Genomic DNA, 57671 nt, shown 5'->3' with positions numbered 1-57671 from the left:
GTGGATGCCTGGGCCGCCATTGCCCAGTCTGATGAAAAACGCAAGGAATACCAAAGTGTGCGCGGCTTGGGCGGCTTCGTGCGCTCCAGCTGGGACGAGGTCAATGAAATGGTGGCCGCCGCCAATGTGTACACCATCAAAAAGCACGGCCCGGACCGCATCATCGGCTTCTCGCCGATTCCCGCCATGTCCATGGTCTCGTATGCAGCGGGCAGCCGTTATTTGAGCCTGATCGGCGGCGTGTGCATGAGCTTTTACGACTGGTATTGCGACCTGCCTCCCAGCAGCCCGCAAGTCTGGGGCGAACAAACCGACGTGCCCGAATCGGCCGACTGGTACAACTCCACCTTCATCATCGCCTGGGGCTCCAATGTGCCCCAAACCCGCACGCCCGACGCCCACTTCTTCACCGAAGTTCGCTACAAAGGCACCAAGACAGTGGCGGTCACGCCTGACTATTCCGAAGTCGCCAAACTGTCCGACATCTGGATGAAGCCCAAACAGGGCACGGACGCCGCCGTGGCCATGGCCATGGGTCACGTCATCCTCAAGGAGTTTTACTTCCCCGATGGTGGCAAGCCACGCAGCGCCTACTTCGACAACTATGTGCGCCGCTACACCGACATGCCGATGCTGGTGATGCTCAAGGAACATCAGTTGCCCAGTGGCGAAACCGTCATGGTGCCGGACCGTTACGTGCGCGCCTCCGACTTCAACGGCAAGCTCGGCGCGGCCAACAACCCCGAGTGGAAAACCGTCGCCCTGGATGACAACGGCAAAGTGGTTCTGCCCAACGGCGCCATCGGCTTCCGCTGGGGTCCGGACGGCCGCGCCGACGAAGGCCAGTGGAATCTGGAGGCCAAGGAAGCCCGCCATGGCAGCGAGGTGAAACTCAAACTGTCGGTCATGGAAGGTGAAAACCCCAGCACCGAGACCGCGAAGGTGGGCTTCCCCTACTTCGGCGGCATCGTCAGCGAGCACTTTCCGAACAATGCCAGCGGCGATGGTGCCAACAACGTGCTGGTGCGCACCGTGCCCGTGCAACGTATTTCCCTAGGCAAGGAAGGCGAACAGCGCGAGGCACTGGTGGCCACCGTGTTCGACCTGCAAGTGGCCAACTATGGCGTAGCGCGCGGCCTGCCGGGTGAGATGGCAGCCAAAGACTTCAACGACGACACACCGTACACGCCCGCCTGGCAGGAGCGCATCACCGGCACGCCGCGTGAGCAGCTGATCACCGTGGCACGCCAGTTTGCCGACAATGCCGACAAGACCCATGGCAAGTCCATGGTCATCATCGGCGCGGCCATGAACCACTGGTACCACAGCGACATGAACTACCGTGGCGTCATCAACATGCTGATGATGTGCGGCTGCATCGGTCAAAGCGGTGGCGGCTGGGCGCACTATGTGGGTCAGGAAAAGCTCCGGCCCCAAACCGGCTGGACCGCACTGGCCTTTGCCCTGGACTGGATTCGCCCGCCCCGGCAGATGAACTCCACCAGCTTCTTCTACGCCCACACCGACCAGTGGCGTTATGAGAAGCTGGGCATGGAAGAAGTGCTCTCGCCGCTGGCCGACAAAAAACTCTACGGCGGCAGCATGATCGACTACAACGTGCGCGCCGAGCGCATGGGCTGGTTGCCGTCCGCTCCGCAGCTGAAGACAAACCCCTTGCAGGTGGTGCGCGACGCGAACGCCGCTGGCATGGACCCCAAGGACTACGCCGTTAAAGGCCTGAAAGACGGCTCGCTCAAAATGAGCTGCGAAGACCCGGACCATCCCGACAACTGGCCGCGCAATATGTTCGTCTGGCGCTCCAACATCCTGGGCTCCAGCGGCAAGGGACACGAGTACTTCCTGAAACACCTGCTGGGCACCAGCCACGGCGTGCAGGGCAAGGACCTGGGACACGACGAAGCCAAACCGACCGAAGTGGTCTGGCACGACAAGGCACCCGAAGGCAAGCTGGACTTGCTGGTGACGCTGGACTTCCGCATGAGCACCACCTGTCTGTATTCCGACATCGTGTTGCCCACTGCCACCTGGTATGAGAAGAACGACCTCAACACCAGCGACATGCACCCCTTTATTCACCCCTTAAGCACGGCGGTGGACCCGGCTTGGCAGTCCCGCAGCGACTGGGACATCTACAAAGGCTTCGCCAAGAAATTCAGTGAAGTCTGTGTGGGCCACTTGGGCGTTGAGCGTGAAATGGTCTTGACACCCTTGATGCACGACACGCCCGCCGAACTGGCGCAGCCTTTCGGTGTGCAAGACTGGAAAGCCGGCGAGATCGACCTGATCCCCGGCAAGACCGCGCCCAATATGGCAGTGGTGGAACGCGATTACCCCAATGTGTACAAGCGTTTCACGGCGCTGGGCCCACTGATGAACAAAGTGGGTAACGGAGGCAAGGGCATCAACTGGAACACGCAGATCGAAGTCAAGCAATTGGGCGAACTCAATGGCCTGGTGACCGACCAGGGCGCGACCTGCGGCATGCCGAAAATTGAAACCGACATCGACGCTTGCGAGGTGGTTCTGCAACTCGCACCCGAAACCAATGGCCATGTGGCCGTCAAGGCCTGGGAAGCGCTGGGCAAACAAACGGGTCTGGACCATACCCACCTGGCGATCCACCGCGAGGACGAAAAAATTCGCTTCCGCGACATCCAGGCCCAGCCGCGCAAGATCATCAGCTCGCCGACCTGGAGCGGTATTGAGTCTGAGACCGTGTCCTACAACGCGGGCTACACCAACGTGCACGAGATGATCCCATGGCGTACGCTGACCGGGCGCCAGCAGTTCTACATGGATCACCCATGGATGACTGCTTTTGGCGAAGGCTTCACCACCTATCGCCCCCCGGTCGACCTCAAGACCACGGCCGGCATTCAGGGCATCAAACCCAATGGCAACGCTGAAATTGCCCTGAACTTCATCACGCCACACCAGAAGTGGGGTATCCACTCCACCTACACCGACAACCTGTTGATGCTCACGCTCAGCCGCGGCGGCCCCTGCGTATGGATGAGTGAAGACGACGCCAAATTGGCCGGCATCGTCGACAACGACTGGATCGAGTTGTTCAACCTCAACGGCGCCATCGCGGCCCGTGCCGTGGTCAGCCAGCGGGTCAAACCCGGCATGGTGATGATGTACCACGCACAGGAAAAGATCGTCAACACCCCGGGTTCGGAGATTACCGGCATGCGCGGCGGTATCCACAACTCGGTGACCCGGATTGTGCTCAAGCCGACTCACATGATCGGCGGTTACGCCCAGTTCAGCTACGGTTTCAACTACTACGGAACCATCGGTACCAACCGCGACGAGTTTGTGGTGGTGCGCAAGATGAACAAGGTGGATTGGCTGGACGACGAGCCCGATTCCGCAGACAGCTCAGCCACAGCAGACCACGCCTAAGGAGAAACCTCATGAAAATTCGCGCCCAAATCGGCATGGTGCTGAACCTGGACAAGTGCATCGGTTGCCACACCTGTTCAGTCACCTGCAAGAACGTCTGGACCAGCCGCCCCGGCATGGAGTACGCCTGGTTCAACAACGTCGAGACCAAGCCCGGCATTGGCTACCCCAAGGAATGGGAAAACCAGGACAAATGGAATGGCGGCTGGATTCGCAAAGCCAACGGCAAGATCGAGCCGCGCCAGGGGGCCAAGTGGAAGCTGCTCATGCGCATCTTCGCCAACCCGAACATGCCGGAGATTGACGACTACTACGAGCCCTTCACCTTCGACTACCACCACCTGCAATCGGCGCCCGAGTCCAAGGCAGCGCCAACAGCGCGCCCGCGCAGCCTGATCACCGGCAAGCGGATGGAGAAGATTGAGTGGGGTCCGAACTGGGAAGAAATCCTGGGCGGCGAGTTCTCCAAGCGCAGCAAGGACAAGAACTTCGACGACATCCAGAAGGACATTTACGGTCAGTTCGAAAACACCTTCATGATGTACCTGCCCAGATTGTGCGAGCACTGCCTGAACCCGGCGTGCGTGGCCAGCTGCCCGTCCGGCTCGATCTACAAGCGCGAGGAAGACGGCATTGTGCTGATCGACCAGGACAAATGCCGTGGCTGGCGCATGTGCGTGAGCGGCTGCCCGTACAAGAAGATCTACTACAACTGGAAATCCGGCAAAGCCGAAAAGTGCATCTTCTGCTACCCGCGTATTGAAGCCGGTCAGCCCACGGTATGCAGCGAGACCTGCGTCGGTCGCATCCGCTACCTCGGCGTGCTGCTCTACGATGCCGACCGTATTCAGGAAGCCGCCAGCGTCGAGCACGATCGTGACCTGTACCAGGCCCAACTCGATATTTTCCTGAACCCGCATGATCCAGCCGTGATTGAGCAGGCTCGCATCGACGGCATTCCGGACAAATGGATGGAAGCCGCACGCAACAGCCCGGTGTACAAGATGGCGGTCGACTGGAAGGTCGCCCTGCCCTTGCACCCCGAGTACCGCACCCTGCCGATGGTCTGGTATGTACCGCCACTCTCGCCCATCAGTGCGGCGGCCAATGCCGGCCACATCGGCATCAATGGCGAGATTCCGGATGTCAAGCAATTGCGCATCCCGGTCAAGTACCTGGCCAACCTGCTGACGGCCGGCGACACCCAGCCGGTGGAGCGCGCGCTGGAACGCATGCTGGCCATGCGGGCTTACCAGCGCGAAAAACATGTGGACGGACGCATCAACACCGCCGCATTGGACCAGGTGCAAATGACCCAGGCGGAGGTGGAAGAGATGTACCACGTGATGGCCATCGCCAACTATGAAGACCGCTTCGTGATCCCCAGCACGCACCGCGAATACGCCGAGAACACCTTTGACGTGCGCGGCGGTTGCGGTTTCTCGTTTGGCAGCGGTTGCTCTGACGGCGCCAGCGAGCCCAGTCTGTTTGGCGGCGCCAAGCGCCGCACCATTCCCATCAAGGCGGAGGTTTGAGCCATGTCCCTACTATCCAATCTTCCTAATGCGTCCATCAGCCTGCGGGTACTCGCCCGGCTGCTGTCCTACCCGGACACCACATTGCGAGGCCACTTGCGCGACATGCGCAGCGCGCTGCACGCCGACAAAACCATCCCGGCGCTACGCCTGGCCGAACTCGACACACTCATCGCCACACTGGAAAGCGGCGACACGCTGGAAAACGAGGCGGCGTACGTGGAGATGTTCGACCGCGGTCGCGCCACATCCTTGCATCTGTTTGAGCATGTGCACGGCGACTCGCGTGACCGCGGCCCGGCCATGATTGATTTGGCGCAGACCTACGAAAAAGCCGGCCTGTATCTGGCCCCGGACGAGATGCCGGACTATCTGCCGGCCGTACTCGAATTTGTGTCAACCCAGCCGCCGAAGGAGGCCCGCGCCTTCCTGGGCGAGATGGCGCACATTTTCAATGCCATCTTCAACGCTTTGGAACAGCGTGAAAGCGCTTACGCCAGTGTGCTGGGTGCCCTGCTGGAACTGGCGGGCGAGACCGCGCACGCGGTCAAGGTCGTACCGGACGAACCCATCGATACGGCATGGGAAGAGCCGGTCGTCTTCGATGGCTGCTCAACCAACGGTCAGGCCAAACCCGGCCAGCCTCAGCCCATTCACTTTGTCAAAAATGAAGCGGCCCGCGCCAGCGCGAAAGCCGCTGCACAGCAAGGAGTATCACCATGAACGCACTCGACACTTTTTTGTTTGGCTTGTATCCCTACATTTGTTTGACCATTTTTTTGCTGGGCAGCCTGATCCGGTTTGACCGCGACCAATACACCTGGAAGAGTGATTCTTCGCAAATGCTCAAAGTTGGGCAATTGCGACTCGGCAGCAACCTGTTTCACATCGGCGTGCTGTTCTTGTTTTTCGGGCACTTCTTCGGCATGCTGACCCCACACTTTGTGTATGAGTCATTCATCAGCGCAGGTGCCAAGCAGCTCATGGCCATGGTGTCGGGCGGCATCGCGGGCCTGCTGGGCTTTGTGGGCGTGACCTTGCTCCTGCATCGTCGCCTGTCCGAGCCACGCATTCGCGTCAACTCCAAGACCAGCGACATCGTCCTGCTCATCTTGCTGTGGCTTCAGTTGGCTCTCGGTCTGGCGACCATTCCCCTGTCGGCGCAGCATCTGGACGGCAGCATGATGATGAAGCTGGCCGGATGGGCTCAGTCCATCGTGACTTTCCAGACCGGCGCACCGGCGCTACTCGCTGAAGCAGGTTGGATCTTCAAGATGCACATGTTCCTGGGCATGAGCATCTTCCTGATCTTCCCCTTCACCCGTCTCGTTCACGTCTGGAGTGGCTTTGGTGCGGTCGCCTACCTGGTCCGCCCCCACCAGGTGGTTCGCGCCCGGCGCTTGAATGTGCCGGCCGACCAAAACCAGCCACGTCGCCCAGGCGCACGCGTTTAAGGATCAGACCATGCAAACCACAACGCCCCTCCAATTGGAAATTGCCCGCATCAACGGCATAGCACTCCATACCCCGGACGAGACACTGTCCGCCGATGAGCTGCGCCAGCGCGCGTGCTCAGAGCTGCTGCGCCAGGCCGCAGTCGCCAAGGGCTTGTTGTCGGGCAATGATGTCGCCACCACCGACGGCGTGCTCAGCGAAGAGGCTTCCAGTGCCGTTGAAGCCCTGCTGGAGCAGAGCCTGGCGATTCCTGAGCCGTCCGAGGAAGCGTGCCGGCGCCACCACGCCGCACACCAAGCCACCTATAGCACCGGCGAACGGGTGAATGTGCGCCACATTCTGTTCGCGGTGACCCAAGGCGTTGATGTGGTGGCCCTGCGCAACCGCGCCGAAACCACCTTGCTCGATGTGCGCTGCCATGACGGCAATAACGCCGAAGACCGATTTGCCAAGGCGGCCACCACCCAATCCAACTGCCCGAGCGGGGCCGAAGGCGGCAGCCTGGGTTGGCTGACAGTCGCAGACTGCGCCCCTGAGTTCGCCAAGGAACTGTTTGGCCATGCCGAGGTCGGCGTGCTGCCCCGTCTGGTGCATAGCCGCTTTGGTTTGCATGTGGTTGAAGTGCTGCAGCGTGAGCCCGGCGTTGAACAGTCTTTTGAGACGGTACGTGGGGCCGTGGCCATGTCACTGCGGCAGAAAACCTATGTGACCGCCTTGCGCCAGTACCTGAGCCTGTTGGCCGGTGAAGCCGCCCTCGTGGGAGTCGATCTCGACGCCGCTGACTCTCCTTTGGTTCAGTAGAAAAATTAAGCCGTAAATCCCCGTGCCTGATGAACTGCTAGCGCGCCTGCGCCGCTTCCACGACCACACCTTTCCGGGGGTGCAAGAGCAGTTTCAAAATCTGGTCAAAGAGGGGCAACATCCAACGATTCTGTTCATCGGATGCTCTGACTCTCGCCTGGTTCCCTACTTGTTGACGGGTACCGGGCCGGGGGAGCTTTTCATTGTGCGCAATGTCGGCGCCTTCGTGCCGCCGTATGACGGCTCAGCCGGCTACCACGGCACCTCTGCGGCCATCGAATTTGCCGTCTTGAACCTCAAGGTCTCCCGCATCGTGGTGTGCGGCCACAGCCATTGCGGCGGCATCCGCGCGCTGTATGAGGAAGTCGATCCGCGGGCCCAGAACCTGACGGCCTGGCTGGAATTGGGTCGTGAAGCGGCCCTGCCCGTGCAGGTCACACCCGAGGCGCTACGCCGCACCGAGCAGCGAGCCGTGGTGTTGCAGCTGGAGCGGCTCATGGGCTACCCGATGGTGCGCGAACAAGTGGAGGCAAAACAGCTCGCATTGCACGGCTGGCATTACGTCATTGAGGAGGGCGAGGTGCACGTGTTCGATGTCAAAAGCGGGGAATTCATTCCGGCGTCCACCGCCTCTCACAGCGGTACCGGACCTTATCAGGAGAACGAGGATTCCATGGACAGTCCCGTGTTCAATGAGATTGATGAGAGTTATCTAGTTCAACCTAAACAGGGCAAACCAAAATGAAAATGGACGTCGCACAGTTTGACATGTCGCGTTACTTGTCGGTTCTTCCCCTGTTCAGCGATCTGACGACGCTTGAGAGAGAAAATGTCGCGGAGAGTTGCCAACTTCGCCGTCTTTCCCGTGGAGATATGGTGTTTCGAGTCGGCGAAGCCTGCGAGTCGTTTCAAGTCCTTATTTTGGGACAAGTCAAGCTTTATGTAACATCCGCATCCGGCCAGGAAAAGGTTATTGACCTCATTGGTCCTGGTCACAGTTTTTCAGAATCCATGATGTTTCTGAACAAGCCCTACATGCTCGACGCCCAAGCCTTGACAGACACTTTGCTCATGGAAGTCAGCAAGCAAGCCGTCTTTGGGGAAATCCAACGAGATCCTCGATTCTCCATGCACATGCTAGCAGGAATCGCCCGTCATCTGCACAGGCTCCTTCGCGACGTAGAGGGTTATGCCTTGCAAAGCGGAATGCAGAGACTGATCGACTATTTGCTACGCGATGTCCCGACGGGAAACATGGTCAACAGGGGCGTTATCACGGTGTCCTTGCCTGTTAGCAAGGCAACAATCGCCTCCCGGCTTTCCCTCACCCCTGAATACTTCTCCCGCGTGCTGCATGAACTTGAAGCCGAACGCCTGATCGAGATCGACAAGCGGGAGATCCGCATTCTCGATGCCGAACGACTCGCCAGCTACGGAGCGCACTGACGTCAAATAAAACCCGATTTGGGTCAATTCTTGAACCGGGTCAAGGACTGAATTTCGAGCAACCCGTACTCTACAACGCGTTACAAATTTCAGGAGTTCCACAATATGAATCAGGTTAAATCCAGCGGGTTCACCAAGCAGATGGCCCGCAACATGTTTTACGGAGGGTCGGTATTTTTCATCTTCGTGTTTGCGGCCCTCATATTTGACAGCGAGCGGAAAATCCCCAAACGCTCCAACGCCGAGGCCATCACCGAATCGGTGGTCAAGGGCAAGAAAATTTGGGAAACGCGCAACTGCATTGGCTGCCACACCCTCTTGGGCGAAGGCGCCTATTTCGCACCCGAACTCGGCAACGTTTACAAACGTCGAGGCCCCGATTTCATCAAGGCATGGATTGCGTCGCAGCCCACGCATGTCGAGGGACGTCGCCAGATGCCTCAATTCAACTTCACCGAGGCGCAGATGAATGACCTGGTGGAGTTCTTGCGTTGGACGGGCAACGTGAACACCGAAAACTGGCCCCCAAATATCGAAGGTTAAACGTTGTAGCACGTCTAAACGAACAAGGTAACTCACATGCAAGCGACAACACTCAAGTACAAATCACAGGCCGTCGCGAAGTATTACTTCGTGGCCGCCTTGATTCTTTTCACGGCCCAAATCCTGTTTGGCATCACGCTCGGTCTGCAGTACGTCATCGGCGATCTGCTGTTTCCCTACATCCCCTTCAACCAGGCCCGGATGGTGCATACCAATCTGCTGATCGTCTGGCTTTTGTTCGGCTTTATGGGGTCCGCCTACTACCTCGTTCCCGAGGAGTCTGAAACCGAGCTGTACAGCACCAAGCTGGCCATGGTGCTGTTTTGGGTTTTTCTCGCTGCGGGCGCACTCACCATCGTGGGCTACCTCGTAGTTCCCTACGCCAAGCTGGCGGAGCTGACCGGTAACGAATTGCTGGCCACCATGGGTCGGGAGTTCCTGGAGCAACCCTTACCCACCAAGCTGGGCATTGTGGTCGTTTGCCTGGCCTTTCTGTTCAACATCAGCATGACCGTGCTGAAGGGCCGCAAGACCAGTATTTCTCTGGTGCTGTTGATGGGTCTGTGGGGCCTGGCGCTGATGTTCCTGTTCAGCTTTGTCAACCCGGAAAATCTGGTGCGCGACAAAATGTACTGGTGGTTTGTGGTGCACTTGTGGGTTGAAGGCACTTGGGAGTTGATTCTTGGCGCCTTGCTGGCCTTCGTGCTGATCAAGACCACGGGCGTTGACCGTGAAGTGATCGACAAATGGTTGTACGTCATCATCGCCATGGCGCTGATCACGGGCATTCTGGGTACCGGTCACCACTTTTTCTTCATCGGCCTGCCGGGCTACTGGTTGTGGGTGGGCAGTATCTTCTCTGCCATGGAGCCCATCCCGTTCTTCATGATGACCGTGTTTGCCTTCAACATGGTTCAGCGTCGCCGTCTCAATCACCCCAACCAGGCTGCATTGCTTTGGGCCGTCGGTTGCTCGGTGGTCGGCTTCCTGGGCGCGGGTTTGTGGGGTTTCATGCACACGCTCAGTCCCATCAATTACTACACACACGGCACTCAAATCACGGCAGCACACGGTCACCTCGCGTTTTACGGCGCCTATGTGATGGTGGTTCTGGCCATGATCAGCTACGCCATGCCCACACTGCGTGGACGCGCGGCCAATAGCCGCCGGGCACAGAACTTCGAAATGTGGGCATTCTGGATCATGACCATCGGCATGGGTGTCATGGTGCTGTCCCTCACCGGCGCAGGCATATTGCAAGTCTGGCTGCAACGCATGCCCAAAGAAAATGCCATGTCGTTTATGGCGACCCAGGATCAACTGGCTTTCTTCTACTGGTTGCGCATGGTGGGTGGCGTGATGTTCCTGCTTGGACTGTTTACCTATCTTTTCAGCTTCTTCGCCAAGCCAGGTACCGATGAGGACAAGGTCAGCCTTGCAGCGGCAGGCCTGATCCCGGCTCGCGCTTGAACCATCCCAGGAGATGCAGCAGATGGCAACGATTCCGTTCTACGCAAAACAGGGAGGCGAATGCGAGCTCTTTGAACACGCTTGGAAAAAACAGTTGCCTCTGCTCATCAAAGGTCCTACGGGTTGCGGAAAAACCCGCTTTGTGGAGCACATGGCCGCCAGACTGGAACGGCCCCTCATCACCGTCTCGTGCCATGATGACCTCAGCGCGGCCGACCTTGTCGGTCGCTTTTTGATTGGTAATGGCAACACCGTCTGGTCCGACGGCCCGCTGGCCCGTGCCGTGCGAAACGGCGCGATCTGCTACCTTGACGAAGTGGTCGAAGCACGCAAAGACACCACGGTTGTTTTGCACCCGCTGGCCGATGACCGGCGCATATTGCCGATTGAACGCACCGGTGAACAACTCGCGGCACCGCCCGAATTCATGCTGGTGATTTCCTACAATCCGGGCTACCAAAACTTGCTCAAAGGGCTCAAGCCCAGCACCCGGCAACGCTTTCTCGCGCTCAACATGGCTTACCCGGTTGCGGAAGTCGAGCAGGCGATTGTTCAGGCTGAAACCGGTGTTTCCACGCAATGTGCCAAGCAACTGGTTCAACTGGCCAGATCGTTCAGATGCCTGACCGAATTCGATCTTGAAGAAACCGCCAGTACCCGACTGCTTGTTTCCGCTGCTCATCTCGTGACCTCGGGTTTATCCCTGCGACTGGCTTGCCAGGCAGCCATTGTTGACGCCCTGACGGACGACGCTGCCACGGCCGAAGCCCTGGGTGAGGTTGTCCGCGCCGTGGTTGGCGATGCCCCCTGACCTCTCAGCGCAGAAATCCGCCCTGGCCACTTCAACCCAGGTCAAATCCGGCCTTGGGCGCCTTCAGAAATTTCGCAATGCAACGCAGGGAGGATTCTTCCTCCTGTTCCTTCTCGCGCCCGCACTCAACTTGCTTCGTTTCGATCTGTATGAGGCGCAACTGTGGTTACTCGGCATGCGTTGGTCCCTCGGCATCGATGCGTTTACGCGGGGCGAAATCAATGCCACGCAAGTGGGTATCAGCATCATCCTGCGTGCTTTTTTGCCCGCTCTTATCTTGATCGTGGTCTTTCTGGGTTTGGCCTATCGCTATGGCCGGCTTTATTGCGGCTGGTTATGCCCCCATTTTTCCGTGGTGGAGACGCTCAACAATCTGCTGCATCGGGCCTGCGGAAAACTCAGCCTGTGGGACCGCAGCATCACCCCACGCGCCCATACACAACCCAATGGGCGCTGGTGGCCCTTGTTTGCCTTGAGTTGCGCGTTAATGGGGTTCCTGTGGGCCATCACACTTCTGACGTATTTGCTGCCGCCAAGCGTCATATGGAGCAATCTTCTCCATGGCACGCTAACCGCTAACCAGGCGCGTTTCATCGTGATTGGCAGCCTGGTGTTTACCGCCGAGTTTGCCTTTGCGAGACATTTGTTCTGTCGATTTGGCTGTGCCGTTGGCTTGTTTCAAAGCTTGGCCTGGATGGCCAACCCACGCGGCTTGGTGGTAACGTTTGCACGCGAGCGCGCACGGGATTGCAGAACGTGCGACGAACCCCGAGGGTCGGCGTGTGACAACGCCTGTCCGATGCGGCTCAACCCTCGCAATATCAAGCGCAAGATGTTCTCCTGTGTCCAGTGTGGCCAGTGTTTGGATGCTTGCAACACCTCGCAGCAAGCCCAGTCACGCGAACCGACCCTGGTCTGGCATGTGGGCGCTGAGGCCCTGCGCGAAACCCTGCGCCAGCGTCGCAAAGACCCATCGGAGCATTCCTGATGGAAGAGATGGTGGGCCGTTGGTGGCACAAGGCCGTGACGCATCTGGCACAGCGTGACAACTCCGAGTCCGTTGTCCATCTCAAGGATGTTCAGAAATCCATTGGTGTTCTGTTTCGGGCTGCGGGTGGATCGGCGGCCTTGCGTCTGGCGCCCGCGTCCAGGCAGCGCATTGGCGGTCCAAGGACCTGGTTGCAGAAAGTAGCGGGCAGTGGCGTTCGGGCTGACACGGCCCAGCTTGAGCCCGATGTACTTGCCTTGCCGGCGTCGCTTTCGGTGTTTGACAATCGGACCCTGAACCGGGACTTGTACCTCTGGTTGGCCATTCAATCGGCTTCTTTCGAACACACCGGCAACTGGGTATCTGACAACTGCCAGGCCAGCCGACAAGGATTGCGCAACTTCCCGGGCTTTGCCAGCCGATACCAACAATTGCTGAGCGCACATCTTTCGCTGCGCATCCACCCTTCCCTTTTGCGAGGCACAAGCGCCCTGGCAGAAACCACCCTTCAAGCGGCCCTGCGAGGCGATGAGGCCATCGCATGCGAACTCAAGTCATCTGACGTCGCACCGGTATGGCTTTGGCTCGGCGCCAGCGACATATTGGCCTGCATCACGACACGCAGCGCCGGCGCGAATGACCCGACCGACGCCGCGCGCCCCAACGCGGCCGAGGACAAGCAACGCCGGCGCACCCAGCGCACACAAGAGGGGCAGGAACGCAACGCCATGGTCTTGCCTTTTCGGGGCGAAGCGCTGATGTCGTGGAATGAGATGGTGCGCGTCAACCGGAGCACGGACGACGAGGGCGATGGCAACGCCGTCGCAGCGGCCAATGACATGGACAAGCTGTCGCTGGCACCCGATGGGCAAACACTCGCGTCGCGTGTCAAATTTGACCTGGATTTACCCAGTACCAGCGCCGACGACTTGCCCTTGGGGCCTGGACTGCGCCTGCCCGAATGGGACTACCGACGGGGTATCTTGCAGCCAGACCATTGCGTTGTGCAGGTCATGGAGGCTCGCGCAGGATCATCCTTTTCGCCGTCCCCTGCCCTGCGTTTGACCGCGCGCCGGGTCAGCCGGCGCCTGGAGACCCTGCGCGACGCTCCGCGGCCGCTGCATGGTCAAGACAGCGGGGACAGCATTGACATGGATGCCTGGATACGCTTTAGCGCCGATCAGATGGGACAAGGCGGCCTGCACAGCGATACGCCCCCCGTCTACACACGCCACACCCGGCGCGAACGCAGTCTGGCCACCTTGCTGCTGGCCGATTTATCGCTGTCGACTGACGCCTATGCAACATCGCAAGCCAAAATCATTGACGTCATTCGCGACGCCTTATTCGTGTTTGGTGAGGCCTTGAACGCGGTAGGCGATCCATTTGCCATGTGGGGCTTCAGCTCGGTGCGTCGTCACCACGTCAGGCTGCAGCACCTGAAAAGTTTTGACGAAACATGGAATGCCAGTACCCGCGCCCGCGTGGGTGCCGTCAAACCTGGCTACTACACCCGCATGGGTGCGGCGATACGCCACGCCACGCTTCAGTTGACGAAGCGGCCGGAGCGGCGGCGTCTGTTGATGCTGCTGACGGACGGAAAGCCCAACGATCTGGATATTTATGAAGGCCGCTACGGCATTGAAGACACCCGCCATGCCATCCATGAAGCGCATGCCGCAGGCCTGTCGCCCTTTTGCGTCACCATTGATGAATCTGGCCACGACTACCTTCCGCTACTTTTTGGGCAACAAGGCTATGCACTGGTGCACCGCCCCGAAGATCTTGTCAATCGGTTGACACAGGCGTGGGCGACACTGGCAAGGCAATAGACGCGCATTTCAACGCGGCCTGGTAGAGTCTTTCCGGACTCAGCAGGGTACGCCACCTACAATTGATGACTAACCAAGAACAGAGCAGGCCGAAGAATGAAAATGGATACTGAGCAATTCGATATGCCGCGCTATTTGTCGGTGCTACCCCTGTTCAGTGACCTATCGCAACTGGAGCGAGAACGTTTGGCGCAGAGTTGCCAGTTGCGACGACTCGCCCGGGGCGATATGGTTTTTCGGGTTGGCGAGGAATGCGAGGCCTTTCATGTCGTGGTTGTGGGACAGGTCAAACTGTACGTCGCCTCACCGTCTGGCCATGAAAAAGTGATAGAACTTATCGGCCCGGGGCACAGTTTTGCGGAAGCCATGATGTTTCTCAGCATGCCTTGTATTTTGAATGCTCAAGCGCTCGCTGACACCTTGCTCTTGTGCGTCACTAAAAAGGCTGTACTGGGCGAAATCGACCGTGATCCGCGCTTCTCAATGCACATGCTCGCCGGCATTTCACGTCGGCTGCACGGACTGGTTCGTGACGTAGAGGGCTATGCATTGCAAAGCGGCATGCAACGGCTGATTGGTTACTTGCTGCGCGATGTTCAAGATGGCAACGTCAGCAATGTGGGTATCGTCACCGTTTCCTTGCCCGTCAGCAAGGCCACCATTGCCTCACGTCTGTCCCTGACCCCCGAATACTTTTCCCGAGTTCTGCATGAACTGGAAGCCGAAAGCCTGATCGAAATCGACAAGCGTGAGATTCGGATCCTTGACGTGGAACGGCTTGCCAACTACGGCTCGCATTAACAGAGCTCGGTCCACACCCGAATTCGTCGCGTTCCCTCCCCCGCTCCTGCGAGACAGGTTTCCCAGGCGCTCGATGTGTTCCCTGTCGATACGCCCTTGCGAAGGAGTCTTCGAAGTTCGTGGCGCTCAACGCATTTCTTCAGAAGTTCAAGAGTGACTGACAATGATTCTCGTCAGGTCATCCTCGCCTCTAAATGATATAAGTCTCCAATTGAATTCCCGACCCACGCGAGAGTCGTAAACCCGAATCGACATCGATGCACATACCAGCCAGCCAACCCGCCGACATCGACTCAGCAAGCTTCGAACAAAGGTTACGCCAGCGGGCTAACGAGCTTGTCAGCGGTAAGGTGGCCCTGTCGCTGGACGAGATAGCGAAGATGACGCCAGAGGATACGCAGCGACTTTTTCATGAGCTGCAGGTGCACCAGGTTGAGCTGGAGATGCAAAACGACGAACTGCGTCGGGTGCAAGACGCATTGCACACCGAGCGGGAACGCTATTTCGACTTGTATGAACTGGCCCCCGTTGGCTATTGCACTGTCAGCAAAGAGGGGCTGATTTTACAAATCAACCTCACCGCGGCCACCTTGGTGGGTATAAACAGGCGGGAGTTGGTCCGGCGGCCGATTTCCCGATTCATCTGCAAGGAAGACCGGGATATCTATTACCTGTTGTGCAAACAACTTCTGGCCACGGGTGAGCCGCAGTCAAGTGAATTGCGGATGCTCAAGAAAGACGGTACGCCATTCTGGGTGGAACTGCAGGCCACCGCGGCGCGGGATGAGACGGGCGCGCCGGTACACCGTTTCATTTTGAGCGATATGATGGCGCGCCAGAGTTTGCAGGAGGTGCGTGATGAGGCACTGAGTCGCCTGCAAAAAATCGCCAGCCGGGTGCCAGGGATGGTCTACCAATATCGGATGTATCCCGATGGCAGGTCCTGCTTCCCTTACGCCAGCGACGCCATCGTTGACTTGTTCCGCGTCACGCCGTGCGACGTGCGCGAGGATGGGGCCCCGTTACTGGCACTCCTTCACCCGGACGACTTCGACGGCGTGGTCGCTTCCATTAAAGCGTCTGCCAGGGACTTGACCCCCTGGCACCAAGAATACCGGGTGAAATTTGACGATGGCACGGTACGCTGGGTGCTTGGCACTGCGCTGGGGGAGCGGGAAGCCGATGGCGCCACGCTCTGGCACGGCTTCTGTACCGACATCACCGAGCGAAAACAAGCCGAAAAAGCATTGCGTCTGAGCGAAGCCAAAATAAAGGCGACGCTGGATGCCATTCCTGATTTGATGTTCGAGCTTGGCCTCGACGGTCGATACCACGACGTGCATAGCCCACATAAGGAGTTATTGGTAGCCCCAGCGCAAGGCTTGATTGGCCTGTGTGTTCCGGACGTGCTGCAAGCCGATGCCTCGAAAGTCGTGATGGCCGCGCTGCAGGAAGCGAATGAAAAAGGTTACTCCAATGGTCAGCAATTTGCATTGAACCTGGCGCAAGGCGAAATGTGGTTCGAGCTTTCGATTGCCCGCAAAGCAACCGAGCCAGGTGACGAGCGTCGTTTTATTGTGCTCTCAAGGGACATCACCGCCCGCAAAGTAGCTGTGGAAGCGCTCGACCAGCATCGCCGTGAACTCGAACTTCTCGTCACAGCGCGCACCGCCGAACTGACCATCGCACTCAACGACAGCACGTTGTCACGCGAAGAGCTGCTACGCAGTCAGTTGATGCTGGACCAGGCCACACACCTGGCCCAGCTCGGTGCGTGGTCGATGGACCTGATTGACCTTGAGGACTTCAGCAAAAATCCGTCCGCCTGGTCGCTGGAAATGTTCCGGCTACTGGATTACAAGCCGCAGGACGTTCCAGTACTCAGACCGGAGGTCTTCTTTGCACGGGTGCATCCGCAGGACCGGCAGCGCGTCATCGACATGGCCATGCAGGCCCTGGCGCAGCGTCGCGCCTGGCAAACCGAATACCGACTTGTCTGGGCGGACGGCAGTGAACATTTGGTGGTGCAGACGGGCGAGTTCATTTTTGATGCCAGCGGAAAGCCCAAGTCCATGCATGGCGCTGTGAAGGACATCACGCAACAAAGACAACTGGAAACCCAGCTTCGCGACAGCGAGGCACGGCTGCAGATGGCCTTGAAAGGCGCCGGCGCCGGCAGCTTTGAGTGGAATATCGAAACCGGCGCCACCATCTGGTCGAAAGAAGCCTGGGTACTCAACGGTTTAGCGCCACACAGTGAGCCGGTGAGTTACGAGACCTGGCGCCAGACCGTGCACCCCAGTGACTTGGCCCGCGTGGAGCGAACCACGGAAGCCGCGCTGTCGCGTCGAGCCGAAATCGAGGTTGAATGGCAGGTCAATTTACCCACTGGCACGGCCCCGCGCTGGCTGATGAGCCGGGCGCAGCCCCTGCCGGAGGAAGATGGTCGGATTGTTCGCTACCGCGGCATCATCATCGACATCAGCAAGCGCAGGCAGGCCGAACTCGCGCTGGAACTGTACCGCGACCATCTGGAAGAGCGGGTTGCCCAACGCACCGCAGAGCTCGTGGGCGCCGAGGCCGAACAGCATCGCCTCAACCGCGCCCTGCGCCTGCGCAGTGATTGCAACACGGCCGTGATTCACGCCTGCAACGAACGCGAACTGCTCGATGAGCTGTGCCGACTGGTGGTTGAGGTCGGTGGCTACCTGATAGCCTGGGTCGGCGTGGCAGAGCAGGATGCGGCCAAGACTGTTCGTCCGGTCGCTGCCTTCGGTGACGCGACGGATTCCCTGAAAAACAATCAAATCTCCTGGGATGGTGCGCAGGCAATCGGCCGCGGACCGACCGGCACCGCCATCAGGAACGGTTCTACCCAGGTCTGTCAGAACTGCTGGACCAACCCCCAAATGGCACCCTGGCGCGAGGCTGTCCGCCAACTAGGTTTCCAGTCGAGTGTGGCATTGCCACTCACCATAGACAAGCAGACTATTGGGTCATTGACCCTCCATTCCGCTGAACCCGAAGCCTTTGGCGCAGCAGAGGTGAAACTGCTGGAAGAGCTGGCCAGTGACATGGCCTTCGGCCTGCAGTCATTGCGTGCACGCCGACAACTTGAAATCTATCAGGGGCATCTTGAAGACCTGGTCAAACAGCGAACCCAGGAACTCCATGCCCTCAATATCGCGCTGAAGACCAAGGCGCGTGATGCTGACGCCGCCAACCTTGCCAAGGGCGCCTTCCTGGCCACCATGAGCCACGAGCTGCGCACCCCGCTCAATGCCGTCATCGGGTTGAGCGGACTGCTGGCCGACTCACCCCTGAACCGTCGCCAGCGTGACTATGCCGACAAAATCCAGTGGTCGGCGCAGGCCTTGCGAGTCTTGATTGATGACATTCTGGATTTTTCCAGGATTGAGGCCCGAGAGCTGCATCTGGAGCGTGCTCCGTTTTCCCTGAGCGCCATCCTGCGCACCACTGCGGCCGTGCTTGGTGTCGGCTTGGGCGACAAGCCTATCGAAGCATTGTTTGACGTGGCGCCAGACCTTCCCGACGCGCTGATTGGCGACGCCTTGCGGCTGCAGCAGATACTGTTGAATCTGACCAGCAATGCCGTCAAGTTCACGAGTACTGGCGAAATTGTTGTCGCGGTGCGCTGTCTCACCCCGGCAGACACCTCGGAGGGCGCCGAAGTGACCCTGCAATTTGCGGTGCGCGATACCGGCATCGGCATCGCCTCTGAACAACTCGGGTCCATTTTTGACAGGTTCACGCAAGCCGATGACTCGACCAGCCGCCTGTATGGCGGCTCCGGCCTGGGCCTGGCCATCAGCGCCCGACTTGCCACCCTGATGGGCGGATCGATTGAGGTCGACAGCAGCGTGGGACGGGGCAGTGAGTTTCGCCTGGAAGTGCCACTGACCTTGGGGTGCAGTACGCCTCAAGCGGCACCAGCCTGCATCCCAGCTGCGGTGAGCGTTCTCATTGTTGACGACCATCCCAGGGCCCGTGACATCTTGGTGCAAACCTGTGCCGCATTTGGTTGGCAGGCAAAGGCGGTCGATTCGAGTACCGCTGGCCTGGAAGAACTGCGCATAAGTGTCCTCGAAAAGCGCGACTACGACGTGCTGTTGCTGGACTGGCGCATGCCGGGCCAGGACGGGCTGGAGATGCTGCGCCAGGCTTATGTCACGCCAGGCATCGGCCTGCCACTGGTGGTGTTGATGGCCGCCATTTCTGAACTGGAGCAGGCGGTGGCGGCCAGCGATGACCTCAGCCTGGACGCTATCGCGGTCAAGCCGCTGACACCTGGCAGTCTGCTGGAAGCGGTCACCCGGGCCTACACCGGCGAATGCGCCATGCCTCTGAGGTTGGTGGGCAAGAGCGACCGTCGCCTGTCCGGCATGCGCCTGCTGGTGGCGGAAGACAATGAGCTCAACCAAGAGGTAATTGGGCAGATGCTCACCCGCGCCGGGGCCGAGGTCGTGATGGTCGGCGACGGCGTTGCCGCACTGGCAGCACTGCGCTTGGACAGTGGGCGTTTTGATGCCGTGTTGATGGACATCCAAATGCCGCTGATGGATGGCTACACCGCCACCCGAATCATCCGCGAGGAGTTGGGCCTGCTTGATTTGCCCATCATCGCGGTCACCGCCTATGCCCGGCCTGACGACCGCGAGAAAAGCCGGCTTGCTGGCATGGTGGGGCATGTTGTCAAACCTCTTGAGGTGAAAGATTTGCTGGACCTCCTGGTCGCGGAACGCCGGGCGGTGGTGGCGCCGTCAGCAGAAAGACGAGGCGACGAACGCCAGGCGATGTCCGGTATCGTTGCACTGGCCGGACTGGATATTGACACCGCCCTGCAGGCGTTTGGCGGTGATGCCAAAAAATATGGTGCTATTTTGCGCAAATTCATTGCGCAGCACGGTGGCGACATCGAGGAAGCCCGTCGCCTGTTTGGCGTTGACGATCCGGAAAGTACCCTTCATCTGCTGCATGGACTGGGCGGCATCGCCAGCTTTCTCCAAGCCAAGGAGCTGGCCCGCCTGGCCAGCGCCGCCGAAGAGGCCGTGCGAGAGGGTCATGCCGACGCGATGCCGGGCCTGTTCGATGAGCTTCAGGCCGCCATGCGGACCGTCAAAGCGTCCTGTCTGCAATTCGAAACCTTGTATGCCGATGCTTGAACCCATCGCCAGGTACGCTGACAAGATTCAGTATAAAAACAAGCTCTAGCCCTCGTCTCATATGCGCAATAAGCTATTATTTATATAGTAAACCATAACCAAAAAAGCAGATCAACAGCTCAATGACTCGTCCCCTCCGAGCGGGTAATTTTGTTGTACACGTTGTACTTGCCCGAAGGCTTGTTCATCTTGATCCGTTTCACGACTTCCAGCGTTTTGGCGTCATAGATGACCAGCTCGCCATCGTTCTCCCAAACGCTCACCACTGCGTATTTACCATCGCGCGTGAACTCGGTGTGCGCGGCGACCTTGCCTGGGCTGGGTTTCAACTCCTTGACGAGCTCCAGCGTTTTCTTGTCAATGATCTGAATCACATCGCGATTCTTGCTGCTGTTGAACACATCCACCCAGGCATACGGTGTGCGCTCATGGCTGCGCATGAAGAAGCCAGGCCCCAGTGTCGGTATTTGCTTGATGGTTTTCCAGGATGTCATGTCAATCACCGACACCACGCCCTCTTTCAGGTTGGGCGTCGCCATCACGGTCTGGTCTTGGTAACGCCACGAGATGCCTGAGCCCAGATGCGGCAAACCCGGCAGGGCAACATCGGCAATTTTTCGTCCCACGTTCAGGTTCACGACCTGTCCTTGGCCCCCGCGCGAGGACCCAATGACGTGGTCATAGGCGGGGTCGAAAAAGAAGTCGTCCAGATAGTCATCGAGTTTGAGGCGACGCGGCGCAAACGCAGTCTTGTCCGGCATTGCTTTGTCGTCGTAACTGAGCTCCCACACTTCCGGAATGTCTTTCAAGGCCGCGATGAAGCTTTTGCGCGGTGCGGCGTCATAGACGGCCGACACGCGTGATGACTTGCCGCCATCGTCCTTGACGTCGATGACACGAATTGGCGTCAGGTCCCGCGTATCAAGCGCCACCAGCGTATGAGGAAAGTAATTAGCCACCATGGCAAAACGTCCATCGCTCGACACCGCCAGATTGCGCGTGTTGATGCCGGCCCGAATTTCGGCCACCAGCTTCAGGTTCCAGATGTCGTATTTGGCAATCCAGCCATCGCGCGAAGCGAAGTAAACGTAGCGCCCATCCGGCGAAAACTTGGGGCCACCATGCAAGGCGTAGCGGGTGGCGAAACGTGTGATCGGCTCGAACTTGTCACCATCAAGAATGGTCGCGTGATGATCACCAAGTTCCACCACCACAAACAGGTTGAGCGGATCGGCCTTGAACGCCGGCTTGTCCGGCAGGCTGCCGGTTTTGGCATATTCAACCCGGGAGGTGCGAATTTCATCCATGCCCCAAGTGGGCGTTTTCGCCAACGGTGCGTAGATCAACTCAGCCAGTGAGGTGATTTCCTGCGCCGTCAACTTGGTGCCGAAAGCAGGCATCTGCGTTGCCAGACGTCCCTCGGTGATGGTCTTGATGGCATCGGGGCGTTTCAGGCGATCCAGATTACCCGGCAGCAAGGCCGGCCCGGTGCCGCCCAAACGGTCAGCGCCGTGGCAGGAGGCGCAATGGGTTTGATACGCCGGATTGATTTCTGCATCCGCCCAGGCGATCGGCAAGACCAGACTGGACAGAATTAAGAACAGTCCAGGCATCAGCTTATTGAACAGTGGCACGCTCATTGGGCAACCCTCGCCCGCCGCACGCCAATATAAGGCTTCATGGGAACCCGCTCGCGTTCGCCAACCAGCCCGATTTCTTCATCCGATAAATAGCAGGCTGGGTCTTCTTGCCAGGCATCGCCGGTTAATTGCAAGGCGCGAACCCGCGTGTTGCCACCGCAGACATCGAAATAATTGCAGTCACCGCAGCGGCCTTTGATGCTGCGCGGCACCGCTTTGAGCCCGGCCATCAGGGGGTCAGAGGTATCGCGCCAGATATCGGAGAAGGCGCGCTCGCGCACATTGCCCAGATTGTGATGCCACCAGAAGGTGTCGGGGTGCACATTGCCCAAGTTGTCGATGTTGGCGACATTGACGCCCGAGGAGTTGCCGCCCCACTGCGACAGCTTGGCACGCAGCGCCGCTTCGCGCTCGGGGAAATGGCGGCGCACCCAGTGCAGCAAATACACACCGTCGGCGTCGTTGTTACCAGTGACGAATTCCTTATTCACGCCGGCCTCGATCTGTTTCCAGCAGGTGTCGAACAACAAGTCCATCGCCTTGCGGGTGGTCTCCAGAAACGCATCGCGGCCGCGATTAGTGTTGCCGCGCCCGGCGTAGTTGAGGTGCGACAGGTAGAACTTGTCGATGCCTTCATCATCCACCAGTTGCAGCAGCGCAGGCAGGTCGTGCGCGTTGTCTTGCGTCAGCGTGAAGCGCACGCCGATCTTGATGCCCGCATCGCGGCACAGCTTGACACCATGCAGCGAGGCGTCAAACGCGCCTTGCTTGCGGCGGAAAACGTCATGGGTTTCACGGATGCCGTCCAGGCTGATGCCGACGTAATCAAAACCGATGGCGGCGATGCGTTCTATATTCGCCTCGTCAATCAGGGTGCCGTTGGTGGACAGGCCGACGTAAAAGCCTTTCTCTTTGGCTCGGCGGGCAATGTCGTATATATCCTCGCGCAAGAGCGGCTCACCGCCCGAAAGAATCAGCACCGGCACGCCAAAATCGCGCAGGTTATCCATCACGCCATAGACTTCTTCAGTGCTCAATTCACCGGCAAAGTCCTTGTCGGCGGAGATGGAGTAGCAGTGCTTGCAGGTCAGGTTGCAACGGCGAATCAGGTTCCATATCACCACCGGGCCGGGGGGATTGCGTTTGAGGCCCAAGGGAGTGGGCTCGGCGATTTCTCGCATGTATTGGGTAATCCGAAACATGGGTTCCTTTACTCGGCTGTCTTGTGGCCGGCCAGGCGTAGCCCGGTTTTTTTCAAAATTCGGGTGCTGTACAAAATCGCGTGGCTGCGCGCCTGTTCGCCCAGAAAATCGGCAATCTGGGCCACTTGCTGCTCGACTTCATCGCGGCTCTTGCCATGCACCATGGCGAACAGGTTGTAGGGCCACTGCGGCAAACGCCGCGGTCGGCAGTAGCAGTGACTGACGAACTCAAACGCACCGACGAACTCGCCCAGCGGGTCCACCAGCTCATCAGGCACATCCCACACCGACATACCATTGGCGCGGTAGCCGATGGCGTAGTGGTTGGGCACTGCGCCCAGGCGGCGGATCACGCCGACCTCATGCAGGCGGCGCATGCGGCGCATCACGTCCTCGGGGTCAAGTTGCAGGCTGTCGGCAATGGCGTGGTAGGGCCGGGCCACCAGCGGCAGGCCGCCTTGCGTGGCCACGATGAGAGCGCGGTCGATGGCATCGACGGCCTGCTGTGTGGTGCTAGGGGTCATGGGGCGCCTCATGCTTTCAGTTTCAGCTCGACAAAGTATTCACGCGACTTGGGGAAGTTGAAGACGCTGCAGCCGGTCTCCCGCTCAATGGTGTGGATGACTTCCTCAATTTCAGCGGGTGTCTCGGTCGCGATGACAAACCACATGTTCAAGTCATGGTCTCGCTCATAGTTGTGCGCCACCTGCGGCAAGGCGTTGACGCGCTGCGCCACCTGCTCAAACTCTTCAGCGGGCGCATGCAGGGCTGCCAGGGTAAAGGCGCCGCCCATGCGTTCGATCTGGTACAAGGGACCGACGCGGGTCAGTACACCGTCTTTCAAAAGTCGGGCAAGGCGCGACAACAGCTCATCCTCCGACAGCCCCAGGCGCTGCGCGGCGTCCAGGTAGGGTCGCTCGCAAATCGCCAGCCCCCCATGCAAGCCATTGATGATGTCGCGGTCAATCTGGTCCATGGGCTAACTCCGGCAAAGTCTCATTAACGGTATCGGGCACATAACGTGCGCCGCATTGCTTGAACCGCCTGCAGCTGAACAGGATTTCATGCGGATAGGAATCCAGCCCGCAGGTCCGCACCAGGGTGGCGATGCGCTGCTCGACCTCTTGGCGATTCTTGCCATGAACCATGCAAAACAGGTTGTACGGCCAATGCGGCAAGGCCCGGGGCCGGCGATAGCACAGGCTCACCCGACCCGAACTGGCTAGCCGGGTGCCCACCTGGCTGACCACGGCATCGGGCACATTCCATACCACCATGGCATTGGCGGTGTAACCCAGCTCATGGTGACGCACCACTACACCAAAGCGCTTGATGACGCCCGAAGTGGTCCAGCGCGCGAGCAAGGCGATGGCATCCGCCTCGGCGCAACCCAAGGCCGCGAACGGCTGCGCAACCAGGGGTAGGCCGGTTTGCAAGATGGCCATGAGGGCGCGTTCCGGCTCACTCAATTCAATGGCGAGAACCTCCGCTGGCACCGATATCTCACTTTGAAAATGAGGCGATGCGGCGCAGGCCAGACCAAAACCCAAGTCGATATGAAACTGCTCCAGCAAAGGCAGCACCAGCACCGGTCCACAGCCGCAGTCACGCTCAAGAGCCTGAAAAACCGCATGCAAATGCGCCACCGAGGAGGCTGTGGCCACAAACCACAGATTGAGGTGATGCTCGCGCTGGTAGTTGTGGTTGACCTCGATCCGCGCACTGACCCTGGCTGCAACTTCCTCCAGTCGCGCCGGCGGCACGGCCAGCGCAGCCAAAGCGCTGACGCCGACCACATTGGGCCGAAACACCGCGCCAATGCGGCTGACCAGCCCTCGCTGCTGCATCGACTGCAGAGTCGATATAACCGTCGCCTCCTCGACATCCAGATGCTGAGCCAGTTCAGCAAAAGGATGCGCGACCAGTGGAAAATCCTTTTGATAGTCGTTGAGCAACTTGAATTCCAGCTCGCCTAAAACGGCCTCCTGGTTCATCGTGTGCCTCTGTCCCATGCTCGCCTCAGAACCCGATGCGCGCCGCGCGGCTGGTGAAGAAAATGCCGCTGGGTGATTCCGCCGCCAGCACGCTACGCTGCGCAAAATTGGCGGTGTCATAGACCACCACACGGTTGTCATCACGCGCCGAGATCCAGACCGCTTCGCCACGCGGCGTGAACTCCATGTGCAGCACCGCCTTGCCGGGCGCCAGCTGTTTCACCACGCTGCGTTTCTCGACATCAATCACATCGACGTTGCCGTTGTCGGGGAATGCAAAATTAACCCACACCTGACGTCCATCGGGGCGCGCGATCACGAACACCGGCTGACCCGCAACCTGGATGCGCCCGGCTTCCAGCCAGGTTTCAGTGTCGAGGATCAGGACCTCATGACGACCGATGGCGGGCACATAGGCATAGCGCCCAGCCACGGCCCAGCCGCGCAGGTGCGGCATTTTGAAGACCGGCAGCTTTTCTTCGCCCTTGCCGTAACCGTTCAATATGCGACGCACGCCCTGTTCCGGATGCCACAAATCGACCAGCGCCATGCCATCTTCCCCGAACAGACCGGCCAGATAGAAGCGGCCATTGGGCGTGATCAAACCGTCGTAAGGCTGGATCCCGATGTTCTTGAATTTTTCAATGCGCGGCTTCATGGGCTCGGAGAAATCGCCGACCCAGATTTCGCCGGCATCAAACAAGCTCCACACAAAACGGTTGCCGGGCGCATCGGCCAGGCCGACCACCTTGGAACGCAAACCCGCGTCGCCATAGCTTGAAGGTACATCCACCACCAATTCCAGGGTCTCCGCTGAAAACACTTTGACGCCGCCAGGTGCGTAGTTTTGGGCCGCCACCAGTTGGCCGTCTTGCGAGATAGCGCCACCAATGCTGTTACCAGCCTGCATCACGCGGCGCTCGATCTGGCCCCGCAATAAGTCGACCTTGGTCAGGCCGCCGTCGCGCCCGAATACATAGGCGTAGCGCCCGTCGCGCGAGTACACCAGCGAAGCGTGGGACAGATCACCCAGACCTTTGACGCTGGAAATAGTGACGAGCTTGCTACTGTCCACAATCTGCACACTGCCGGTGGCGCGCTCGATGATGACCCCCAAGTCTCCGGTTCCGCGCAGCACCGGTCCTGCGCATGCGGTCAACAGCAGCAAGGCTGCCGCCAGCAGCGTGCTTTGGATTTTTCTAATGCCCACTGGGAAAACCTTTCTGCAAATTGAAAACAATCCACTCCGCTTCGGCGTCACTCAGGAAGCGTTTCCAGGGAGGCATGGCTGAATGGGGCCGTCCCTGCAGGATGACAAATTTGAGATATTCGGCCGGCTTGTCCTTTAAAACCTCGGGTAACAAGGCGGGACCCAGGCCACCTTTGAGTGTCAAGCCATGGCACGAACCGCAATCCTGTCGCACCAGCGTGACGAGTTGTTTCTGTCGATTCCCATCAACCGATACGCTGCCTTCGCCTGCCTCGTTGGCGGCCGAAGCGAGCAAAGGGAGCGTCAGGCCAATGGTCGCGAGTACGGCGAAAACAGACTGCCCCAGACCAAACAACATTTTTCAGGTTCCAGACTCAACGGATGGATTTTTCGAAGCTGCCATACACACCTTCGGTCAAGAAATTATGCGTCCTCGCTGCGCCTCTTGGGATGAATTTCCACGAATGTAGAAAGTATTGATGCAGAGCTTGATGCAGTTCAAGAATAGGACGACGCACCGGTCACAGATAGGCTTCCAGCACCTCAGGAAAACAGCATAATTTGCAGAAGCATCGCCTCGTGGTCGTGACAGCTCGCAAGAATTGTCAGTGCTCCAGGATGGATTGATCCATTTCGATGAAACAACACGTGAAAGTAAACGGGTAAATTTCTTGACTACTTTATTGATCAAAAAACACGACTCGCTTGCAGTGCAGGGGGGGACGTCAACCGGCACCGTGTACCTGGTCGGGGCCGGGCCGGGCGACCCTGACTTGTTGACGCTGAAGGCAGCCCGACTGCTGAATCAAGCCGACGTTGTCGTCTATGACAACTTGGTCAGCGAGGGCGTTATCAAACTCATACGTCGCGGTGCCGAAAAAATATATGTCGGCAAGGAAAAAAATCGCCACACCTTGCCGCAAGAAGAGATCAATCGCTTGCTGGTCTCACTGGCCAGACAAGGGAAAAAGGTGGTTCGACTCAAAGGCGGCGACCCTTTTATATTCGGGCGCGGCGGTGAGGAACTCGAAATCCTCGCGGCACAAGGCATCGCGTTTGAAGTGGTTCCCGGGATCACCGCAGCCAGTGGTGTTACCTGTTATGCAGGCATCCCTCTCACCCACCGAGACTATGCACAGACATGCTTGTTCACGACCGGCCATCTCAAGGACGGCACGCTGGACCTGGACTGGCCCACGCTCGCAAGACCCAACCAAACCGTCGTGATTTACATGGGCTTGGGCGCCTTGAGTCAGATTGCCCACCATCTCATCAAGCATGGCATGCCCGCCAGCACGCCCGCGGCCATCATTGAAAAAGGAACAACCCAGGCGCAGCGGATTATTGCCAGCACCTTGGAAGCGCTGCCCGATCTGGTGCGTGAAGTGGGTCTGAAATCCCCCGCCCTGATCGTCGTCGGAAAAGTTGTTGAACTCAACAAACGACTGCAATGGTTCACGGGAGCGCCGGCCACGCAGGCTGTATCTGAGATGGCCTGAATGCTCAAGGTCCGCACCTGACGTCGGCGGCGAAAGTTGCACCAGGCACCGGCCAGCCCGGCGCCATGAATTCTGCAATCTTGCGACGCACATCCAGATGTACGACTTGTATCCGAACACCGGCGCCGGGATGCAGCAACCCGGATTCAGCATGAGCGGTCATTACTTCATTCCCCGATTCACTTAACAAGAAATCTGTTGCGGGCGAAGGCAAGGTACTACGCTGCGGGTTCAGGTAACCAGGCACAAACGAACCCTCGTGGTACTGAAAATCATGCACCAAACCCAATGCAATTTCTGGTGATTTTGGGTTGTAACTGATTTCCCACAGTTCCGGCATATTGCTGAAGCTAACGATAAAACTGCCGCGACTTTTAGCGATGCCGACCTTCGCCACGGGCGACGTTGTTCGGCCCATTCTGTCCGCCGCACGCAGCAGTTTGATCAATTTCAATTGCTCATCAAGCACCACCAGCGTGTGTGGCTCTGCATTGGCAACCGCGAGCAGACTGGATGCATCTGCCCGCACGGCCGACAGAACCGAGCCGTTGGAGACCGTGCCGACTCGCAATTCGGTCACAAGCCGCGCCAGCGCCAGATCAAGCCGCAAGACCCAGCCGCTGCGTGTGGCGAGCAATACGTGGCGCCCATCCGGCAGGTAGTGAACTTCCGGCAGCAGACCTTCGCGCAACGTCAACAGCTGGGAAGGCGCACCCGCCTCGACGATCTCAACGCTGGCACCGTCGGGCTTGATCAACACGCTACGCCGGGGCACGGTGCCGCTGACACATCGAGGTATCGCCAGGGGAAAAATCGACTCGATCGATACAGGTGATTCAGCTGAGGGATTGGCGTCGGCAGGCAACGCCAGAACGACCCCGTACAGGGCAACACAAACCAGTCGAAGTGCCTGACCATGGCAATGACCAAGCACTCTGGTTAGCATTGCCGACCGACGCCTCCTCAAAAGGTTTTCAGTATTTGACTTGAAAAAATACTATTGCTTGACGGCCTTGACATCACCCTCGGCACCCAAGCCCAGGGTGTAGCCCAGCGACACATGATGGAATCGCCCACCCGCATGATCTCCATGAATCGCAATACCGAAAGGAACGGTCTTGCCCTCCCCTGGATTTTTGCGCGTAAAGGTAACCGTATAGGTGTCGCCCGTCTTGGCGCCTTCGGCTTTGGCACCCAGTACACCGCCGTCCATCTTGCGCTCGCTGGTCACAGTGCCGTCGACCACCTTGGCACCCTTGGCGCTTCGCCATTGCATGAACTCGTAGCTGCCTTCCTTCGTGTACTTGGTCTTCTTGTCATCCGCACCGGGCATGGATTTGGCGTCCAGGTGACATGCAGCCCAGCAGCCGACCTGGGCAGCCTGGGCCACCTTGGCATCCGGGAACATGACAGTCGTCTTGACCTCGTTATCCTTATCAGTCTTGTCTGCACCAGCCGCAGGTGTCTTGAATGTCAAGCGGATGTAGAGACTACTCGCGTCGTAGGCGGCTTGAACGCCGACCGGATACATCATGGTGGCGGGGGCGCCTTTGGGCTCCAGCTCCTTGTCAGCGAGGCGCTTGAAATTGAAGTTCAAACTGCCCTTTTCCTCGTGGCATCCGGCGCAGGTTTCACCCTTTTTCAAACCCGCCGTTCCGCTGTGATCCGATTTTTTACCGACCCATTCAATGGGTGTCACTCCAGGATGGAACACGTTGATGTCGCGCTTGGGGACTTTTGTCCAATCAGGCGCCGCTACGGCCAACTGAGAGCCAAGTGCAAACAATGTGCCCAACAGAAGCGTGGAAACAGTGGTCTTTTTCATTTGAGCTATTCCTTGTTAAATATTTATAAAACCGGTCGATTTCAGAAGCCAAATAGTCAAGCCACTCGATTACAAATCCTCTTCCTTCATTCCCTTGGGCTTGTGATGGGCGATACCCTTGTGGCAATCAATGCAGGTCTGTTTCTCATCCTGAGCAATCTTGTGCATCTTGGCCCCGCGTAGTTTTTGTTTTTCAGTGTCCATTCCTTCAAAACTGTGACAGTTACGGCACTCACGCGAATCCGTGGCCTTCATTCGCGCCCACTCGTTTTCAGCCAGACGCAGACGATTCGCCTCGAACTTCTCTTTGGTGTCAATCGTCCCTATCAGCTTGCCCCAAACCTCGCCGCTGGCCTTGATCTTGCGGATCATCTTGTGCGACCAATCCTTGGGCACATGGCAATCCGAACAGACGGCACGCACGCCAGTACGATTGCTGTAGTGGATGGTCTGCTTGTATTCCTGGTACACGTTGTCACGCATCTCATGACAAGACACGCAAAACTCCAGCGTGTTGGTCGCTTCCATGGCAGTATTGAAACCACCCCAGAAAAAGACCCCGGAGAAAAAACCAACCGTCAACAAGCCAATCAACGAATACTTTGCGCTCGGCTTCTTCAGCGTGGCCAACAGGTCAGCAATCTTTGACGCCATCAAAACTCTCCCAACTTCATAAAGACTCAACAGAGATGCAAAGGCCGGAGAGGGTTTACCGCCTAGGCCTTCGTCTCAGATCAGAAATGCCGATCAATAGATGTCATGCTGCGTGTTGAACACGTTGAACTTGCCGGTTGGCGTGATCATCTTCGGATCGGTGATCACCTTCTTCAAGGTCAAGGTCTTGTCGTCGTAGACGACGATGGCTGACTGATCGGTCTTGCCGCCCCACAGAGAGATCCACACCTCGGTGCCGTCCGCGCTGTACTCGGGATGAACCGCACGACGGGTCGCCTTGGTCGCCACCAAACCAGAATCCTTGAACACGTTGATCGTCTTCACAGGCTTGGACAAGTCGGACAGGTTCCAGACGGCGACGGATTCAGCCAGCTCCTTATCCGAGTTTTGTGCCGAATCGGCCCAGAGGTGCGTCGACTTTGGATGTGTCTTGACAAACAGGTTACCGGGAACGTGCTTCACCTCCTGCACCACCTTCCAGTTGAAGCTCTTGTACTTGGCAAATTTCGCTTCTTCAGACGGTGTGCTGATCAGGGTCACAACATCGGCACCCAGGTGACCCGTCGCCCAGACCGGACCAAACTGCGGATGGACAAAATTAGCGCCCCGACCTGGATGCGGGATCTTCGCCACGTCGACCAAGGCGGCCAGCTTGCCGGTCTTCATATCGACTGCGGCAATCTTGTTGGAGGCATTCGCGGCCACCAGGAAATAACGCTTGGAAGCATCGAAGCCGCCGTCATGCAGGAACTTGGCCGAGGCAATGGTGGTGCTTTTCAAATTCTCGATATCCGAGTAATCCACCAGCAGAATCTGCCCGGTTTCCTTGATGTTCACCACCCATTCCGGCTTGATCTCGGACGCAACAATCGAGGCCACCCGTGGCTCAGGATGATATTCACCGTCAACCGTCATGCCACGGGTACTCACCACCTTGCGAGGCTTCAGCGTGTCGCCGTCCATGATCACGTACTGGGGAGGCCAGTAGGCCCCGGCGATGGCGTACTTGTCTTCAAAGCCCTTGAACTTCGAGGTATCCACCGAGCGGGCGTCAAAACCAATCTTGACTTCCGCGACCACGCCTGGCTTCTCCATCCAGAGGTCGATCAGGGACAGGCGTCCATCGCGACCGATCACATAAACGTAACGGCCCGACTTGGACATGCGGGAAATGTGCACTGCATAGCCGGTCTTGACGATACTGCGAATTTCCTTGGTATCGCCATCAATCAAAGCCACCTCACCCGCATCGCGCAAGGTCACCGAGAACATGTTCTTCAGGTTGTACTTGTTCATCTGCTTGGTCGGACGATCCTTGACCGGCACGATCACCTTCCACGAATCCATCGTGTCCTTGAAGCTGTACTCGGGTGGAACATCTGGCGTGTTCTGGATGTACTTCGCCATCAGGGACAACTCTTCCTTGGTCAGGATGTCGTCGAAGTTGACCATCCCGCCGTCCGTACCATAACCAATGATCTTCTCCAGGCGGGATTGCCCCAGACTGAGTGTGCCGCCTTCGGTCTTGGTGCCATCCTTGGCGGTTTTGGTCCAATGGGGTTCGAGATTCTTGCCTGTGGCGCCCTTGCGCAGCACGCCATGACAACCCGCGCAACGTTCAAAATAAATCTTTTTTGCAGTTTCTTTTTCAACTGCGGTCATAGGTGGGGACTCGGAAATGGTGTTTCCAGTTTGAGCAATGCTGCTCTTCTCTTGCGCTGCCGCAGTGATCGCCAGGCCCGTCAGCAGAACTACCGCCGCGACGCTGGAAAGACGTGGAATTTTCATGTTTTTACTCCGTTTGTATCTCGCAGCCAAACCGCCGAATTGGTGGAAATTTGAGCTCGTCGATGGCTGCAGCTATTCGTTTCGAGCGAGTGAATTGTCCAGCGGGGTCCCGCGCTCTGTCCTTAACTTACCTTAAGCGAGAGAGATCATTGGGTAGAAAACTGAAGTGCGAGGTGTCGCTCACGCACTGCGCCTGCAAGGTGGCGATGCCGACCCTGGCGTTGCGGGGAATATATTGAGAGGGATTGAGGGATCGGCCGTCGGAGCCGCGGGAGGCGCCGCTCAGTGTTGAGCGGGCTCCAATTCACACACCAAGCCCGGCCGCGAAAAGCCGTGGCCTTTAGACCAGGTTAACAGGCAGGCCTTGGCGGTCAAATGGAATCAGTGTTCCCAGCGTGCCCGCCTTGATGGCTTCGACCATTCGCTCCAAAGGCTTTTCAGCCGCCTCAGGGGTCGGGGCGAGCCCGCCACTCCCGGACAAAGCCGCGGCAAATACGATGCTCCACTCTTGACCAAACAGCTGCGACTCCTGCATCAAATCAGCAAAAGTCAGCAGTTCCTCGGGCGTTTTGTCCACGCACATGATGGGGACAAGCGCTCCGCCCTCACCGGCCAGAAAGCGCTCGCGCTGCGCCGCAGTGCTGTCCTCCGGCAAATCAGCACTGGCGAAGACAAACAGCAAACGTTGCGGCTCGGCTTGCTGCCGTGCTGCCTGCAGCAAATCATCAAAACTGGCAATATTCATGGTTAAACCTTCTCATGCAAAAACGTTTCAAGCACTAGACCCCAAGGGTAGGCCGGTAGTATCGTTCGGATTCAATTTTTTGTTTCAAGCTTGGACTTGCCGCACGTCAACAATCCGAACACCGCACCGCCCTAACATGCCACAGCAATTTTTCAGGAAACAAGTTATGTCGCAAAAATCCCCCGAACGTACGAAACCAGCTCTCGCACTGGCACCTCAGCAAATCAGCGAGGAGGTACTTCTTGAAAAGTACAGCAAAGGAACCGAAAAATCCATATTTGATGTCAACCAGCGGGTTGCACGTGCTTTGGCTGAAGTCGAAGCCCCGGAGCAGCAAAAGCAGTGGGAAGCCAAATTCCTGCAGGCACTGCAAAACGGCTTCTTGCCCGCTGGTCGCATTCAGTCTGCCGCTGGCACAGATCTGGCTGCCACGCTGATCAACTGCTTTGTGCAACCCGTGGGCGACTCCATCGCCCACGTGGAAGATGGCCACCCCGGTATCTACACCGCGCTGACCGAAGCCGCCGAGACCATGCGTCGTGGCGGCGGCGTCGGCTATGACTTCTCCCGCATTCGTCCGCGCGGCGCGTGGGTTGGCAGTACGCAAAGCAGCGCGTCAGGGCCGGTGAGTTATATGCGCGTGTTTGACCGCTCGTGTGAAACCGTCGAATCCGCGGGTGCCCGACGTGGCGCGCAAATGGGTGTTCTGCGTTGCGACCATCCCGATATTGAAGAGTTTATTCGCGCCAAAGACACGGGTGACCTGAAGAACTTCAATATCTCCGTGGGTGTCACCGATGCCTTCATGGAAGCGGTGCAACAAAACAGCGAGTTCGCCCTGATTCATCGCGCCGAACCCGGCACCGCCCAAAAAGCCGCTGGCGCCTACCAGGCCAAGGACAGTGGCTTGTGGATTTACCGCAAATTGCAGGCGCGCGAGCTGTGGGACCAAATCATGCGCTCCACCTACGATCACGCCGAGCCCGGCGTCTTATTCCTGGACCATATCAACCGCGACAACAACCTGTCGTATTGCGAAACCATTGCCAGCACCAACCCCTGTGCCGAGCAACCCCTGCCCCCTTACGGCTGCTGCTGCCTCGGCTCCATCGACCTGACCCGCTTCATCGACCAGCCCTTTGAAGAAAATGCCCACTTTGACGAATCGGCCTTTGCCGACGTGGTGCGCATTGCCACGCGCATGCTGGACAACGTGCTGGACGTCACCGTGTGGCCGCTGCCGCAGCAACAGGAAGAGGCCCGCAACAAGCGCCGTGTGGGTTTGGGCTTCACCGGACTGGGCGACGCGCTGGTGATGCTGAACCTGCGCTATGACACACAGCAAGCGCGAGACATGGCGCGGCAGATTTCCGAGTTGATGCGCGATACAGCCTACGAAGCATCGGTTGAACTGGCCCGCGAGCGCGGGGCCTTCCCGCTGTTCAATGCCGACCTGTACCTGAGCGGTCAGACCTTTGCGTCGCGATTGCCTGCTGGCCTGAAGGAACGCATTCGTGCCCACGGCCTGCGCAATTCGCACCTGCTCTCTATCGCGCCGACCGGCACCATCAGCCTGGCTTTCGCGGACAACGCCAGCAACGGCATCGAGCCAGCTTTCAGCTGGAGCTACACCCGCAAAAAACGCATGCCCGATGGCAGCTTCAAGGAGTATGCGGTGGAAGATCACGCATGGCGCCTTTACCGTCACCTGCATGGCGAACATGCACCGCTCACCCCAGCCTTCGTGACCGCCCTTGAAATGAGCGCGCAAGCCCATGAAGCGATGGTCGCGACCGTGGCACCTTTCATCGACACCGCCATCTCCAAGACAGTCAACGTACCGGCGGACTATCCCTATGCCGAGTTCCAGCATCTGTACATGGAAGCCTGGCAATCTGGCTTGAAGGGCCTGGCCACCTACCGGCCCAACTCGGTGCTGGGTTCCGTCCTGAGTGTCACACCCAGCTCGGCACCTGGCACCGCAAAACCCCTGCAGATTGACGGCGCCAATCAACGTTTATCGCTGGAGCGCCTGCCCGCCCCCGTGCTCTCGTCCCTGCGCTGGCCGGGTCGCCCCGATCTGCCGGCAGGCAACCCGGCATGGACCTTCATGGTGCATCACCCGTTTGGCGACTTCGCACTGTTTGTCGGCGAACTGGCGCCCGCGGAAGGCGGGGCACCCAAACCCTTCGAGGTCTGGGTCAACGGCACGGAGCAGCCGCGCGGCTTGGGCGCACTCGCCAAAACGCTGTCCATGGACTTGCGCGCCAATGACCCCGCCTGGCTGCAACTGAAACTGGACGCGCTGGCCACGGTGGCAGAAGAACATTCGTTTGCGATGCCGTTTCCACCGCATGGTGAACACCGCTTGTTCCCGGGTGTTGTGGCCGCCACAGCAGCGGTTATTCGCTGGCGCTGCGACCAGCTCAAAGCCCTGGCCGACACGGATGCCCAGGTGCCAACCCCCGTGCTGGACGCCATGTTCAGCCGGGGCGAGCCGCAAACCGGGCCCTCGGGCACATTGGCGTGGTCGGTGGACGTGGACAATCCGGCGACCGGCGAAGCCTTCACGGTCACCCTCAAGGAGGTGAACCTGCAGGGCCATGACGGCGTCATCGTTACCCGACCTTGTGCCGTGGGCTTTTCAGGCAACTATCCCCGAGCGCTCGATGGCTTGGCCCGGCTGCTGTCGCTGGATATGCGGGTGATCGATCCGGCCTGGATCGGCATGAAGTTACGCAAGCTGCTCAACTATGCCGAACCCTTGGGTCACTTCATGGCCTTCGTTCCGGGCTTGCCCCATGGCGAGCGTCGCCAGCAGACCTGGCCATCGACGGTCGCCTATATCGCGCGCCTGATCATTCACCGCTACGCCATGCTGGGCGTGCTGGACGAGGAAGGTTTTCCACTGCGCGACATGGGTGTGCTCGATGCACCCAAAAACCAGGAAGCACCCACCACGATGGCCGGCAAGGTTTGTCCAGAATGCGGCAACCCGACCGTCATTCACAAAGACGGTTGTGATTTCTGTACCGCTTGTGGCTATGTGGGGCAATGTGGCTGAAGGCTGCCCCAAAGCGTCAGGTTGACGCCTGACGCTTTCAGTCGCGCACCACCAGAACCGGCAGATGAGTGTGAGCAAGAACCGCTTGCGTGACACTGCCAAGCACCATTTTTTCCAGGCCACTGCGTCCATGCGAACCCATGACGATCAAATCGGTTTGCAGTGACTCGGCGGCCTCCACCACGCCGCGCCACGCGGCATGTGCTTCAACCACAGAGGTATCAGCACTAACGCCCGCTGCTTCGAACGCGGTTTTCGCATCCTTGATGGCCGCATTGGCTTCGGCCGTGGCCGCATTCAAATACTCGGCCTGACCATAGGCGAAATCTGTTCCGACCCCGGTAAACGGGTAGGGGTCAATGACAAAGATCGCAGTCACGCGACTGCCAAAAGCCTTGGCCAGACCGATGGCTTTTTCAACGGCCAGATGGGCCGTGGCTGAGCCATCAATCGGAACGAGAATGTGCTTGAACATGGTGAATACTCCTTTTAATTTGACAGCATCAAGTGTCTGAGCGACTCAGCCGCAAAACTTTGACTTTAGTCAAGTTAACGGCTTTCTTCCTGGAAACCCGCGGCGCGAAGGGTGATGACCAGCGTATCACGATGCCCGCCCTGTGTGTCGGGTGTCAAAGGCTGGATCGGCGTTGACTCGTGAATCACGCGGCTATCGTCCAGCAGCAGAAGCGACCAGGGTTCCGTCAGGGTAAAGCGTTGACCGTTTGGCCCGGCCGCGTCAAACACACGGGTCTCCCCGCCCTTGACCCCGTCCCTGTTCACCAGAAATACGGCGACCATATCGACACCGTCCCGATGTGCGCCTTCGGGCGTGGGGCGCCCGATGCCATCCGCCGTGTCAATGCGAAATTGGTGCGCCTCCACAAACCAGGGCTTCACGCCTTTCAGGTCTGAGCACACAGCACCCAACCACACCAGCAATTGGCTCCACACAGGCTGGGCCAGCAGCGCCGGCAATATCGGCTCAAACATGCGGTGCATGCCGCCATGCAAAGCGTTGTACTCCACCGGCTGCCAATGCGCACGATGCGGCACCGGCGTCACCTGCGCTCCCTCCACGATGAAGCAGGAATGCCGGCGCCGCCGGTAGCGCCCGCCATCTTTCAGAAATGAATCCGGTGGAAGTCCGGCCCACAGTGGGCGCAAGGCGGCCAACGCATCCGGTGGACACCCGCTCAGGGCGCTCACGCTGCGTGCATCCAGCACGCCATAGCCCTGCTGTTGAAGAACCGTACCGAGCTCACCGAGCGCGGCCAAAGTGGGAGGAGAAAACGATGTCGTCATGGGCTCCAAGCTTACCTCCTCAATTCATGACTTCGATCAAAGTCCACAGGCTGGATTTCCGTATGCTCGACAAAACTGTCTGAATACCTGCGGGACCGACCTTGGCCACGCAATCGCTGAGCAGGCTCAGCGCCCCACTGAATAGGAGATACCGGAATGTCCACACTGCAATGGTCTGAATCACTCGCGCTTGGCTTGCCCTTTATGGACGACACGCACCAAGAATTTGTCGAATTGCTGGCCATCGTCGTCCATGCGTCTGACGACGACCTTCTGAAGACATGGCAAACCTTGATTGAGCACACCGACGAGCATTTTGAGCGCGAAGACCAATGGATGCAGAACACCCGGTTTTCGTCTTCCAACTGCCATTCGATGCAACACAAGGTAATTCTGCAGGTCATGCGTGAAGGTGACAAGCGCGGACAGGCCGGCGAGCTGGACGTGGTGCGGCAAATGGCCCGTGAACTGGGCACCTGGTTTCCGCAACATGCGCAAAGCATGGACGCGGCACTGGCCTTGCACCTGCGCGGCGTGGGCTATGACCCGGCGACCGGCATTGTTCACTCGCCTCAGGAACTGCCGCAGGAGGTCATCCACGGTTGTGGCGGCTCAAGCTGCTCCAGTCCAGCCGGCGAAGCCACACAAACGCCGGCTGAAAGTGCAGTCTGACCAGTCACCCGAGCCAGCGCTGACCACCCTGCGCCATCGCCCCTATGAAGATGTCCAGGCACTGATCACCGGCACCCTGTTTGTAGCCCTCGGCATCGTGATGTTTGGCCACACCGGCCTGTTGACGGGCGGCACCGCCGGCATTGCCTTCCTGATCCACTACGCCACAGGCTGGAATTTTGGCCTGGTCTTCTTCCTGGTCAATCTGCCTTTCTACGGACTGGCGTGGCAACGCATGGGCAAAGCCTTCACCCTGAAAACATTTGCAGCCGTTGGCTTGCTGTCGACCTTTGTCAACCTGCTGCCCAAGTTGGTGAGCTTCCAGGCCTTGTCGGCGCCGTTCACGGCCGTGATGGGCGGCTTGCTGATGGGCGCCGGCATGCTGATGCTGTTTCGTCACCGGGCCAGCCTGGGCGGATTCAACGTGTTGGTGCTGTATTTACAGGAACGCTTTGGCTGGCGCGCCGGCAGAATCCAGATGGGGTTTGACTGCGCGATTGTGCTCGGCTCATTTGCGCTGGTGGACTGGCAACACGTTGCCCTGTCCGTGCTGGGCGCCGTGATGCTGAATCAGACCTTGGCCACCAACCACCGGGCCGGTCGGTACATCACACTTTAGTCGCGGCAAAACGCTACAAAATAAGTAGCTTGTTGCGCATATAGGACGGCGGCTACAGGTCGATTTCCTATAAATTCGCCAGTACCTTAATCCACCAGCGTGGCGTACACCAGATCGCGAAACAGCATGCGGTAATACTCGCGCTGGTTGGGCGCCTGCAGCATCAAAATGGCAAACATGTCTTCGACCGGATCAACAAAGAAAGTTGTGCCGGCCATGCCCCCCCAGAAATAAGTCCCCACTGAACCCGGCACGCTGGCCACGCCCAGTTGCCTGCGCACCGCAAAGCCCAGCCCAAAGCCATGTCCAAGCGGCAGCAGCGCGCGGGATGCGCTGCTGTGCACGGAGATGTCCCCCAGATGATCGGCGGTCATGAACTCCACGGTTCTGGGGCCCAGCAGGCGCACGCCGTCGAGCTCTCCCTTGTTCAACATGAACTGCAAAAACCGCGCGTAATCGGCCGCCGTCGAGGCCAGGCCACCACCGCCCGACTCCAGCGCGGCATCTTCGCGCACGTCAATCACTCGCATCTGTATGCCGCCCTCGGGGTCCCGCGCAAAAGGCTCGGCAATGCGGGCTTGGTGCTGCGGCGGTACGGTAAACCAGGTCTCCTGCATGCCCAGCGGCTTGAAGATGTGCTCCTGGAGGTAGGCACCCAATGTCTGGCCGCTCAGCACCTCCACCAGACGCCCCAACACGTCCGTGGCACGGCCGTATTCCCACGCCGTGCCGGGTTCGAACATCAAGGGCAAGGCTGCCAGTTGATGGGAAAACTCGGCATTGCTACGCTCGCGCGAGCCGATTCGGGCCTGGGCATATTGCCGCTGCACCGCTGCGCTGCCCATAAATTCATAGGTGAACCCAGCGGTATGGCGGAGCAAATCCTGAATGGTCGCCATCTGTCGCACGGCTTGCAACTGCACCGCCCCGTCCACCAGACTGGCCACTTTTTGCGCGGCGTACTCGGGCAGATGTTTCGCGACCGGGTCACTCAACAGCAGTCTTCCCTGCTCCATCAACATCATGACCGCCACCGACACGATCGGCTTGGTCATGGAGTAAATGCGAAATATGGCGTCCCGCGCCATCGGGGTGCCCGTCGCGGGGTCTTGGGCACCCAGGCTTTCAAACAAGGCGACTTTGCCGTGACGTGCAATCAGGGCGACAGCGCCAGGCAGGCGCTGGCGGTCCACCTCGGCCTGCAATACCGCCAGCAATCGCGTGGTGCGCTGCGGGCAAAGGCCGGCCTTCTCAGGCGCCACCGTCGGCAATGCTGCCCCGGTATCAGGGGTGTTAGTGTGCTGACGGCTCATGCGCATACTCCGGCAAGATGGATTTGAAACACATTTATCTCCCCAGTTTTCGCCATGCTAATCCCCTTGCCGACGCGCCGGGCCTGTGTCGTTGAAATACTGGGGCAACTGAGCGCCGCAATGCAGGCAATAGTTGGCCTCCGGCAGATGACCTTCCGTCAGACACTCATGGCAGGTACGCGTGGTCGGGGCGTTGGTGGTGCGCAGGGCCGTCATCTCTGCGGTCACGATACCCGTCGGCACAGCCAGCGTGCCCCAACCCAAAAGCATCATGGCCGATGAGATCAGGCGGCCGAGGTCGGTCTTGGGCGTGATGTCGCCAAACCCCACCGTCGTCATCGTGGTGATCGCCCAGTACACAGATGTTGGAATGCTGGTGTACCCATTGGCCGGCCCCTCCACCACATACATCAGCGTGCCCATGACCAGCACAATCATCATCACCGCCGACAAAAAGACCAGAATCTTGCGCCGGCTGGCTCTGAGCGCGCGGCCCAGCGACTGGTATTCAGAGACATAGGCCGTCAACTTGAAGATACGGAACACGCGCAGCAAACGCAGCACGCGCACATCAATCAGCGCCTGCGCCTCCGGCACCAGCAAAGCAATATAGGTGGGCAGGAGCGCCATCAGGTCAATCACGCCGTAAAAACTGAAGGCGTAGCGCCCGGGATGGCGCACGCACACCAGTCGCGCCACATACTCCGCGGTGAAAGCCAGGGTGAACATCCACTCCATCCACGTGAACACCGCGCGGGATGACTGCCCCGGCCCTTGCATGCTGTCGATGACAACCACCGCGACGCTCGCTAATATGACCCCGATCAGGCACTGGTCAAAAAGACGCCCGGCCCGCGTATCGGCCTCAAAAATGATGGTGTAAAGACGCAGCCGCCAGCCGTGCAGTGGCTTGCCTAAGACGTCCTGACCTGAAACTGCCATTACTTGTATTCAACTTCCTGCAATAAGCGCCACATGACCTTGCCTGCACCACTCTTGGGCAGGGCCTCCACAAACTGCACGACACGCGGCACTTTGTAGACGGCCATGTTATCCCGGCACCAGTCGATGACGTCTTGTTCACTGACAACGCCCTTGTGAGAGGGCCGTAAGACAATCACTGCCTTGACCGATTCGCCCCGATAGCTGTCTTTGGTTGAAATCACGCAGGCTTCCTGCACCGCCGGATGCCGGAACATCAGCGCCTCGACCTCGGCCGGCCAGACCTTGAAGCCGGACGCATTGATCATGCGCTTGAGCCGGTCAGTCAGGAAAAAATAGCCGTCCGCATCCACATGCCCCAAGTCGCCGGAGCGGAAAAAGCGCTTGCCTTCGAACTCGATGAATGCGGCCTGCGTCGCGTCTGGCCGCTTCCAGTAGCCTTGAAAGACTTCCGGGCCATGAATGATGATTTCGCCCTGCTCACCGGTTGGCATTTCGAGCAAGGTGTCCGGGTCAATCACCCGCGCGTCGGTGCTCATGAAGGGAATGCCCAGGCACTGCTGTCTGGGCGCATCCGGCGGATTGCTGTGGGAAGGCGCCGCAGTTTCAGTCAAACCGTAACCCTCCACATAACGCAAGCCAAACTGTTCAAACAACCGCTGCGCCACCGCCTGCGGCATGGCGGCGCCGCCGCCGCCCACGTAGACCAGGCTGGAAAGATCGTAGCGCTCAAAGTTGGGGCTGGCCAGCAGATCAATCACCATGGTCGGGATATTGGTCCAGTGCGTCACCCGCCAGCCCGATATGAGGCGCCCCGCCAGCTCGCGATCCCAGCGCGGCATCAGGATGAGCGTGGCGCCATTTCGAATGCTGGTGTGCATCAGGCTCACCATGCCGGTGATATGGAACAGGGGCACCACCATAAGGACCACGTTTTCCGCCGAGCCGTTGCACCACAGGCCACTGGCCACGGCGTTGTGCATGATGCTGGCGTGGGTGTGCATGCACCCTTTGGGCAAGCCGGTGGTGCCACTGGTGTAGGGCAACAAAGCTAGATCGGCCGGCCCCACTGACAGCACAGGTGCCGTGGACGTCGCAGCCAGCGCCTCATCCCAGCGGTGCACCTGCCCGTCCTGTAAATCAGGGAGCGCGTGACGTGTCAGCAGCCAATCGGTCCAGGCAGCAGGCGGCGCATCATCGCCCGACACATTGGCGTCAAACGCATCGGTGAAGTGCGTCACGAGCAGATGCGCCAGCCTTTGGGCTGGCGCCAGCGCATTGCTGGCTTGTGCCAGTTCAGCCGCCAGATCGGCGGTCGTGATCGCCACTTTGGCATCCGGGTCGAGGATGTAGTGCTTGAGCTCTTCTGTGCGGTTCATGGGATTGACCGGCACCACCACGGCGTTGGCCCGCAAAATTGCAAAGTGCGCAATCACCAGTTGCGGACAGTTCTGCATATTGAGCACGACCCTGTCACCTTTCTTAACCCCCAGCCCTTGTAAACAGGCCGCAAGACGCTCTGCTTTTTGCAGCACTTCAGCGTAGCTGAAGATCCGTCCAAAAAAGACGAACGCGGCTTTGTGCGGGTAGCGCCGGGCACTGGTCTCCAGGTTGTCCCACAAGGACGTTTCGGGGAGCGTGATGGCATGGGGCAGCCGCTTGGGCCAGAAGCGATGGTGCGCCCGAACCTCTGGTTTGACCTTGGAGCCTGTTGAACTTGAAGACTGATCCATAGGGGAGTGCTTTCTTGATCTGAGGTGAACGGCCGTTTGAAACCTGGCGTGGACCAAGGATACGAGACAAGACGTGCACCAGAAGGCGCCAGATGTCCCCAGCGGGACGCAATAGGCAGGGTGGTTTGCACCGATTGGGCGCAGGCAGCCGCCGTATTGAAGGACTTGGGCGTCCAAGCTTTGGCATAGATCCTGCTCAGACTATTTATATCTAACAAAATTGAGGTGAATCAGGTTATGAGTTTTCTGCATGGTCTGCAAGAGTAAACCCGTATGCAAGCCCCACATCGGTGCTGCTAAAGTCGCTGACAGGTTGATCCTGAAGACAAATGTCTCCATCCATTTTTGATCCAACTTTTTTTAACCGGAGTAATACACAAATGAATCTGAACAAAGTAACAACCATGGCGGCCGTCGTGGTAGCCGTCGCTACCCTGATGGCTGCCCCTGCTCACGCCGGGAAAACATTGGACGGCATCAAAGCGCGTGGTCAGGTTGTTTGTGGCGTCAACACCGGCCTGGCAGGTTTTGCTGCGGCTGATTCGGCCGGCAAATGGTCCGGGCTGGACGTCGATGTTTGCCGCGCTATTGCTGCCGCTGTATTGAATGATGCTGAAAAAGTCAAATACGTCCCTCTTAACGCCCAACAGCGCTTCACCGCCCTGCAGTCCGGCGAAGTCGATATTCTGGCCCGTAACACCACCTTCACCCTGACCCGCGACGCCTCACTGGGTCTGCACGATACGGTCACGACGTACTACGATGGTCAAGGCTTTATGGTGACTGCCAAGAGCAAGATCAAGAGCGCCAAGCAGCTCAAGGGTCAAACGGTTTGCGTGCAATCCGGCACCACCACCGAAAAGAACCTGACCGACTACTCCAAGGCCAATGGCCTGGCCATCAAACCGGTCGTGTTTGAAAAACTGGAAGCCGCAGAAAACGCCTACTTCACGGGTCGCTGCATTGCGTACACCACGGATGCGTCCGGCTTGTCCTCCACCCGCAGCAAGGTTGCCAAAGATCCTAAGGAACACATCATCCTGTCCGACCTGATCTCCAAAGAACCTCTCGGCCCCATGGTCCGCCGGGGTGACGATGAGTGGTTTGCCATCACCAAATGGGTGATCTACGGCCTGATGGAAGCAGAAGAATACGGCGTAACCCAAGCCAATGTGGACAAGATGAAGACCAGCAGCACGGATCCCGTGGTGCTGCGCCTGCTGGGCGGCGGCAATGAAGATACCGGCAAACTGCTGGGTCTGGACAAAGAGTGGCTGGCCCGCGCCATTAAAGCCACTGGCAATTACGGTGAGAGTTTCGAGCGCAATGTCGGCCCCTCGTCGCCGCTCGGTCTGCCGCGCGGTCTGAACAACCAGTGGAGCAAGGGTGGCCTGATTTACGCCTATCCGGTCCGCTGATTTTCAATTGATCTCGCACTGATGCGAATACGACTGCCGGTACAACCCCTTGTACCGGCAGTTTTTTTATCTCCGTGCATTGCCCCCGCGCTACTTATCGCCGTTTTTTTGAGAGCACATTCCCATGACTCCAAAGTCCCCCCCAAAAAAGAAAAGCTGGTCCTGGCGCAGTCAGGCGTTCAGAGGCCTGATTTACCAGGTGGTCGCGATCGGCCTGATCGCTGCAGTCGTCTGGTTCCTGGCGCACAACACGCTGAACAACATGAAGATCCGCGGTATTCAGAGCGGCTTTGATTTCCTGAGCGGCCCGGCCGGCTTTGACATTGGCGAGAGCCTGTACCCCTTTGATTCGGGACAGCCGTATTGGCAGGCTTTTATAGTTGGCTTGACCAACACTTTGCGCGTCGCCATCTTGGGCATCATTTTGACAACCATTTTGGGCACGCTCCTGGGCGTCGGCCGATTTTCGCGCAATGCCTTGGTGCGCGGCATTTGCTACGGATACGTTGAAACTTTCCGAAATATCCCTGTGCTGCTGCAATTGCTCATGTGGTATTTGTTTTTTACAGAAGCCCTGCCCGCTGCTGCCGAGGCTTGGGAGGTCGGACCCTTTTTCCTGAGTAAAGGGGGCCTTGGATTCCCGATTCCCATCTGGGGTGCCGGTCAGTTCTGGGCCGCTATCGGCCTGGTCGCCGGGGCTGCGGTGGCATGGCTTTACCGTCGCTGGGCGATCAAGCAGTTTGAAGCCACGGGCAAACCGAAAAGCATGTTCTGGGTGCCCGTCGCCATTTGTCTGGCGGGAAGCCTGCTAGGCTGGCTGGCTGGGGGTGCACCCACGGCGCTGGAATACCCCGTGAAAGGTGACTTTTCCATTGAAAACGGCGGTTCGCTGACACCTGAGTTTCTTTCTGTTTTACTGGGGTTGACCGCTTACACAGCGGCTTTTGTGGCCGAAGTAGTTCGCTCCGGTATTCAATCCGTGGCACGCGGTCAGGGCGAGGCCGCTTCCGCGCTCGGTTTGAACCCCAACCAGTCCATGCGCCTAGTCATGCTGCCCCAGGCCCTGCGGGTGATCATTCCGCCCATGACCAACCAGTTCTTAAACCTCACCAAGAACTCATCCCTGGCCGTGGCCATTGGCTACCCGGATGTGGTGTCCATTGCGAATACCGCCTTGAACCAGACCGGACGGGCCGTGGAATGCATTTCCATCGTCATGCTGGTGTACCTGACCACCTCGCTTTCGACCTCCTTGCTGATGAATTGGTACAACACCCGCTCAGCCATTCAAGAGCGCTAAATCGAACACCAACACCATGACTGCAAACACCTTTCAACCCATCGCGGCCCGCCCGGCGCCGACGCAATCCGCAGGCCCCGTCGCCTGGATACGGTCCAACCTGTTTGGCGACTGGAAGACCACCCTGATGACTTTCGTCATTGGCGGCGTGCTGCTTTATGTGCTGCCGCAACTCCTCAGCTGGGCCGTGTTTCGGGCGGCCTGGCGGCCTGACTTCAATGCCTGCCGCGTCGACGGCGTGGGCGCCTGCTGGGGCGTGGTCGCCGAGAAGTACCGCATCATCCTGTTCGGACGCTATCCGTTCGAGGAACAATGGCGGCCTCTGGTGGCGACCGTGCTGATGCTCAGCCTTCTGGCGGCGAGCTGCACCCGCGCCTTCTGGCGGCCGTGGCTGGCGATTCTGTGGATCGTTGTTCTCTCGCTGTTTTTCACCTTGATGTACGGCAACGTGCTGGGCTTGAGCAAGGTGGAGACGGATCGCTGGGGCGGCTTGCCACTGACGATTCTGCTGGCCTCCCTGTCCATGGTGATGGCGTTCCCGATCGCCCTGGTTGTGGCGCTGGGCCGCCGTTCCAACTTGCCCGCGATCCGGACCTTCTGCACCATCTACGTTGAGTTGATCCGTGGCGTGCCGCTGATTTCGGTGCTGTTCATGGCCTCGTTCATGTTCCCGCTGTTCATGCCCGAGGGCTTCAGCATTGACGTGCTGATTCGCGTGCTGGTGGGCATCACGCTGTTTGCCGCGGCCTACATGGCCGAGGTGATTCGCGGCGGTCTGCAGGCCATTCCCAAGGGGCAGATCGAGGCGGCCGCCACGCTGGGCCTGTCGTACTGGCAAACCCAGGGCAAGATTGTTTTGCCCCAGGCGCTGGCCATGGTGGTGCCCAGCATCATGAACAACTTCATCTCGACTTTCAAAGATACCTCGCTGGTGACCATCGTGAGCCTGTACGAGCTCACGGGCGCCTTGTCGCTGGCCCTGAATTCGGACTCCGACTGGCGACCGTTCAAGATTGAGGGCTACCTCTTTATTGCCATGATTTATTTCATTTTTTGTTTTTCCATGTCCCGCTACAGCATCTGGGTTGAAAAACAGGTCAGCAGAAACAAACAGCGCTAAGTCACTGCCTTGTCGCTTCATCAAAAACAAACTCTCAATTGATCATCATGACTGAACCCATCATCAAATTTGAAAAGCTCAACAAGTGGTACGGCAACAGCTTTCACGTGTTGCGCGATATTGACCTGAACGTGGCCCCGGGCGAACGCATCGTCATTTGCGGTCCGTCAGGCTCGGGCAAATCCACGCTGATCCGCTGTATCAACCGACTGGAAGAGCACCAGCAAGGCCATTTGTACGTGGACGGCGTTGAGGTCACGGACGACGTCAAGGCCATCGACGGCATTCGAAAAAAAGTCGGCATGGTGTTCCAGCAATTCAACCTTTTCCCGCACCTGACAGTGCTGGAAAATCTGACGCTCTCGCCGATGTGGGTGGGCAAGATGCCGAAGAAGGACGCGGAAGAAAAAGCCATGATCCAGCTCAAGCGCGTGCGCATCGCCGAGCAGGCGAGCAAATACCCGCTGCAACTCTCCGGCGGCCAGCAGCAGCGCGTGGCGATTGCACGGGCCTTGTGCCTCACGCCCAAGATCATGCTGTTTGATGAGCCCACCTCGGCGCTCGATCCCGAGATGATCAAGGAAGTGCTGGACGTGATGGTCGAGATGGCCAGCCAGGGCATCACCATGTTGTGCGTCACGCATGAAATGGGTTTTGCCAAGGCCGTTGCCGACCGGGTGATCTTCATGGACCAGGGCCAGATCGTCGAGCAGAACAACCCGCACGACTTCTTCAACAACCCGCAAAACGAGCGCAGCAAGGACTTCTTGTCGAAGATTCTGGGGCATTGATGCCCTGCATCAATTAAACCTGCCAGCAGCAGGCGTAGCATCTGCCTATGCGCCTGCTGCTTCTCGCCCTCATGATCGCCCTGCTGCCTCTGCGCGGCTGGATGGGTGAGGTGATGGCAATGGAGAGTGCTACCGGTCAGTCAATCGCTATACAAAATATAGCTACTACCGCACATTCCACGCGGGTTAGAGGCATATTTTCTATAAATTCAGGAAATTCTCCCGTTGATTGCCCGGATCACGCCGAGGCAGCCATGGCCATGAATGCGGACACTCCTACGCCGCATGACCCTGCAGCCCAGGACGACTGCGGCAGTTGCGGCATCTGCCAGATTTGCCACACCGTGGCGTTGACATCCGACGTGGTACCGAATGTGAATGCGCCCCCCCTCCCCTTGCTGCCGTCTGAAGACGGTCTGCAGTTTGCCAGCGCCATAGCAGCGCTGCGCCTGAAACCACCGATTTCCTGAACGTTTCCGCTCTGGTTCGTCCGTACCTCGCCCACCTGTCTTTCCGGGCTTGGCTCGGACGCTTCATACCCAAGACATCGAATCAAGGAAATCATCATGCAAAGACGTTCCATCATCCAGGCCACTGCCGCGCTGCTCGGCGCCGCCTCCCTCGCATCACCGTTAATCGGACTGGCTCAAACCCAAACGAAGGTGGAGGTCTGGAAGACCGCCACCTGTGGCTGCTGCCACGACTGGGTTGCCCACCTGGAGGCCAGTGGCTTTCAGGTCAAGACGCACGACATCAGTGACATGGCCAAAGCCACGCAGCGGCGCCAACTCGGTCTGGCCGACAAATTTGGTTCCTGCCACACGGCGCTCGTCGGTGGCTACGTGCTTGAAGGCCATGTGCCTGCGCGCGACATTCGTCGACTCCTCCAAGAGCGCCCCAAAGCGCTGGGCCTGGCCGTACCCGGCATGCCCATAGGTTCGCCCGGCATGGACGGTCCCGCTTACGGTGGGCGCAAAGACCCGTATGGCGTGATGCTGGTGCAACGCGACGGCAGCGCCTCCGTTTACCAGGCTTACTGATCAAGGCCCCAACCATGAACAACAGCCCCCACTTCACCACCCGGCGCGGCTTTATTGCCGCCACCGGCTTTGGCGGCGTCAGTCTGTACGGACTGTGGGCCGCCTATGGCGCCGCCCCTGGACCGTTGGCACTTCTCGGGCTTGACGGCACGCACAGTGCCCCCCCGGCGCCGGGCACAGAGCAGGCCCACGGCGCACCTGCCGCCGCCGGCACTCATGACGGTCATGGCGCGCCGACCGCGGGTCCGGACTCCGAGGAATTCAGCCGCCTCACCGCTGAATTCAGCGAACGCTACCGCATGCCCGATGGCAGCGTCTACCCGCGCCAGCTGGCCGCCGCCCCGAATGAGCACGACAACCCGCACGCGGGGCATGACATGCAAGACATGGCCGCGCCACCCGATCCGCACGCCGAACACGGCAACGCTGCCGTAACCACAACAGCCAACAGCCCGCCCATTGACGTCCTGATGACAGCCGGCAAGTGGTATTACCTGCCCAATATGCTGCGTCTGGACGCGGGCCAGCCCTACCGCTTTCGAATGATGGCGCTGGACATCACCCATGGCGCGTCTATTCAATTTGGAAAAGGGGGACGCATGATGCGCCTGCAGCCGGGTCAACTGTCGGAGACCGAGCTCACGTTTCAAAAACCGGGGCGTTACCTGATGCTCTGCACCGTTTATTGCGGTGCCGCCCACGACATGATGCAAGCAACGATTGAGGTGGTATGAGCATGACACACACACCCAACACCACCAACCGCTTTGCAAGCCTGCCGCCCGCTGACCGGCGCCTGCTCAAAAGCATGGCGGCCGTCGCGCTGCTGGCGTTGGCCATCGGCATCGTCGCCGGCCTGGCAACCGCACTGGTGCGCGGCGGACTGTTAAGCGCAATACCCAACACCGGCTACCAGTTTCTGACCGTGCACGGCGTGAGCATCTTCTTCTACTGGCTGTTCACCACGCAGGCCGCTCTGCTGTTGGGCTTTGCCGCCACCGAGCGCGGCGACGGACTGGCCTGGCCACACCTGGCGTGGCTCGGCTTCGGACTGATGCTCGCTGGCTTGGGCCTGAGCATGGTCGGCTCGCTCACCGGCACGCCACTGCTCTACAACGGTGCGCCAGAAATGGCCATCGACAAGCCGCGCGACCTGCTCTTCTTCAACCTGGGTTATCTGTCATTGGCGCTGGGGCTGATGGCCCTGCCGGCCAGCGCCATCGTGACCCTGCTGCGGCCACGCTGGCGCGGTCAGCAAGACCGCCTGAGCGCGCTGGGTTTTGCCCTGTTTGCCTGGGCCGGGTTCTTGATAGTGACCGGCTTTGCCGCCTTGTATACCTTCGCTCCGGGCGTTCTGTGGGCGCTGGGCATCGGGCCGTTCCCGGCCAGCCACGGCACGCGTTGGCACATCGTGTTTCACAACATGCATTACCTGCCGCTGATGGCCACGGTGATTCTCTGGTACGTGCTGATGCAAGCGCTCACCGGGGTCAAGTCGGTGTTTGGCGAGCGATTCTCCAAGATCGTGTTCTCGATGTACCTGATTTTTGTGCCACCCACATCGCTGTACCATATGTTTCTGGAGCCGAACTTACCCAAGGTGGTTCAGGTCGGCGGGTCGATTTTGTCGCTGTTCGTCAGCGTGCCCACGCTCACCGCTTTTCTTATCATCGTGGCTTCGCTTGAAGTTCACGCGCGCGCCCAGGGCACGGGACGAAAAGGCGGGGCTTTGTTCGGCTGGATCCGGTTGCTGCCCTGGCGTCACCCGGCGATGGCGGCAATGGGCGTGGCGGTGTTGAGCATGGGACTGGGACTGGTGTTTGCTTTTGTGCTGATTCAGGCACAACTCGCGCCCCTGTTGTCCGACACTTTCTTTGTGCCGGGCTACTTCCACTTCTTCACGTTGGGTACCGTGAGCATGACCTTGCTGGCGGCCCTGTCCGTGATGTTGCCGGCCATCGGCGGGCGAGCGCTGTGGCGACCGGAGCTGCTGCGCTGGATGCCGTGGCTGGCGTTTGCCGGCCTGCTGGTGTTTGGTGCGGCTGGCATCACCGCGGGCTACCTGGGCGTGCCGCGCCGGGTGATGAATGTGAGCTACCAAAATCAGGCGCCCGCGCTGTGGCATGGGTTGATGCTCACCGTGGCCATTGGCGGCGCCATCATGGCCGCAGCCTTAAGTGTGTTCGCGGCGGGCATTGCCGTGTCCCTGCTTCCGGCACGCCAGCTCGTTGGGTCAGCCGTCGCATCACCCGGCGGCAGCCTGACGGTGTCCTGGGGCGGCGCGGTGGTGCAATCCGGGCTCAGGGCCTGGGTCGGGCCGATTTCGATAGCGGTCATTGTGATCGCGATGTACGCCTTCTCGGCCGTCGGCTTTGAGCTGATGCAAGCCCTGCCTGTTACCGCCACCGGCGGCGCATCGGGTCACTGATCATCAAGGAGCAATCACATGAACGAAGATTTCTGGCTCATCATCCCCATCGCCGTCGTCTGGGCGATTCTCGGCGTGGCCTATGCCCTGGTGCCCTGGGGCGACATGATTGGCTACGCCTGGGTGTGGGGATTTGGTTCGCTGCTATTCCTGGGTCTGTCTGGACTGCTGCTGTGGCGCAAGAAAGGCCTGCCGCCTGTACCTGCCCCTTGAGACAATGGGGGAGCGCGGCGGCTTCAACGTCGCGCCCACCTATTCAAATCCGCCTGCGCCGCAGGCGCAGCGCATTGCCAATCACCGACACGGAGCTGAAGCTCATGGCCAGGGCGGCGATCATGGGCGACAACAACCAACCCGTCAGCGGGTACAGCACACCGGCCGCGATCGGAATACCCAACGTGTTGTATAGGAGGGCGAACAGCAGGTTCTGTTTCATGTTGGCAACGGTGGCCTCGGACAACGCGCGCGCAATGGCGATGCCGCGCAAATCTCCCTTGACCAAGGTGAGCTGCGCGCTGTTCATCGCCACGTCGGTGCCAGTGCCCATGGCGACGCCGACATCCGCCTTGGCCAGCGCCGGGGCGTCGTTGATGCCGTCCCCGGCCATCGCCACCACACGCCCTTCCTTTTGCAATCGCTCGACCAGCAGCAGCTTGTCCGCCGGCTTGACTTCGCCATGCACCTCGCCGATGCCCAGACGGGCCGCGACGGCCCTGGCCGTGGTCAGGCCGTCACCAGTCGCCATCACGATGCGCAAGCCGGCCGCTTTCAATGTCGCCAGGGCCTCGGGCGTGCTGGCCTTGATCGGATCGGACACGGCCAACAAGCCCGCCAACTGGCCATCGACCGCCAGGTGCATCACGCTGGCGCCTTCTGCCCGCAAGGCTTCGGCTTGCGGCACCAGGGCGGCGACCGAAACGCCGATCTGCTGCATCAGCGTGGTATTGCCCAGCGCCAGCTGACGCCCTGCGACCTGTCCGCGCACGCCGATACCCGAGCTGGACTCGAAGTTCTCCGGCTTGTCCAGCGTCATGCCGCGCTCGCGGGCGGCGCGCACGACGGTCTCGGCCAACGGGTGTTCGCTGCCCTGGTCCAAACTGGCTGCCAGGCGCAAGACCTCGTTGGCCTCAAACCCGGGCGCGGGGACTGCGCGCTCAAACGTCGGGCGGCCCTCGGTCAGGGTGCCGGTCTTGTCGATGATGAGGGTGTCAACCTTGCGCAGGTTCTCGATGGCCGCCGCGTCACGGAACAGAACACCTTGCGTGGCGCCGCGACCGGTGGCGACCATGATGGACATCGGCGTGGCCAGCCCCAGGGCGCAAGGACAGGCAATGATCAGCACGGCGACGGCATTGATCAGACCGAACACCCAGCGCGGCTCGGGCCCGAACAGTCCCCAACCGAAGAACGTGAGCGCGGCGATGATCACGACCGTGACCACAAAATAGCCGGCCACCAGGTCGGCCATGCGTTGCATCGGCGCCCTGGAGCGTTGGGCTTGCGCCACCATCTGCACGATCTGCGCGAGCACCGTCAATGAGCCGACTTTTTCTGACCGCATCACCAGTGCACCGCTGGTGTTGAGCGTGGCGCCGATCACTTTGTCGCCCACGCGCTTGCTCACCGGCATGGGCTCGCCGGTGAGCATGGACTCATCCACCGAACTGCCGCCTTCAGTCACCACGCCGTCCACCGGCACCTTTTCGCCAGGGCGCACGCGCAGCAAGTCGCCCACATGCACATGGCTCAGCGCCACGTCCTCCTCGGTGCCATCGACGCGAATACGGCGGGCCGTCTTGGGCGCCAGGCCGAGCAGGGATTTGATCGCCGCCGAGGTTTGCGAGCGGGCCTTGAGCTCCAGTACCTGGCCCAACAAGGTGAGCGAGATGATCACAGCCGCCGCTTCGAAATACACGGCCACGCGGCCCATGGAGATGAACGAGGCCGGAAACACCTGCGGCGCGACGGTGGCCACCACGCTGTAGACAAAAGCCGCGCCGGTGCCCAGACCGATCAGCGTCCACATATTGGGACTGCGGTTCACGATGGACTGCCAGCCGCGCGTAAAGAACGGCCAGCCAGCCCAGAGCACGATGGGCGTTGCCAGCACCAGCTCCACCCAGCTCTGCACGGTCATGTCCATCCACTGCAGGCGATGACCGAACATGGCCAGCACAAACACAATGGCCGTCAGCGGAAGGGTCCACCAGAAGCGGCGCTGAAAGTCGCGCAGCTCGGGGTTGTCATCATCAAGGTCTGGCAGCAAGGGCTCCAGCGTCATGCCGCACTTGGGACAGTTGCCGGGATGGTCCTGGCGTATCTCCGGGTGCATCGGGCAGGTGTAGATCGTGCCAGTAGGCGTGACGCTGACCGTGTTCATGATCTTGCTCTTGCTCTTGCTCTTTTCAGATCAGGGTGGCGCATACCCGCTGCAGCCGCTCGCGCGCCTCCCGCGCCACCTGCGCGACCTCCAGGTTATCGGTCATTTGCAGCATCGCCATCGGGTCGATGAAGCCGACCGTCACCTGACCTTCTGCGTCCTGGCGTACGGCAACATTGCATGGCAGCAGCAAGCCAATGTCGGGTTCGGCCGTCAACGCGCGATGCGCCAGCGGGGGGTTGCAGGCGCCCAGGATGCGGTGCGCCGGAACATCAATGCCCAACTTGTTCTTCATCGTTGCCTGCACGTCAATCTCGGTCAATATGCCGAAACCCTCCGCCTTCAGTGCGGCACTCACGCGTTCGATGGAAGCGGCGAAGTCGGCCTTACCGAGTTTGGCGTGAAAACCGTATGACAAGGATTCGGGCCGCGCATCGACCGGGGTCTGTGGGGGCGTCTGGTTGCCAGAGTTCATGGTGATTTCCTTTCAGGAATGTTGGGGGGATGATTTGAATAAATCACGGTGTGGCGCGGCGCCTCACTTCACTTGGCAGGCGCAGCCGGCGTTTGGTCCATCATCATTTTCATCATCATCTGCATCATGTCCATGCGCTTCTCCATCATCTGCTGGCGCGCGCCCATGTCGCCAGCCATGCCTTGCATGCCCATCATGCCCTTCATTCCGCCCATGCCGCCAGGGGACATGCCACCCATCATGTCCATGCCGTCGTGCATGGCCTTCATGTGTTCGGCCCGCAACTTGCTGCGCTCTTCCGGCGTCTTGGCATTCATCATTTTTTCGTGCATGTCGCGCATGGTCTTCATCTGCGCATCCATCCTGGCCATGGGGTCGGGTGTCGTCATGCTGGTGGCCGATGCGGCGCCCATCGGCATCCCCGGAGCGGTGTTGCAGGCGACCAGGGCGCTAGCGGTGGTGAGGGCAAGGGCCAGTGGAATAAATCGAAAATAGCTCATGAGAGACTCCTTTGTGGTTTAAGTAACATTGAAAACAGCGAGGAGGACTCGATGTACAAGCGGCGCCTGTTGGTATGGCGCTTGCACGCGCAAGCACGCTTAAGGGCGGATGCGCCTGGCGTGCCATATTGTTTGATTTTGATCATTTTCCGCCTCGCTTGACGATCCAGGCCACGAGGACGACAACCACGACAAGCAGGATTGGCATCCATATTCCGCCATAGCCACCCATCCAGCCTGAGCCCCACCCGCCACCATTCATCATGTTTCCGTTCTGCGCGAACGAGACGCCGGTAGTCAACAGAGGCACTGCACCAACAGCCACAGCAAGCAAGTTCTTCATAATTTCTCTCCAGCAAAAAACGTTTCAAAAATCGTACCGGAATGAATCTACGCTGGATTCCTGCCGACGTCTGTGCGGCAGAAGACACATTCTTGCAGCAACAAAAAAGTTGAGATTTAATCCCAATTGCTGCAGCGAGGCCAAAGAGGAAACCACCGGCAGGCGCTAGCGGCTTGCCTGCGAGACTTCAGTCAACTTGCCATCCGCAAGTCTGAAATGGAACCTGGCACTCACCGCCTTGGACCACAGGTCTTTGTCTTTCAACTCGCGTTGAAACGTCGGTACATCGACCGTTACCGTCGCAGTGTAGGTACCGTCACCCAGAAGCGCGCTGTTGGCCGAATAGTGGAGGCCGCTGCTACCCCACATGGGCGGCAAAGGCAACGTGACGGTCTTGCCAGTCTCTTTGTTTGTCGCTGCGAAGTTTATGTTTGCGTAGGGAATGCGCGTCTTGGATTTTGGGTCCGTCAGTTTTAGCTCGACGTGGTAGCGCTCGTCGGCGCCAGGTTTATGTGCGCCCCAAGCGGGCGGGTTGCCCATCTGCATCCACATCGGTTCCGAACCTTCGAGTTCCAATTGAAAAATCATGTCGCCGGTGGTGACACGACCAATGAGTACAGCCTTTTTTATTGGATCGGCCGCTATCGCAAGCTTTTCGACCTTAGGTTCGGCAAGCTGCGCCGTAGCATTTTTTGAACTACTCAGCGTTGCCGCTGCAGAGGTTTGGGCACCTGAACCGGCACAGGCCGCAGCAAGCGCGAGGGTCAGTGCAGTGCGATGAAATTGTGTCATGAATTTCTCCAATGAGGTTGGGGTTGAATGGCGGCTAATGAGCGACTGACCGACCCGGTAATCGCGGAAAAAAGCGCGGCGTACGCTGCGCATATTGCTCAAAGGCCTCGCCAAACTGCGCATTCATCTCCGCCTCTTCCGTAATCGCGAGACGCGCATACATGACAAGCAGAATGGGGAACATGAGCAGGGTCAGCAGCGTCGGCCACTGCAGCAGGAAGCCTAGCAAGATCAGCACAAAGGCGACGTACTGTGGATGCCGAATCACGGCATAAGGCCCGGTGGTGGCCAGCGTGTGCTGGCGTTGCGCGTGGTACAGCACACGCCACGCGTTGGACAGCAGGTAGAAGCCGAAAGCCAGGAAGATGTAGCTGGCAATGTGCAGGACACCCCAGTGTGGATTACCCTTCTCGCCCAGCAAGGTGGACCACAGGTGCCCTGAATCGTGGCTCAGGATGTCCAGGCCCGGATACCGGGTCTGCAGCCATCCAGACATCAGGTAAATGGTCAAGGGGAAACCGTACATCTCGACAAACAGCGCGACGATGAAGGCTGCGAATGCGCCAAAGGTTCGCCAGTCTCGCGCCGTTGCCGGCTTGAAAAAACTGTAGGCGAACATGATGAATATCGCCGAGTTGAAAATCACCAGCAGCCATAGCCCGTAGGACGGCGTGTCGTGGTTCATGAAGGACCTCCCTGCCTGGGTTGCTCCGATTTGTCGGCTCCAGCGCCAGGCCCGTTGCCACCATGGTGAGGACCATGACCACCGTGACCGAGGTGCATGAAGACATGCATCAGCGGGCAGGCCAGCAGCAGCAAATACGGCAGTGCACCGAAGAAGTGGGCGCGGTGCTCTGTCAGCAGAAAATAGCCCGCGACGGCCCCGATGACGATCAAGCCGATGGCGTAGCGGGAGCCCCAAAAACCGGGCGGGGTCTCAGGCCCTCCAGGGTCATGGTTCATGACGATGACTGCTTTATTTGGCCGCCGGCGCCGGCATGCGATCCATCATCATCTTCATCATGTCCTGCATCATGTCCATGCGCTTTTCCATCTGCTGCATGTGATCCGGCGCGCCTTCGGCCTTGGCGCCGCCCATCATCATGCCCATGCCGCCCTTGCCCATCATTTCCTTACCCATCATGCCTTTGCCCATCTCATCCATCATGGGGCAGCCCATGGTGTCGGCCTGCATGCCGCGGGCCATCATCATGTTCTCCTGCATGGTGCTCATGTGTTCGGCCATGGCTTTCTGCCGCTCCTCATCGGTCTTGGCCTTGGCGATGCGATCGAGCTGGGGCTGCATTTTCTTGACGTTGTCCTGCATCTTCTGCACGGTGGGGGCGGGGTTCTTCACCACAGGTTTGGCGGGCACGGTCTTGGCCGCCGACGCAGCTGTCTCCGGATGATGGGCATCTTCAGCAAACGCGGGCGAGCCAAACGCGAGTGCGGCGGCAAGGGTTGTGATGGCCAGGTTCTTCATTGTGGGACTCCTTCAATCAACGTGTTGCCGACCCCGGGGCAACGAAATGGGTGGGGCCAATCTCCAAACAGGATTAATCCGAAACGTTCAATGGGTGTGATCGGTATGCCCATCCTTCGCAGCAGCCATTGGCGTAAAGCGCGTCTGCTCGGGCTGTTTGCCCGACAGCGTGACGGAAACCACCACTTTCATGTCGGGCGTCGCGGCGTATTTGGCGATGCCCTTCATGCGGTTGTCGCCATCCGGCTGGAGCGTGGCGCTGGCCTTCAGTTTTCCGGCCAGGATCGTGGCGGTACCACTGGCCCCGGCCGTGGGAACTTTCCGCCCAGCGTGGTCGGTCACATACACCATGACCGGGCTTTCCTTCGCGTCCTTGTCGTCCTTCACTACCACCAGTTCGTAGCTCAAGGACCCGGCCATACCCAACTGGCCGCCATGCGCGGCCTTTAACGTGTCGGGATGGGGCGCATCGTCGTGCGCCAGGGCGGGCGTGACGCCAGTTGCCAAGGTCAAAGCGGTGGCCAGAATGGCGGCGAGTCGTGATGCATTTGTCATGATGATTTCCTTTTATGTCATTGCCCCAGGGGGCGGTTTAATCTAAATCAGTAGTTCTCGCTGTCGTGCGCTTCCAGCAACTGCGCCAGCGGCTTCTCGCCCCACAGCCAGAACATCAGGGGCGTGAGCAGGCTGTCGAGCAGGGTGGAGCTGATCAAGCCACCAAAAATCACTACCGCCACCGGGTGCAGCACTTCCTTGCCGGGCGCATCCGCCGACACCAGCAAAGGCACCAGGGCAAAGGCCGCCACCAGGGCCGTCATCAGCACCGGCGTCAGGCGCTCCAGCGAGCCGCGCACGATCATTTTGCGGCCAAACTTTTCACCCTCGAAAGCGCACAGGTTGATGTAGTGGCTGATTTTGAGAATGCCGTTGCGCGTGGCAATGCCGGTCAGTGTGATGAAGCCCACCAGCGCCGCCACCGACAGTGGCTGACCGGAAATCCACAGGGCGATCACGCTGCCGACCAGCGCCAGCGGAATGTTGCCCATGATGATGGCCGTGAGCACCACTGAGCGGTAACGGCTGT

Annotated in this window: 54 protein-coding genes (1 of these 54 running past the window's edge); 27 read left to right on the top strand and 27 right to left on the bottom strand. The window is 59.2% G+C overall.

Annotated elements, in window-relative coordinates:
* The 14 genes from C5P05_RS04220 to C5P05_RS04155 form a co-directional block, all read left to right on the top strand.
* Positions 1–3429, top strand: partial view of a nitrate reductase subunit alpha gene (locus C5P05_RS04220; RefSeq protein ID WP_114968607.1) — the 3' portion only. It extends 393 nt beyond the left edge of the window; the window shows 3429 of its 3822 coding nt (coding positions 394–3822); the start codon falls outside the window, past its left edge; the stop codon is at positions 3427–3429.
* A gap of 11 nt (positions 3430–3440) precedes the next feature.
* Positions 3441–4964: a nitrate reductase subunit beta gene (gene narH, locus C5P05_RS04215; RefSeq protein ID WP_114968606.1), complete on the top strand. Its 1524-nt coding sequence runs from the start codon at positions 3441–3443 to the stop codon at positions 4962–4964.
* Between the two features lie 3 nt (positions 4965–4967).
* Positions 4968–5687 (top strand): nitrate reductase molybdenum cofactor assembly chaperone, encoded by a 720-nt coding sequence (gene narJ / locus C5P05_RS04210; RefSeq protein ID WP_114968605.1) that lies wholly within the window; start codon positions 4968–4970, stop codon positions 5685–5687.
* Complete coding sequence (gene narI / locus C5P05_RS04205) at positions 5684–6418, top strand: respiratory nitrate reductase subunit gamma (RefSeq protein WP_114968604.1); 735 nt, start codon at positions 5684–5686, stop codon at positions 6416–6418. The genes narJ and narI overlap by 4 nt, the downstream gene beginning before the upstream one ends.
* Before the next feature lie 10 nt (positions 6419–6428).
* Complete coding sequence (locus tag C5P05_RS04200) at positions 6429–7220, top strand: peptidylprolyl isomerase (protein ID WP_114968603.1); 792 nt, start codon at positions 6429–6431, stop codon at positions 7218–7220.
* A 22-nt stretch (positions 7221–7242) separates the two neighbouring features.
* Positions 7243–7965, top strand: coding sequence for a carbonic anhydrase (locus tag C5P05_RS04195; protein WP_114968602.1), 723 nt, complete (start codon positions 7243–7245; stop codon positions 7963–7965).
* 2 nt (positions 7966–7967) lie between these two features.
* The gene (locus tag C5P05_RS04190; RefSeq protein ID WP_114968636.1) at positions 7968–8666 is read left to right on the top strand and encodes a Crp/Fnr family transcriptional regulator; all 699 of its coding nucleotides are present in this window, start codon (positions 7968–7970) and stop codon (positions 8664–8666) included.
* Between the two features lie 105 nt (positions 8667–8771).
* Positions 8772–9209 carry a c-type cytochrome gene (locus C5P05_RS04185; protein WP_114968601.1) on the top strand — a complete coding sequence of 146 codons (438 nt, stop codon included), beginning with the start codon at positions 8772–8774 and terminating at the stop codon, positions 9207–9209.
* A gap of 36 nt (positions 9210–9245) precedes the next feature.
* Positions 9246–10679, top strand: coding sequence for a cbb3-type cytochrome c oxidase subunit I (locus C5P05_RS04180; protein ID WP_114968600.1), 1434 nt, complete (start codon positions 9246–9248; stop codon positions 10677–10679).
* A 13-nt stretch (positions 10680–10692) separates the two neighbouring features.
* Complete coding sequence (locus C5P05_RS04175) at positions 10693–11490, top strand: CbbQ/NirQ/NorQ/GpvN family protein (protein ID WP_114968599.1); 798 nt, start codon at positions 10693–10695, stop codon at positions 11488–11490.
* Between the two features lie 175 nt (positions 11491–11665).
* Positions 11666–12478: a 4Fe-4S binding protein gene (locus C5P05_RS04170; RefSeq protein ID WP_232834336.1), complete on the top strand. Its 813-nt coding sequence runs from the start codon at positions 11666–11668 to the stop codon at positions 12476–12478.
* The gene (locus C5P05_RS04165) at positions 12478–14310 is read left to right on the top strand and encodes a nitric oxide reductase activation protein NorD (protein ID WP_114968597.1); all 1833 of its coding nucleotides are present in this window, start codon (positions 12478–12480) and stop codon (positions 14308–14310) included. The genes C5P05_RS04170 and C5P05_RS04165 overlap by 1 nt, the downstream gene beginning before the upstream one ends.
* A gap of 102 nt (positions 14311–14412) precedes the next feature.
* Positions 14413–15111 carry a Crp/Fnr family transcriptional regulator gene (locus C5P05_RS04160; RefSeq protein WP_114968596.1) on the top strand — a complete coding sequence of 233 codons (699 nt, stop codon included), beginning with the start codon at positions 14413–14415 and terminating at the stop codon, positions 15109–15111.
* Positions 15112–15368: 257 nt separating this feature from the next.
* The gene (locus C5P05_RS04155; protein WP_114968595.1) at positions 15369–20294 is read left to right on the top strand and encodes a PAS domain-containing protein; all 4926 of its coding nucleotides are present in this window, start codon (positions 15369–15371) and stop codon (positions 20292–20294) included.
* A 119-nt stretch (positions 20295–20413) separates the two neighbouring features.
* Here the strand turns inward: C5P05_RS04155 and C5P05_RS04150 are convergent, their stop codons facing one another.
* The 7 genes from C5P05_RS04150 to C5P05_RS04120 are packed head-to-tail and all read right to left on the bottom strand — an operon-like array spanning position 20414 to position 26698.
* Positions 20414–21934: a cytochrome D1 domain-containing protein gene (locus C5P05_RS04150; protein WP_232834335.1), complete on the bottom strand. Its 1521-nt coding sequence runs from the start codon at positions 21932–21934 to the stop codon at positions 20414–20416.
* A complete protein-coding gene (nirJ, locus tag C5P05_RS04145; protein ID WP_114968594.1) occupies positions 21931–23136 on the bottom strand; it encodes a heme d1 biosynthesis radical SAM protein NirJ in 1206 nt (401 codons plus the stop codon). Before nirJ ends, C5P05_RS04150 begins: the two co-directional genes overlap by 4 nt.
* A gap of 8 nt (positions 23137–23144) precedes the next feature.
* On the bottom strand, positions 23145–23660 hold the full coding sequence (locus C5P05_RS04140) for an AsnC family transcriptional regulator (protein WP_114968593.1): 516 nt from the start codon (positions 23658–23660) through the stop codon (positions 23145–23147).
* Positions 23661–23668: 8 nt separating this feature from the next.
* Positions 23669–24112, bottom strand: coding sequence for an Lrp/AsnC family transcriptional regulator (locus C5P05_RS04135; RefSeq protein WP_114968592.1), 444 nt, complete (start codon positions 24110–24112; stop codon positions 23669–23671).
* On the bottom strand, positions 24099–25148 hold the full coding sequence (locus C5P05_RS04130) for an Lrp/AsnC family transcriptional regulator (RefSeq protein WP_198674615.1): 1050 nt from the start codon (positions 25146–25148) through the stop codon (positions 24099–24101). Before C5P05_RS04130 ends, C5P05_RS04135 begins: the two co-directional genes overlap by 14 nt.
* Positions 25149–25155: 7 nt before the next feature.
* The gene (locus tag C5P05_RS04125) at positions 25156–26325 is read right to left on the bottom strand and encodes a cytochrome D1 domain-containing protein (protein ID WP_198674619.1); all 1170 of its coding nucleotides are present in this window, start codon (positions 26323–26325) and stop codon (positions 25156–25158) included.
* Between the two features lie 4 nt (positions 26326–26329).
* The gene (locus tag C5P05_RS04120; protein ID WP_114968590.1) at positions 26330–26698 is read right to left on the bottom strand and encodes a c-type cytochrome; all 369 of its coding nucleotides are present in this window, start codon (positions 26696–26698) and stop codon (positions 26330–26332) included.
* A 313-nt stretch (positions 26699–27011) separates the two neighbouring features.
* Between C5P05_RS04120 and cobA the strand changes: the two genes are divergently transcribed.
* Complete coding sequence (cobA, locus tag C5P05_RS04115; protein WP_232834334.1) at positions 27012–27839, top strand: uroporphyrinogen-III C-methyltransferase; 828 nt, start codon at positions 27012–27014, stop codon at positions 27837–27839.
* Between the two features lie 4 nt (positions 27840–27843).
* On the opposite strand, the gene C5P05_RS04110 is transcribed toward cobA, so the two are convergent.
* The 5 genes from C5P05_RS04110 to C5P05_RS04090 all read right to left on the bottom strand — a co-directional run bounded on the left by C5P05_RS04110 (position 27844) and on the right by C5P05_RS04090 (position 32872).
* Positions 27844–28596, bottom strand: a complete 753-nt coding sequence (locus tag C5P05_RS04110; protein WP_157979221.1) for a cytochrome D1 domain-containing protein — start codon at positions 28594–28596, stop codon at positions 27844–27846.
* 240 nt (positions 28597–28836) lie between these two features.
* Entirely contained in the window at positions 28837–29664 is an 828-nt protein-coding gene (locus C5P05_RS04105; protein WP_114968587.1) for an ethylbenzene dehydrogenase-related protein, read from the bottom strand.
* A 69-nt stretch (positions 29665–29733) separates the two neighbouring features.
* On the bottom strand, positions 29734–30318 hold the full coding sequence (locus C5P05_RS04100) for a NapC/NirT family cytochrome c (protein WP_198674617.1): 585 nt from the start codon (positions 30316–30318) through the stop codon (positions 29734–29736).
* A gap of 93 nt (positions 30319–30411) precedes the next feature.
* Complete coding sequence (locus tag C5P05_RS04095; RefSeq protein WP_114968586.1) at positions 30412–32127, bottom strand: cytochrome D1 domain-containing protein; 1716 nt, start codon at positions 32125–32127, stop codon at positions 30412–30414.
* Positions 32128–32467: 340 nt separating this feature from the next.
* The gene (locus C5P05_RS04090; RefSeq protein ID WP_114968585.1) at positions 32468–32872 is read right to left on the bottom strand and encodes a ribonucleotide reductase subunit alpha; all 405 of its coding nucleotides are present in this window, start codon (positions 32870–32872) and stop codon (positions 32468–32470) included.
* A gap of 166 nt (positions 32873–33038) precedes the next feature.
* Here C5P05_RS04090 and C5P05_RS04085 point away from each other — a divergent pair, with 166 nt between their 5' ends.
* On the top strand, positions 33039–35936 hold the full coding sequence (locus C5P05_RS04085) for an adenosylcobalamin-dependent ribonucleoside-diphosphate reductase (protein ID WP_114968584.1): 2898 nt from the start codon (positions 33039–33041) through the stop codon (positions 35934–35936).
* Positions 35937–35973: 37 nt separating this feature from the next.
* Here C5P05_RS04085 and C5P05_RS04080 read toward each other — a convergent pair whose 3' ends face one another.
* Both C5P05_RS04080 and C5P05_RS04075 read right to left on the bottom strand, forming a co-directional pair.
* Positions 35974–36411, bottom strand: a complete 438-nt coding sequence (locus C5P05_RS04080; RefSeq protein WP_114968583.1) for a universal stress protein — start codon at positions 36409–36411, stop codon at positions 35974–35976.
* A 74-nt stretch (positions 36412–36485) separates the two neighbouring features.
* Positions 36486–37238 (bottom strand): 2OG-Fe dioxygenase family protein, encoded by a 753-nt coding sequence (locus C5P05_RS04075; RefSeq protein ID WP_114968582.1) that lies wholly within the window; start codon positions 37236–37238, stop codon positions 36486–36488.
* Positions 37239–37394: 156 nt separating this feature from the next.
* On the opposite strand from C5P05_RS04075, the gene C5P05_RS04070 reads away from it, so the two are divergent.
* Together C5P05_RS04070 and C5P05_RS04065 are read left to right on the top strand one after the other, a co-directional pair.
* On the top strand, positions 37395–37910 hold the full coding sequence (locus C5P05_RS04070; protein ID WP_114968581.1) for a hemerythrin domain-containing protein: 516 nt from the start codon (positions 37395–37397) through the stop codon (positions 37908–37910).
* Positions 37900–38529 (top strand): YitT family protein, encoded by a 630-nt coding sequence (locus C5P05_RS04065; RefSeq protein ID WP_198674621.1) that lies wholly within the window; start codon positions 37900–37902, stop codon positions 38527–38529. Before C5P05_RS04070 ends, C5P05_RS04065 begins: the two co-directional genes overlap by 11 nt.
* Before the next feature lie 86 nt (positions 38530–38615).
* Here the strand turns inward: C5P05_RS04065 and C5P05_RS04060 are convergent, their stop codons facing one another.
* The 3 genes from C5P05_RS04060 to C5P05_RS04050 are packed head-to-tail and all read right to left on the bottom strand — an operon-like array spanning position 38616 to position 42517.
* Positions 38616–39842 (bottom strand): serine hydrolase domain-containing protein, encoded by a 1227-nt coding sequence (locus C5P05_RS04060; RefSeq protein ID WP_114968631.1) that lies wholly within the window; start codon positions 39840–39842, stop codon positions 38616–38618.
* 57 nt (positions 39843–39899) lie between these two features.
* Positions 39900–40784: an ion transporter gene (locus tag C5P05_RS04055; protein ID WP_114968580.1), complete on the bottom strand. Its 885-nt coding sequence runs from the start codon at positions 40782–40784 to the stop codon at positions 39900–39902.
* Positions 40784–42517 carry a long-chain fatty acid--CoA ligase gene (locus tag C5P05_RS04050; protein ID WP_114968579.1) on the bottom strand — a complete coding sequence of 578 codons (1734 nt, stop codon included), beginning with the start codon at positions 42515–42517 and terminating at the stop codon, positions 40784–40786. Before C5P05_RS04050 ends, C5P05_RS04055 begins: the two co-directional genes overlap by 1 nt.
* A 380-nt stretch (positions 42518–42897) precedes the next feature.
* Between C5P05_RS04050 and C5P05_RS04045 the strand changes: the two genes are divergently transcribed.
* The 9 genes from C5P05_RS04045 (at position 42898) to C5P05_RS04005 (ending at position 50827) form a co-directional block, all read left to right on the top strand.
* Positions 42898–43935 (top strand): amino acid ABC transporter substrate-binding protein, encoded by a 1038-nt coding sequence (locus C5P05_RS04045; protein WP_114968578.1) that lies wholly within the window; start codon positions 42898–42900, stop codon positions 43933–43935.
* Positions 43936–44059: 124 nt separating this feature from the next.
* Positions 44060–45235 (top strand): amino acid ABC transporter permease, encoded by a 1176-nt coding sequence (locus C5P05_RS04040; protein ID WP_114968577.1) that lies wholly within the window; start codon positions 44060–44062, stop codon positions 45233–45235.
* Between the two features lie 16 nt (positions 45236–45251).
* Entirely contained in the window at positions 45252–46355 is a 1104-nt protein-coding gene (locus tag C5P05_RS04035; protein WP_114968576.1) for an amino acid ABC transporter permease, read from the top strand.
* Between the two features lie 47 nt (positions 46356–46402).
* Positions 46403–47146 (top strand): amino acid ABC transporter ATP-binding protein, encoded by a 744-nt coding sequence (locus C5P05_RS04030; protein WP_114968630.1) that lies wholly within the window; start codon positions 46403–46405, stop codon positions 47144–47146.
* 260 nt (positions 47147–47406) lie between these two features.
* Entirely contained in the window at positions 47407–47616 is a 210-nt protein-coding gene (locus tag C5P05_RS33560) for a hypothetical protein (RefSeq protein WP_157979219.1), read from the top strand.
* Positions 47617–47712: 96 nt separating this feature from the next.
* Complete coding sequence (locus C5P05_RS04020; RefSeq protein ID WP_114968574.1) at positions 47713–48186, top strand: DUF411 domain-containing protein; 474 nt, start codon at positions 47713–47715, stop codon at positions 48184–48186.
* Positions 48187–48200: 14 nt separating this feature from the next.
* Positions 48201–48920, top strand: coding sequence for a hypothetical protein (locus C5P05_RS04015; protein WP_114968573.1), 720 nt, complete (start codon positions 48201–48203; stop codon positions 48918–48920).
* Between the two features lie 2 nt (positions 48921–48922).
* Positions 48923–50614 carry a cbb3-type cytochrome c oxidase subunit I gene (locus tag C5P05_RS04010; RefSeq protein ID WP_157979218.1) on the top strand — a complete coding sequence of 564 codons (1692 nt, stop codon included), beginning with the start codon at positions 48923–48925 and terminating at the stop codon, positions 50612–50614.
* 18 nt (positions 50615–50632) lie between these two features.
* Positions 50633–50827 carry a hypothetical protein gene (locus tag C5P05_RS04005; protein ID WP_114968571.1) on the top strand — a complete coding sequence of 65 codons (195 nt, stop codon included), beginning with the start codon at positions 50633–50635 and terminating at the stop codon, positions 50825–50827.
* 43 nt (positions 50828–50870) lie between these two features.
* Here the strand turns inward: C5P05_RS04005 and C5P05_RS04000 are convergent, their stop codons facing one another.
* The 10 genes from C5P05_RS04000 to C5P05_RS03955 form a co-directional block, all read right to left on the bottom strand.
* Positions 50871–52946 carry a copper-transporting P-type ATPase gene (locus C5P05_RS04000; RefSeq protein WP_198674616.1) on the bottom strand — a complete coding sequence of 692 codons (2076 nt, stop codon included), beginning with the start codon at positions 52944–52946 and terminating at the stop codon, positions 50871–50873.
* Between the two features lie 73 nt (positions 52947–53019).
* A complete protein-coding gene (locus tag C5P05_RS03995) occupies positions 53020–53469 on the bottom strand; it encodes a DUF302 domain-containing protein (RefSeq protein WP_114968570.1) in 450 nt (149 codons plus the stop codon).
* Between the two features lie 68 nt (positions 53470–53537).
* A complete protein-coding gene (locus C5P05_RS03990) occupies positions 53538–53969 on the bottom strand; it encodes a hypothetical protein (protein ID WP_114968569.1) in 432 nt (143 codons plus the stop codon).
* A 142-nt stretch (positions 53970–54111) separates the two neighbouring features.
* Positions 54112–54312 (bottom strand): hypothetical protein, encoded by a 201-nt coding sequence (locus tag C5P05_RS03985; RefSeq protein WP_114968568.1) that lies wholly within the window; start codon positions 54310–54312, stop codon positions 54112–54114.
* A gap of 165 nt (positions 54313–54477) precedes the next feature.
* On the bottom strand, positions 54478–55104 hold the full coding sequence (locus tag C5P05_RS03980; protein ID WP_114968567.1) for an iron transporter: 627 nt from the start codon (positions 55102–55104) through the stop codon (positions 54478–54480).
* A gap of 34 nt (positions 55105–55138) precedes the next feature.
* Positions 55139–55789 (bottom strand): methyltransferase family protein, encoded by a 651-nt coding sequence (locus C5P05_RS03975; protein WP_114968566.1) that lies wholly within the window; start codon positions 55787–55789, stop codon positions 55139–55141.
* Positions 55786–56067: a DUF2933 domain-containing protein gene (locus C5P05_RS03970; RefSeq protein ID WP_114968565.1), complete on the bottom strand. Its 282-nt coding sequence runs from the start codon at positions 56065–56067 to the stop codon at positions 55786–55788. The genes C5P05_RS03975 and C5P05_RS03970 overlap by 4 nt, the downstream gene beginning before the upstream one ends.
* 13 nt (positions 56068–56080) lie before the next feature.
* Positions 56081–56587 (bottom strand): hypothetical protein, encoded by a 507-nt coding sequence (locus tag C5P05_RS03965; RefSeq protein ID WP_114968564.1) that lies wholly within the window; start codon positions 56585–56587, stop codon positions 56081–56083.
* Between the two features lie 87 nt (positions 56588–56674).
* Positions 56675–57142 carry a hypothetical protein gene (locus tag C5P05_RS03960; protein WP_198674614.1) on the bottom strand — a complete coding sequence of 156 codons (468 nt, stop codon included), beginning with the start codon at positions 57140–57142 and terminating at the stop codon, positions 56675–56677.
* Between the two features lie 47 nt (positions 57143–57189).
* On the bottom strand, positions 57190–57671 hold a 482-nt coding region (locus C5P05_RS03955; protein WP_198674613.1), incomplete at its 5' end, for an efflux RND transporter permease subunit.

Source organism: Rhodoferax ferrireducens (assembly GCF_003347515.1).
In the GTDB taxonomy this organism is placed as follows: Bacteria; Pseudomonadota; Gammaproteobacteria; order Burkholderiales; family Burkholderiaceae_C; genus Rhodoferax.
The sequence above is the reverse complement of the archived record's forward strand: the minus strand, read 5'-3'. Positions and strand labels throughout refer to the sequence as shown.

Coding starts and splice junctions, on each gene's coding strand:
- narH (WP_114968606.1), top strand. CDS start 3,441: ATGAAAATTCGCGCCCAAATCGGCATGGTGCTGAACCTGGACAAGTGC.
- narJ (WP_114968605.1), top strand. CDS start 4,968: ATGTCCCTACTATCCAATCTTCCTAATGCGTCCATCAGCCTGCGGGTA.
- narI (WP_114968604.1), top strand. CDS start 5,684: ATGAACGCACTCGACACTTTTTTGTTTGGCTTGTATCCCTACATTTGT.
- C5P05_RS04200 (WP_114968603.1), top strand. CDS start 6,429: ATGCAAACCACAACGCCCCTCCAATTGGAAATTGCCCGCATCAACGGC.
- C5P05_RS04190 (WP_114968636.1), top strand. CDS start 7,968: ATGGACGTCGCACAGTTTGACATGTCGCGTTACTTGTCGGTTCTTCCC.
- C5P05_RS04185 (WP_114968601.1), top strand. CDS start 8,772: ATGAATCAGGTTAAATCCAGCGGGTTCACCAAGCAGATGGCCCGCAAC.
- C5P05_RS04180 (WP_114968600.1), top strand. CDS start 9,246: ATGCAAGCGACAACACTCAAGTACAAATCACAGGCCGTCGCGAAGTAT.
- C5P05_RS04175 (WP_114968599.1), top strand. CDS start 10,693: ATGCAGCAGATGGCAACGATTCCGTTCTACGCAAAACAGGGAGGCGAA.
- C5P05_RS04170 (WP_232834336.1), top strand. CDS start 11,666: ATGCGTTGGTCCCTCGGCATCGATGCGTTTACGCGGGGCGAAATCAAT.
- C5P05_RS04165 (WP_114968597.1), top strand. CDS start 12,478: ATGGAAGAGATGGTGGGCCGTTGGTGGCACAAGGCCGTGACGCATCTG.
- C5P05_RS04160 (WP_114968596.1), top strand. CDS start 14,413: ATGGATACTGAGCAATTCGATATGCCGCGCTATTTGTCGGTGCTACCC.
- C5P05_RS04155 (WP_114968595.1), top strand. CDS start 15,369: ATGCACATACCAGCCAGCCAACCCGCCGACATCGACTCAGCAAGCTTC.
- C5P05_RS04150 (WP_232834335.1), bottom strand. CDS start 21,934: ATGAGCGTGCCACTGTTCAATAAGCTGATGCCTGGACTGTTCTTAATT.
- nirJ (WP_114968594.1), bottom strand. CDS start 23,136: ATGTTTCGGATTACCCAATACATGCGAGAAATCGCCGAGCCCACTCCC.
- C5P05_RS04140 (WP_114968593.1), bottom strand. CDS start 23,660: ATGACCCCTAGCACCACACAGCAGGCCGTCGATGCCATCGACCGCGCT.
- C5P05_RS04135 (WP_114968592.1), bottom strand. CDS start 24,112: ATGGACCAGATTGACCGCGACATCATCAATGGCTTGCATGGGGGGCTG.
- C5P05_RS04130 (WP_198674615.1), bottom strand. CDS start 25,148: ATGGGACAGAGGCACACGATGAACCAGGAGGCCGTTTTAGGCGAGCTG.
- C5P05_RS04120 (WP_114968590.1), bottom strand. CDS start 26,698: ATGTTGTTTGGTCTGGGGCAGTCTGTTTTCGCCGTACTCGCGACCATT.
- C5P05_RS04105 (WP_114968587.1), bottom strand. CDS start 29,664: ATGAAAAAGACCACTGTTTCCACGCTTCTGTTGGGCACATTGTTTGCA.
- C5P05_RS04100 (WP_198674617.1), bottom strand. CDS start 30,318: ATGGCGTCAAAGATTGCTGACCTGTTGGCCACGCTGAAGAAGCCGAGC.
- C5P05_RS04095 (WP_114968586.1), bottom strand. CDS start 32,127: ATGAAAATTCCACGTCTTTCCAGCGTCGCGGCGGTAGTTCTGCTGACG.
- C5P05_RS04090 (WP_114968585.1), bottom strand. CDS start 32,872: ATGAATATTGCCAGTTTTGATGATTTGCTGCAGGCAGCACGGCAGCAA.
- C5P05_RS04085 (WP_114968584.1), top strand. CDS start 33,039: ATGTCGCAAAAATCCCCCGAACGTACGAAACCAGCTCTCGCACTGGCA.
- C5P05_RS04080 (WP_114968583.1), bottom strand. CDS start 36,411: ATGTTCAAGCACATTCTCGTTCCGATTGATGGCTCAGCCACGGCCCAT.
- C5P05_RS04075 (WP_114968582.1), bottom strand. CDS start 37,238: ATGACGACATCGTTTTCTCCTCCCACTTTGGCCGCGCTCGGTGAGCTC.
- C5P05_RS04070 (WP_114968581.1), top strand. CDS start 37,395: ATGTCCACACTGCAATGGTCTGAATCACTCGCGCTTGGCTTGCCCTTT.
- C5P05_RS04060 (WP_114968631.1), bottom strand. CDS start 39,842: ATGAGCCGTCAGCACACTAACACCCCTGATACCGGGGCAGCATTGCCG.
- C5P05_RS04055 (WP_114968580.1), bottom strand. CDS start 40,784: ATGGCAGTTTCAGGTCAGGACGTCTTAGGCAAGCCACTGCACGGCTGG.
- C5P05_RS04050 (WP_114968579.1), bottom strand. CDS start 42,517: ATGGATCAGTCTTCAAGTTCAACAGGCTCCAAGGTCAAACCAGAGGTT.
- C5P05_RS04045 (WP_114968578.1), top strand. CDS start 42,898: ATGAATCTGAACAAAGTAACAACCATGGCGGCCGTCGTGGTAGCCGTC.
- C5P05_RS04040 (WP_114968577.1), top strand. CDS start 44,060: ATGACTCCAAAGTCCCCCCCAAAAAAGAAAAGCTGGTCCTGGCGCAGT.
- C5P05_RS04035 (WP_114968576.1), top strand. CDS start 45,252: ATGACTGCAAACACCTTTCAACCCATCGCGGCCCGCCCGGCGCCGACG.
- C5P05_RS04030 (WP_114968630.1), top strand. CDS start 46,403: ATGACTGAACCCATCATCAAATTTGAAAAGCTCAACAAGTGGTACGGC.
- C5P05_RS33560 (WP_157979219.1), top strand. CDS start 47,407: ATGAATGCGGACACTCCTACGCCGCATGACCCTGCAGCCCAGGACGAC.
- C5P05_RS04020 (WP_114968574.1), top strand. CDS start 47,713: ATGCAAAGACGTTCCATCATCCAGGCCACTGCCGCGCTGCTCGGCGCC.
- C5P05_RS04015 (WP_114968573.1), top strand. CDS start 48,201: ATGAACAACAGCCCCCACTTCACCACCCGGCGCGGCTTTATTGCCGCC.
- C5P05_RS04010 (WP_157979218.1), top strand. CDS start 48,923: ATGACACACACACCCAACACCACCAACCGCTTTGCAAGCCTGCCGCCC.
- C5P05_RS04005 (WP_114968571.1), top strand. CDS start 50,633: ATGAACGAAGATTTCTGGCTCATCATCCCCATCGCCGTCGTCTGGGCG.
- C5P05_RS04000 (WP_198674616.1), bottom strand. CDS start 52,946: ATGCACCCGGAGATACGCCAGGACCATCCCGGCAACTGTCCCAAGTGC.
- C5P05_RS03995 (WP_114968570.1), bottom strand. CDS start 53,469: ATGAACTCTGGCAACCAGACGCCCCCACAGACCCCGGTCGATGCGCGG.
- C5P05_RS03990 (WP_114968569.1), bottom strand. CDS start 53,969: ATGAGCTATTTTCGATTTATTCCACTGGCCCTTGCCCTCACCACCGCT.
- C5P05_RS03985 (WP_114968568.1), bottom strand. CDS start 54,312: ATGAAGAACTTGCTTGCTGTGGCTGTTGGTGCAGTGCCTCTGTTGACT.
- C5P05_RS03980 (WP_114968567.1), bottom strand. CDS start 55,104: ATGACACAATTTCATCGCACTGCACTGACCCTCGCGCTTGCTGCGGCC.
- C5P05_RS03975 (WP_114968566.1), bottom strand. CDS start 55,789: ATGAACCACGACACGCCGTCCTACGGGCTATGGCTGCTGGTGATTTTC.
- C5P05_RS03970 (WP_114968565.1), bottom strand. CDS start 56,067: ATGAACCATGACCCTGGAGGGCCTGAGACCCCGCCCGGTTTTTGGGGC.
- C5P05_RS03965 (WP_114968564.1), bottom strand. CDS start 56,587: ATGAAGAACCTGGCCATCACAACCCTTGCCGCCGCACTCGCGTTTGGC.
- C5P05_RS03960 (WP_198674614.1), bottom strand. CDS start 57,142: ATGACAAATGCATCACGACTCGCCGCCATTCTGGCCACCGCTTTGACC.